General features: G+C 71.4%; 54 protein-coding genes (2 of these 54 cut by a window edge). 34 read left to right on the top strand and 20 right to left on the bottom strand.

The window, feature by feature from the left end; genetic code table 11:
• A protein-coding gene (locus SLV14N_RS36850) for an acyl-CoA dehydrogenase family protein (RefSeq protein ID WP_208687161.1) crosses the window boundary here: on the top strand, positions 1-220 show its final stretch. 1,007 nt of this gene lie to the left of the window's left edge; the window shows 220 of its 1,227 coding nt (coding positions 1,008-1,227); its start codon lies beyond the left edge, outside the window; it ends in the stop codon at positions 218-220.
• Here the strand turns inward: SLV14N_RS36850 and SLV14N_RS36845 are convergent.
• A complete protein-coding gene (locus SLV14N_RS36845) occupies positions 210-1,310 on the bottom strand; it encodes a sugar ABC transporter permease (RefSeq protein WP_263272691.1) in 1,101 nt (366 codons plus the stop codon). The genes SLV14N_RS36850 and SLV14N_RS36845 overlap by 11 nt on opposite strands.
• Complete coding sequence (locus SLV14N_RS36840) at positions 1,303-2,526, bottom strand: MFS transporter (protein ID WP_317633728.1); 1,224 nt, start codon at positions 2,524-2,526, stop codon at positions 1,303-1,305. Before SLV14N_RS36840 ends, SLV14N_RS36845 begins: the two co-directional genes overlap by 8 nt.
• A gap of 535 nt (positions 2,527-3,061) precedes the next feature.
• Here SLV14N_RS36840 and SLV14N_RS36835 point away from each other — a divergent pair.
• From SLV14N_RS36835 to SLV14N_RS36825, 3 genes are all read left to right on the top strand, one after another.
• On the top strand, positions 3,062-4,903 hold the full coding sequence (locus SLV14N_RS36835; RefSeq protein WP_263272690.1) for a peroxidase family protein: 1,842 nt from the start codon (positions 3,062-3,064) through the stop codon (positions 4,901-4,903).
• Between the two features lie 123 nt (positions 4,904-5,026).
• Complete coding sequence (locus SLV14N_RS36830; protein ID WP_208687155.1) at positions 5,027-5,347, top strand: GYD domain-containing protein; 321 nt, start codon at positions 5,027-5,029, stop codon at positions 5,345-5,347.
• A 119-nt stretch (positions 5,348-5,466) separates the two neighbouring features.
• A complete protein-coding gene (locus SLV14N_RS36825) occupies positions 5,467-6,726 on the top strand; it encodes a PP2C family protein-serine/threonine phosphatase (RefSeq protein WP_208687153.1) in 1,260 nt (419 codons plus the stop codon).
• A 25-nt stretch (positions 6,727-6,751) separates the two neighbouring features.
• Here the strand turns inward: SLV14N_RS36825 and SLV14N_RS36820 are convergent, their stop codons facing one another.
• Together SLV14N_RS36820 and SLV14N_RS36815 are read right to left on the bottom strand one after the other, a co-directional pair.
• Positions 6,752-7,507, bottom strand: coding sequence for a hypothetical protein (locus SLV14N_RS36820; RefSeq protein ID WP_208687151.1), 756 nt, complete (start codon positions 7,505-7,507; stop codon positions 6,752-6,754).
• Positions 7,508-7,786: 279 nt separating this feature from the next.
• Complete coding sequence (locus SLV14N_RS36815; protein WP_208687149.1) at positions 7,787-8,218, bottom strand: SRPBCC family protein; 432 nt, start codon at positions 8,216-8,218, stop codon at positions 7,787-7,789.
• Positions 8,219-8,842: 624 nt separating this feature from the next.
• Here SLV14N_RS36815 and SLV14N_RS36810 point away from each other — a divergent pair.
• Complete coding sequence (locus tag SLV14N_RS36810) at positions 8,843-9,700, top strand: universal stress protein (RefSeq protein WP_263272689.1); 858 nt, start codon at positions 8,843-8,845, stop codon at positions 9,698-9,700.
• Between the two features lie 50 nt (positions 9,701-9,750).
• Here the strand turns inward: SLV14N_RS36810 and SLV14N_RS36805 are convergent, their stop codons facing one another.
• The 6 genes from SLV14N_RS36805 to SLV14N_RS36780 all read right to left on the bottom strand — a co-directional run bounded on the left by SLV14N_RS36805 (position 9,751) and on the right by SLV14N_RS36780 (position 15,141).
• The gene (locus SLV14N_RS36805; protein WP_208687147.1) at positions 9,751-10,374 is read right to left on the bottom strand and encodes a CBS domain-containing protein; all 624 of its coding nucleotides are present in this window, start codon (positions 10,372-10,374) and stop codon (positions 9,751-9,753) included.
• 76 nt (positions 10,375-10,450) lie between these two features.
• On the bottom strand, positions 10,451-11,344 hold the full coding sequence (locus SLV14N_RS36800) for a universal stress protein (protein WP_208687146.1): 894 nt from the start codon (positions 11,342-11,344) through the stop codon (positions 10,451-10,453).
• Between the two features lie 93 nt (positions 11,345-11,437).
• Entirely contained in the window at positions 11,438-12,145 is a 708-nt protein-coding gene (locus SLV14N_RS36795) for a response regulator transcription factor (protein WP_263272688.1), read from the bottom strand.
• Between the two features lie 116 nt (positions 12,146-12,261).
• The gene (locus SLV14N_RS36790) at positions 12,262-12,942 is read right to left on the bottom strand and encodes a CBS domain-containing protein (RefSeq protein WP_208687144.1); all 681 of its coding nucleotides are present in this window, start codon (positions 12,940-12,942) and stop codon (positions 12,262-12,264) included.
• Positions 12,943-13,028: 86 nt separating this feature from the next.
• Positions 13,029-13,712, bottom strand: coding sequence for a CBS domain-containing protein (locus SLV14N_RS36785; protein ID WP_208687143.1), 684 nt, complete (start codon positions 13,710-13,712; stop codon positions 13,029-13,031).
• A gap of 142 nt (positions 13,713-13,854) precedes the next feature.
• On the bottom strand, positions 13,855-15,141 hold the full coding sequence (locus SLV14N_RS36780; protein WP_208687141.1) for an ATP-binding protein: 1,287 nt from the start codon (positions 15,139-15,141) through the stop codon (positions 13,855-13,857).
• A 568-nt stretch (positions 15,142-15,709) separates the two neighbouring features.
• Here SLV14N_RS36780 and SLV14N_RS36775 point away from each other — a divergent pair.
• From SLV14N_RS36775 to SLV14N_RS36765, 3 genes are all read left to right on the top strand, one after another.
• A complete protein-coding gene (locus SLV14N_RS36775; RefSeq protein ID WP_009715709.1) occupies positions 15,710-15,913 on the top strand; it encodes a cold-shock protein in 204 nt (67 codons plus the stop codon).
• A 343-nt stretch (positions 15,914-16,256) separates the two neighbouring features.
• Complete coding sequence (locus SLV14N_RS36770; RefSeq protein ID WP_263272687.1) at positions 16,257-17,753, top strand: DEAD/DEAH box helicase; 1,497 nt, start codon at positions 16,257-16,259, stop codon at positions 17,751-17,753.
• An 86-nt stretch (positions 17,754-17,839) separates the two neighbouring features.
• On the top strand, positions 17,840-18,154 hold the full coding sequence (locus SLV14N_RS36765; RefSeq protein WP_208687137.1) for an SCO5918 family protein: 315 nt from the start codon (positions 17,840-17,842) through the stop codon (positions 18,152-18,154).
• A gap of 165 nt (positions 18,155-18,319) precedes the next feature.
• Here SLV14N_RS36765 and SLV14N_RS36760 read toward each other — a convergent pair whose 3' ends face one another.
• The gene (locus SLV14N_RS36760) at positions 18,320-18,697 is read right to left on the bottom strand and encodes a hypothetical protein (protein WP_208687135.1); all 378 of its coding nucleotides are present in this window, start codon (positions 18,695-18,697) and stop codon (positions 18,320-18,322) included.
• 199 nt (positions 18,698-18,896) lie between these two features.
• Here SLV14N_RS36760 and SLV14N_RS36755 point away from each other — a divergent pair, with 199 nt between their 5' ends.
• From SLV14N_RS36755 to SLV14N_RS36745, 3 genes are all read left to right on the top strand, one after another.
• Positions 18,897-19,307, top strand: a complete 411-nt coding sequence (locus tag SLV14N_RS36755; protein ID WP_208687133.1) for a hypothetical protein — start codon at positions 18,897-18,899, stop codon at positions 19,305-19,307.
• On the top strand, positions 19,304-20,689 hold the full coding sequence (locus SLV14N_RS36750; RefSeq protein WP_263272686.1) for a hypothetical protein: 1,386 nt from the start codon (positions 19,304-19,306) through the stop codon (positions 20,687-20,689). The genes SLV14N_RS36755 and SLV14N_RS36750 overlap by 4 nt, the downstream gene beginning before the upstream one ends.
• A 167-nt stretch (positions 20,690-20,856) precedes the next feature.
• The gene (locus SLV14N_RS36745; protein ID WP_093638062.1) at positions 20,857-21,261 is read left to right on the top strand and encodes a VOC family protein; all 405 of its coding nucleotides are present in this window, start codon (positions 20,857-20,859) and stop codon (positions 21,259-21,261) included.
• A gap of 103 nt (positions 21,262-21,364) precedes the next feature.
• Here the strand turns inward: SLV14N_RS36745 and SLV14N_RS36740 are convergent, their stop codons facing one another.
• Positions 21,365-22,099: an SDR family oxidoreductase gene (locus SLV14N_RS36740; protein WP_208687129.1), complete on the bottom strand. Its 735-nt coding sequence runs from the start codon at positions 22,097-22,099 to the stop codon at positions 21,365-21,367.
• 126 nt (positions 22,100-22,225) lie between these two features.
• Here SLV14N_RS36740 and SLV14N_RS36735 point away from each other — a divergent pair, with 126 nt between their 5' ends.
• The 6 genes from SLV14N_RS36735 (at position 22,226) to grpE (ending at position 30,056) form a co-directional block, all read left to right on the top strand.
• Positions 22,226-23,095, top strand: a complete 870-nt coding sequence (locus SLV14N_RS36735; protein ID WP_263272685.1) for a helix-turn-helix transcriptional regulator — start codon at positions 22,226-22,228, stop codon at positions 23,093-23,095.
• Positions 23,096-23,194: 99 nt separating this feature from the next.
• A complete protein-coding gene (locus SLV14N_RS36730; protein WP_208687124.1) occupies positions 23,195-24,292 on the top strand; it encodes an NAD(P)/FAD-dependent oxidoreductase in 1,098 nt (365 codons plus the stop codon).
• Between the two features lie 311 nt (positions 24,293-24,603).
• Positions 24,604-25,812 carry a cytochrome P450 gene (locus tag SLV14N_RS36725; protein WP_208687122.1) on the top strand — a complete coding sequence of 403 codons (1,209 nt, stop codon included), beginning with the start codon at positions 24,604-24,606 and terminating at the stop codon, positions 25,810-25,812.
• A 258-nt stretch (positions 25,813-26,070) separates the two neighbouring features.
• Entirely contained in the window at positions 26,071-27,153 is a 1,083-nt protein-coding gene (locus SLV14N_RS36720; protein WP_259670822.1) for a type III polyketide synthase, read from the top strand.
• Positions 27,154-27,540: 387 nt separating this feature from the next.
• A complete protein-coding gene (gene dnaK / locus SLV14N_RS36715) occupies positions 27,541-29,424 on the top strand; it encodes a molecular chaperone DnaK (RefSeq protein ID WP_208687120.1) in 1,884 nt (627 codons plus the stop codon).
• Entirely contained in the window at positions 29,421-30,056 is a 636-nt protein-coding gene (gene grpE / locus SLV14N_RS36710) for a nucleotide exchange factor GrpE (RefSeq protein WP_263272684.1), read from the top strand. The genes dnaK and grpE overlap by 4 nt, the downstream gene beginning before the upstream one ends.
• A gap of 203 nt (positions 30,057-30,259) precedes the next feature.
• On the opposite strand, the gene SLV14N_RS36705 is transcribed toward grpE, so the two are convergent.
• Positions 30,260-30,448 carry a hypothetical protein gene (locus tag SLV14N_RS36705; protein ID WP_263272683.1) on the bottom strand — a complete coding sequence of 63 codons (189 nt, stop codon included), beginning with the start codon at positions 30,446-30,448 and terminating at the stop codon, positions 30,260-30,262.
• Positions 30,449-30,541: 93 nt separating this feature from the next.
• On the opposite strand from SLV14N_RS36705, the gene SLV14N_RS36700 reads away from it, so the two are divergent.
• The 12 genes from SLV14N_RS36700 (at position 30,542) to SLV14N_RS36645 (ending at position 39,499) form a co-directional block, all read left to right on the top strand.
• Positions 30,542-30,850 carry a gas vesicle protein gene (locus SLV14N_RS36700; RefSeq protein WP_263272682.1) on the top strand — a complete coding sequence of 103 codons (309 nt, stop codon included), beginning with the start codon at positions 30,542-30,544 and terminating at the stop codon, positions 30,848-30,850.
• A gap of 78 nt (positions 30,851-30,928) precedes the next feature.
• Positions 30,929-31,369, top strand: a complete 441-nt coding sequence (locus SLV14N_RS36695) for a gas vesicle structural protein GvpA (protein WP_263272681.1) — start codon at positions 30,929-30,931, stop codon at positions 31,367-31,369.
• Between the two features lie 3 nt (positions 31,370-31,372).
• Positions 31,373-32,086: a GvpL/GvpF family gas vesicle protein gene (locus SLV14N_RS36690; protein ID WP_208687112.1), complete on the top strand. Its 714-nt coding sequence runs from the start codon at positions 31,373-31,375 to the stop codon at positions 32,084-32,086.
• Positions 32,087-32,106: 20 nt separating this feature from the next.
• Entirely contained in the window at positions 32,107-32,364 is a 258-nt protein-coding gene (locus SLV14N_RS36685) for a gas vesicle protein GvpG (RefSeq protein WP_263272680.1), read from the top strand.
• 26 nt (positions 32,365-32,390) lie between these two features.
• Positions 32,391-33,128: a hypothetical protein gene (locus tag SLV14N_RS36680; protein WP_263272679.1), complete on the top strand. Its 738-nt coding sequence runs from the start codon at positions 32,391-32,393 to the stop codon at positions 33,126-33,128.
• Positions 33,121-34,359 carry an SRPBCC family protein gene (locus SLV14N_RS36675; RefSeq protein WP_263272678.1) on the top strand — a complete coding sequence of 413 codons (1,239 nt, stop codon included), beginning with the start codon at positions 33,121-33,123 and terminating at the stop codon, positions 34,357-34,359. Before SLV14N_RS36680 ends, SLV14N_RS36675 begins: the two co-directional genes overlap by 8 nt.
• A gap of 30 nt (positions 34,360-34,389) precedes the next feature.
• Positions 34,390-34,815, top strand: a complete 426-nt coding sequence (locus SLV14N_RS36670; RefSeq protein ID WP_208687104.1) for a gas vesicle protein — start codon at positions 34,390-34,392, stop codon at positions 34,813-34,815.
• Positions 34,812-35,702, top strand: coding sequence for a GvpL/GvpF family gas vesicle protein (locus SLV14N_RS36665; RefSeq protein ID WP_263272677.1), 891 nt, complete (start codon positions 34,812-34,814; stop codon positions 35,700-35,702). The genes SLV14N_RS36670 and SLV14N_RS36665 overlap by 4 nt, the downstream gene beginning before the upstream one ends.
• A gap of 62 nt (positions 35,703-35,764) precedes the next feature.
• Positions 35,765-35,959 (top strand): gas vesicle protein, encoded by a 195-nt coding sequence (locus SLV14N_RS36660; protein ID WP_259670821.1) that lies wholly within the window; start codon positions 35,765-35,767, stop codon positions 35,957-35,959.
• 122 nt (positions 35,960-36,081) lie between these two features.
• Positions 36,082-36,489 (top strand): gas vesicle protein K, encoded by a 408-nt coding sequence (locus SLV14N_RS36655; RefSeq protein WP_263272676.1) that lies wholly within the window; start codon positions 36,082-36,084, stop codon positions 36,487-36,489.
• Positions 36,490-36,662: 173 nt separating this feature from the next.
• Positions 36,663-38,366, top strand: coding sequence for a cholesterol oxidase substrate-binding domain-containing protein (locus SLV14N_RS36650; protein WP_263272675.1), 1,704 nt, complete (start codon positions 36,663-36,665; stop codon positions 38,364-38,366).
• Between the two features lie 545 nt (positions 38,367-38,911).
• The gene (locus SLV14N_RS36645) at positions 38,912-39,499 is read left to right on the top strand and encodes a response regulator transcription factor (RefSeq protein WP_259670641.1); all 588 of its coding nucleotides are present in this window, start codon (positions 38,912-38,914) and stop codon (positions 39,497-39,499) included.
• Between the two features lie 43 nt (positions 39,500-39,542).
• Here SLV14N_RS36645 and SLV14N_RS36640 read toward each other — a convergent pair whose 3' ends face one another.
• The 6 genes from SLV14N_RS36640 to SLV14N_RS36615 form a co-directional block, all read right to left on the bottom strand.
• Positions 39,543-41,447 (bottom strand): ABC transporter ATP-binding protein, encoded by a 1,905-nt coding sequence (locus tag SLV14N_RS36640; RefSeq protein WP_263272674.1) that lies wholly within the window; start codon positions 41,445-41,447, stop codon positions 39,543-39,545.
• Positions 41,444-43,213 carry an ABC transporter ATP-binding protein gene (locus SLV14N_RS36635; protein ID WP_263272673.1) on the bottom strand — a complete coding sequence of 590 codons (1,770 nt, stop codon included), beginning with the start codon at positions 43,211-43,213 and terminating at the stop codon, positions 41,444-41,446. Before SLV14N_RS36635 ends, SLV14N_RS36640 begins: the two co-directional genes overlap by 4 nt.
• A gap of 126 nt (positions 43,214-43,339) precedes the next feature.
• A complete protein-coding gene (locus SLV14N_RS36630) occupies positions 43,340-43,468 on the bottom strand; it encodes a SapB/AmfS family lanthipeptide (RefSeq protein ID WP_208687088.1) in 129 nt (42 codons plus the stop codon).
• A 59-nt stretch (positions 43,469-43,527) separates the two neighbouring features.
• A complete protein-coding gene (lanKC, locus tag SLV14N_RS36625) occupies positions 43,528-46,128 on the bottom strand; it encodes a class III lanthionine synthetase LanKC (RefSeq protein WP_263272672.1) in 2,601 nt (866 codons plus the stop codon).
• Positions 46,129-46,279: 151 nt separating this feature from the next.
• Complete coding sequence (locus SLV14N_RS36620) at positions 46,280-47,389, bottom strand: CapA family protein (RefSeq protein ID WP_208687084.1); 1,110 nt, start codon at positions 47,387-47,389, stop codon at positions 46,280-46,282.
• A gap of 159 nt (positions 47,390-47,548) precedes the next feature.
• Positions 47,549-48,592, bottom strand: coding sequence for a DMT family transporter (locus SLV14N_RS36615; RefSeq protein ID WP_208687082.1), 1,044 nt, complete (start codon positions 48,590-48,592; stop codon positions 47,549-47,551).
• An 81-nt stretch (positions 48,593-48,673) separates the two neighbouring features.
• Here SLV14N_RS36615 and SLV14N_RS36610 point away from each other — a divergent pair, with 81 nt between their 5' ends.
• Together SLV14N_RS36610 and SLV14N_RS36605 are read left to right on the top strand one after the other, a co-directional pair.
• On the top strand, positions 48,674-49,525 hold the full coding sequence (locus tag SLV14N_RS36610) for a LysR family transcriptional regulator (protein ID WP_208687080.1): 852 nt from the start codon (positions 48,674-48,676) through the stop codon (positions 49,523-49,525).
• A gap of 95 nt (positions 49,526-49,620) precedes the next feature.
• A complete protein-coding gene (locus SLV14N_RS36605) occupies positions 49,621-50,466 on the top strand; it encodes a (2Fe-2S)-binding protein (RefSeq protein WP_263272671.1) in 846 nt (281 codons plus the stop codon).
• A gap of 246 nt (positions 50,467-50,712) precedes the next feature.
• On the opposite strand, the gene SLV14N_RS36600 is transcribed toward SLV14N_RS36605, so the two are convergent.
• Positions 50,713-51,546, bottom strand: coding sequence for a GNAT family N-acetyltransferase (locus SLV14N_RS36600; RefSeq protein WP_208687076.1), 834 nt, complete (start codon positions 51,544-51,546; stop codon positions 50,713-50,715).
• Between the two features lie 278 nt (positions 51,547-51,824).
• Between SLV14N_RS36600 and SLV14N_RS36595 the strand changes: the two genes are divergently transcribed.
• From SLV14N_RS36595 to SLV14N_RS36585, 3 genes are all read left to right on the top strand, one after another.
• Entirely contained in the window at positions 51,825-54,008 is a 2,184-nt protein-coding gene (locus tag SLV14N_RS36595; protein WP_263272670.1) for a SpoIIE family protein phosphatase, read from the top strand.
• Between the two features lie 111 nt (positions 54,009-54,119).
• Positions 54,120-55,298 (top strand): MalY/PatB family protein, encoded by a 1,179-nt coding sequence (locus SLV14N_RS36590; RefSeq protein ID WP_263272669.1) that lies wholly within the window; start codon positions 54,120-54,122, stop codon positions 55,296-55,298.
• A gap of 280 nt (positions 55,299-55,578) precedes the next feature.
• Positions 55,579-55,754, top strand: the start of a protein-coding gene (locus SLV14N_RS36585; RefSeq protein WP_263272668.1) for an IclR family transcriptional regulator. It continues 643 nt past the right edge of the window; only the first 176 of its 819 coding nucleotides appear in the window; it begins with the start codon at positions 55,579-55,581; its stop codon lies off the right edge, out of view.

Raw genomic sequence — 55,754 nt, 5'->3', positions numbered from 1 at the left:
GCTGGAGACCGGCCTGGCCAAGGTGGCAGCCGCCCGCATGCTGCAGCAGGTGGCCGACGCCGCGATCCAGGTGCACGGCGCGGCCGGCCTCGGTCCGGACACCGCGCTGCCGGGGCTGTTCCGCACCGGCCGCACGGCCAGGCTGCTGGATGGCCCCGACGAGCTGCACATCACGGCCGTCGCCCGCCGGGTGCTGCGCGGCTATCCGGTCACGTCGTGAACGGATCCGTCCGGCCGGTGAGGATCGCCAGTCCCAGCGCGAGGAAGAAGTCACCCCAGATCAGCTCGTGGCACAGGGCGAGGGCGCGGGCGGCGTCATAGCACCCGTCCGTCAGCGCGCCCCGGGCCGGCAGATGGCCGGTGCACAGGCGATGCAGGATCTGCCGGGCCCGCACGGTCAGCCGCTCGGCTTCGGTCCCGCGGTCCGCCGCCCGCGCCAGGTCGGCCAGCTTCAGCAGGGCCACCGCCTCGATGGCGGCCGCGGAGGTGTCGACCGGGCCGGAAGGCTGCCCCTCCTGGGCAGGCGGGACGAGCGGGGAGGCCGGGGCGAGCCGGGGCGCGGTGAGCCGGCCGGCCGCCTCCCACAGTCCCCTGGCCGCACGGGAGTCGAGCCCGTCCGCGAGGAAGTGGAGTCCGTCCGCGAGGCCGAGCAGCAGCCAGGGCGTGGTGCGGCTCCACCCCGGTGCGGGTTCGGCGCAGGGTGTCCAGCCGTCCTCGGGCCCCGCCTGCCAGGCCGGGCGCGGTGGGTGCTCGGTGCGGCTCAGGCTCAGATGCCGGGTCAGATGGCCGTACGCCGCGCACTGCCCCTCCCCGGCCAGGCCCGCCAGCAGCGGCACCAGCCCCGGCACCGCGTCCACCCGTGCCAGCATCCGGGGGCCGCCGAACGCCGCGCCCCAGGGCACCAGTTCGCGTTCCGGGTCGTACGCCGCCAGACAGGAACGGGCCGCTTTCTCCCGCAGCCCGGCCGCCTCGCCGTCGCGTCCCGGCCCCGCGGCGAGCGCGGTGCCGTACCAGAAGATCAGCCCGCGGGTGGCGGTGTCCTGGTCGGTCCAGTGGGCCAGTCTCCGGGTGCACTCGGCCGCGGCCGTCCGGTCCTGCGGAGCGCCCGACGACAGGGCGCGCAGCCAGAGCAGTCCGGCCCAGAAGCCGCCCGTCCAGGACCCTTTGGAGGTGGACTTCCAGGCACCGCTCTCCGGATCGGCGTACAGCGGGAAGCGCGGCCCCACTTCGGCCGCGGTCTGTCCGGTCCGCTCCAGCACTGCCGACCACGCACGGTCGGCCCATGCCTCGTGGTGGTTCGTCTCAGGCATCGGGCCCTCCGGAGCGACGCAGCATCAGGGGAACGGCGACCGCCGACGCGGCCGCGAACTCCGCCGCCACCAGGAGCCAGCCCGGCCCGTATCCGGTCGCGGAGACCAGCGCACCGAACAGCGGCGGTCCCACCGCGAACCCCGCGAAGAATCCCGCCGACACCAGGGCCGAGTCCTTCCCGGCCCGGCCGGGCGCCGCCTTCCGCAGCACCAGGACCATGGAGACGGCGTTCGCCGACACGGCGAACGAGCCGACGGCGACGGCGGCCGGCCACACCAGCGGCTGCGCCCGGAGCGCGACGGCGAGCAGCAGCGCGGCGCCCACCGCACCGGCCGCCAGCAGCGCCGGCAGCGCCTCGGCCCAGCCCGGCCGCCCCGCCGCCCGTGACCAGCCGACGCGGCCGCCGATGCCGGCCACTCCCAGGACGGCCACCAGTGCCGCCGCCGTGGTCGGCGTCATCCCGAGGCGTTGCGAGCCGAACAGCGCCAGGTAGGTGTTCACCGAGGCGATGCCGCAGCCGAGCAGCAGCGAGAAGACGGCCAGCCACCATGTCTCCCGGGGGGACGATGAGGCCGCGGGCGGCCCCGCGGTGGCCGACGGCCGGTCGGCGGGCAGGGCGCGGGCCGCCCAGAGCGCGGCCAGCGCCGCCGTGGCGGCCGCCGCCCAGACCGCGCCACGCCAGCCCACCCCCGCCGCCAGCAGCGACAGCGGCAGTCCCGCCACGAAGGCCCCGCACTGCACCCCCGACTGCTTCAGCCCGGTGACGGCGGCCCGCCGTTCGGCCGGAAAGGCAGCGAGGATCACCTTGTTGGTTGCGGGGTTGGCCAGCGCCTGCGGTACGCCGCCGAGTGCGACGGCCAGCAGCAGCACGGCCGTCCCCGGGACGGCGCCGATGAGCGCCAGCGAAGCGGCGGTGAGCAGCAGCAGCGCGATCAGACAGCGCCGGGGGCCCACCCGGTCCACCAGTCGGCCCGCCAGCGGCGACAGCACGGCCGCCGCCCCGAAGCCCGCCGTGGTGGTCAGGCCCAGCACCGTGCGCGATATCCCCAATTCCCCGACCAGCCGCGGCCCGAGGGCCCCGATCACGAACAGCTGGAGCATGGAGAACGCCATCGCCGTCGTGAGCAGCACGGTCAGAGACCGGCCGCCCGGTGCCCGTACGGTGCCACCGTCCGGCCCGGCGGCCTCCGGTTCCTTGCCACGTTTCACCAGCACGCGCCCCTCCCGACAGCTCCGGCCCTCACGGGCCCCGGTCCAGTCAGTCGTACGGGCCCGACGCCTGGTTCCCGGCCGCCGACGGTTGACCGTAGCCGGAGTTACGCCCACCACCTGCCCTCAACGGCCCGCAGGCGGCGGGCATGCCTCGCCGGGAGCTCCGGAGAACTCGGCGCGCCGATCAGTGGCACCTTCGATATCTTTGTGTAGGGAGGGATTTGCCCGCTCCCCTGCACGCGGGAAGGGCCTGCCGCCGCAGGCGCAGGCATCCGCCCGTGCCCCGGCGGAAATCCGGCCGGCCGACGGCACAGCGGTGCCACCGGCGCCGGAGTGCGCGCGGGCTCGGTGCGCAACCGAGCGCGCGGGCTCGGTGCGAAGCCGATGACCACCACCCAGCCATGACGCCTGTGCGGCGACTGCCCTGGTACACCGGCACACGGGTACAGGGCCCCCGGGCCGAGGGCCGACGCCGCGTCCCCACCGGCCGCACCGGAAGCCGGAAGCCGGAAGCCGGAAGCCGGAAGGAAGGTCCACGATGAGCACAGCGCCCCGAGGCTCCGCACACCGAACCGACCCCGGACACGGCAGTGACGCCCCGTCGCCGTTCCTCGCCCTCTACAACAGGCTGATGCTGGCGGTGGACCACAGAATCGGCTGGCAGAACCTCCCGAAGCCGCTCGGCCTGCTGACCCTGCTGGGCCTGCGCAACATCCTGCGCCGGCAGAACCTCTTCGACACCAGCGGCTACCCGTCCCAGGATCTGCCGGACACCGGAGCTCCCGATGCGCGGCACCGCACCGAACGGACGGCGGACGGTACGTACAACGACCTGGACAACCCCCGCATGGGCATGGCCCGGTCGCGCTTCGGCCGCAATGTCCCGCCCGCTGCGACCTTTCCCGAGCCGGAGCCGGACATACTGTCCCCCAGCCCCCGTGAGATCAGCCGCGCACTGCTCACGAGACACGCCTTCATCCCTGCCGAATCGGTCAACGCCCTGGTCGCCGCATGGCTGCAATTCATGATCCGCGACTGGGTCAGTCATGGTCAGGGCAGCATGGACCGCCCCTGGCACATCGAACTGGCCGACGACGACCCGTGGCCGGCCTCGCCGATGCCGGTGGCCCGCACCCTCCCCGACCCGACCCGGCCGGCGAACGGCGACGGTCTGCCGCCCACCTTCCTCAACGAGAACTCCCACTGGTGGGACGCGTCCCAGCTCTACGGCAACGACCCGGCCGCGCAGCAGGCACTGCGCTCGGGCACGGACGGCAAACTGCGGGTGCCCCACAACGGTTCGCTGTTCCCGGACGAGCCGGAGCGGGACCCGGCGCACACCCCTGGCTTCTGGCTGGGCCTCGCCATGATGCATCTGCTGTTCCTCCAGGAGCACAACGCCATCTGCGACCGGCTGCGCCATGAGTACCCCGGCTGGTCGGACGAGCAGCTCTTCCAACGGGCGCGCCTGATCAACGCGGCCCTGATCGCGAAGATCCACACGGTCGAGTGGACCCCCGCGGTGATCAGCCATCCGACGACGATCGCCGCGCTCCGCGCCAACTGGTTCGGCATCCTGGGCGAGCGGGTGCACAAGCTGCTCGGGCGGATCAGCGGCAGCGAGGTGCTCAGCGGCATCGTGGGCGGCCGGACCGACCACTTCGGCGTCCCCTACGCACTCACCGAGGAATTCGTCGCCGTCTACCGCATGCACCCTCTGATCCCGGACGACTGGAGCTTCCGCTCGGCCGCCGACAACTCGCTGCTGCAGGAGGCCACTTTCCGCGAACTGTCGGGCCCGTATGCCTACGACATCCTGCGGAAGCATGCGCTGCCGGACCTGTTCTACTCGTTCGGCACCTCGCATCCGGGACTGGTCACGCTGCACAACTACCCGAAATTCCTCCAGGAGTTCCAGCGTCCGGACGACCAGCTCATGGACCTGGCGGCCGTCGACATTCTGCGGATCCGGGAACTCGGCGTACCGCGGTACAACGAGTTCCGGCGCCTGCTGCACCTCAAACCCGCCAAGGACTTCGCCTCCCTCACGGACGATCCGTCCTGGGCCGAGGAACTCCGCCGGATGTACGACGACGACATCGAGCGCGTCGATCTCATAGTGGGCATGTATGCCGAGCCGCGGCCGAAGGGTTTCGCCTTCAGCGACACCGCCTTCCGCATCTTCATCCTCATGGCCTCCCGCCGCCTCAACAGCGACCGGTTCCTCACCAGGGACTACACGCCCCAGGTGTACACGCAGACCGGTCTGGACTGGATCGAGAACAACAGCATGACCACCGTGCTGCTGCGCCACTTCCCGGAGCTGCGGTCGTCCCTGCGGTCCGTGGACAACGCCTTCGCCCCGTGGAAGGCGTCGTGACCGCGGCGGGGTCATCCGTCCGGCGGTCCACCGGTGGCCGCCCCGCATCCGACGGGTGAGGGTGGCCGTGTGACCGCCGTACCGCGGTCCGCTGCCGCATGGGCCGAAACATGGGAGAGCCGGATGCCGAAGTACCTGGTCCAGGCCAGCTATACCGCCGAGGGAATGAAGGGGCTGCTCGCCGAGGGCGGCACCGGGCGCAAGGCGGCCGTCGAGCAGGTGGTCAACTCATGCGGCGGCAGGCTCGAAACGATGTACTTCGCTTACGGGGACGACGACTTGTACTGCGTCGTCGACTTCCCCGACCAGTTGTCGATGGCCGCCATCGCCATGACCGTCCGCGCCAGCGGAGCCCTGCGTTCCAAGACGATTCCGCTGCTGACCGTCGAGGACATCGACGAGGCCGCCAAGAAGTCGGTCGGCTTCCGCCCACCGGGCGCCTGACCCGCCGCCGCCCGGGAACGGACCCGCGGCGCGGCAGGCCCCGCCGGTGGCGGACCCGGGCCACGCAGCGGAGGCGCGGGCGGGCACGAGGACGGTCTGCATCACCGGGCTGCGGGAGGATGGGCAGGGAGCGTGTGAGGAGACCGGAGCTCGATCATGCGGCGCTGTTCGCCGCGACACCGAGCGCATGCCTGGTCCTCGATCCGGAGCTGGTCATCGTGGACGTCAACCAGGCGTATCTGGAGGCGACCGGGCGGACCCGAGACGATCTGCTCGGGCAGTACGTCTTCGACGCCTTCCCCGACAACCCCGCGGACCCGGACGCCGAAGGGGTGCAGAACCTGCACCCCTCGCTGCTGCGCGTGCTGTCCACCGGGGAGCCGGACACGATGGCGGTGCAGAGGTACGACATCCCCGTGATGGACCAGCCGGGGCTGTTCGAGGAACGCTGGTGGTCCACGATCAACACCCCCGTCCCCGGGCCGGACGGCAGGGTGGCGTGGATCATCCACCGGGTCGAAGACGTGACGGCATTTGTCCACTCCCGCCGGACCCGTCCGGTGCCCAGCGGGCAGCTGAGCGAACGTGAGGAGGCGATGGAGGCCGAGCTGTACGTCCGGGCACGGGCGCTGCAGCACCTCAACGAGGAACTGCGCCGGGCCCACGCCCGCGAACGCCAGGTCGCCGTCACCCTCCAGGAAGCCATGCTCCACTCCCCCGACCTCGCCGGACACCGTGACATCGCGGTGCGCTACCTCCCCGCCATCGGCTCACTGAATGTCTGCGGCGACTGGTACGACATCGTCGACCTGCCGGAGGACGGATTCGCCCTCTCCGTCGGCGACGTCGTCGGCCACGGGCTGGAGGCCGCCGCCGTCATGGGGATGCTCCGCAGCGCCCTCAGCGCCGCCGCCCGCTCCGTCGAAGGGCCCGCCCAGGCGCTGAAGGTACTCGGCCTGTACGCCCGCTCCGTCGACAAGGCGCTGGCCACCACCGCCGTCCAAGCGCTGATCGACACCGCCGGCCACCAGGTCACCTACAGCAGCGCCGGCCATCCCCCGCCCGTCCTGCTGCACGCCGACGGCACCCACGAACTCCTGGACCGGGCCACCGACCCGCCCCTGGGTGCCCACCCCGAACAGGTGCCACGCCCCCAGGCCCACCTCCCGTACGTGCCGGGCGACACCCTCGTCCTCTACACCGACGGCCTCATCGAACGCCGCGACGAGGACATCGACACCGGCCTCACCCGCCTCACCGACGCCCTCGCCCCCTACAGCAGGCTCAGCCCCGAACGCCTCGCCGACGCCCTCCTGGCCCGCCTCGGCGTCAGCGCCGGCGCCCGCGACGACATCGCCCTGGTCATCGTCCGCCTGTAGTTCCGGCGGGGGCGGGGAGGCACGGTCAGTCACTGCCGCAGGGCAACGAGTCAGTGAAGTGGCGCTCCCCGGCCATGAAAGAGCCCACCGTGCCGTCGTCATTCATGAGGAAGGTGATGACCCTCCCGTGGAACTTCGCCTGCCTGGGAGCAAAGACGAGCTCCTCGGGTCCGCCGTCTTCTTGATGCGACGTCACTTCGTCACCGTACGTGGCCAGCACGTCCTCCCGCGTGCTCCCCACATGCACCCCGGAAGCAGTGGCGAGCGAAGCCGGCGTCGACGACAGGACAGAGATCGCCACCAGCCGGTCGTCGCCGTGGGAGAAGCGCAGCGAGAGGTTCTGCGGCCCTCCCTCGGCGGCCAGGTCACGGCACTCCGGCCCGCCCGGTCCGTCGGGAATGCGGGCGCCGATCGCACGCTCGGCCGCTTGACGGCTCATGCCCATGCGCAGCGGGCCCATGCCGTTGACCGTGATGGGCTGGGCACTCAAATCGACCGGGTCGCGCTTGGTGACCCCGGCACGGCCCACCGCCGCGGAGCGACAAGCATCACCAACATGGGTGGCAGAGCGACTGGTTGACGGTACATCAGCAGCGGATCCGGCGATCACCGCCGTCCGGTCGATCGCACGGGCCTCAGCCGTGCGGGTGGGACAGGTGGCGGCGGACGCCGCGGTGGCAGCGGGGAAGACGCCCGCCGTAAGCCCCAGAGCGAGCATGGGCGCGCAGGTAAGCGTGAGGAATTTGCGACGTGCACTCCGCGTCATGGTCAGTGGCTCCATGCGTACAGGCGTCGGCACTTGAGTACTTTCAGAACAACACAGCTTCCGGGACCACGCATCTCCGTCCCGCTCCTGGGTGCGTGTGGGGCGTTGCCCCGCCGGGCGTGGGCAGTTCCGGGGTGGCAACAAGGTTGAGGTGGAACTGGACGCCACACAGACCGATGGCACCCATCGCCACTTCGCCGGGCTCGTGCTGCCGGGCAAGCCACCCCGAGGCCCGCCCCATGCGGCGGAAGGCCGTCATCAGGGCGGGTCACGGGGCGAGCGCGGCAGCGTGGCTCAGCGTTCCTGTTCCACCAGGCGCTTCAGTTGCTGCAGGTCACTTCGGAGGCCGCGTTCGATGGCGGATGCCTGGGCGAATCCCTGCGGTCCGCCGAACGCCTCCTTGATGGTTCCCGGGTCGTACTCGAACCGGGCCTGGACCCGGGTGTGCTCCTCGTCGATGGGCAGCAGTGAGAAGGTGCCCGCCAGGTCGGGGCCGCTGGTGGTCTGCCACCTCATGACGTTTTCCATGCTGCGGTCGGTGATCTCCACTACGCACTCCTGTGGCTGACCGCCCGCGTCGATGTCCAGATGGGTCCGGTGTTCGCCCTCCGACCGGGCCTCGCGCACACCGTCCAGGAACCGCGGATAGGTCTCCGCGCGGTGGAGGCAAGCCCATGCGGTATCGAGGGGAACGCCCACGTCAATGTGTTCTTCGAGAGTGCTCATCAGGCACCTCACAGCTCGGTTCACGGCTACACGGTCATGTCTCCAGGGTGCTCCGCGCGGGGACCGGAAGCGAGCCCGCCGACCCCGCCCGGGCGGCGGCCACCGAGCGGATTTCCTCCGATGCGGTGCTGCTGCGGAGGCGCCGGGCCGGCGAGCAGGATGAGCCCGAAGTCCCAGGTCAGCCACGGCCCCCGCAGCGGACCGCGCCAGACACCGGGACGTGCCGGGACGGGCGGCGGACCGGCCGGCGGGCGACGACCGCGTGTGTCAGGACGCCGCCGTGACGCTGCATCAGGAGGCCGGTAAAACACGGCGTCCGCGCCGGGCCGGTGCGACACAGTGTCCGCGGGCCGGTGCGCGGGACGTTCCGCCCGGGGCCAACCGGCGGAAGCCGCCTTGTCCGGTGAGGCGCGGGGGATCTTGCCGTGTGCCCGGGGCCGCGCTGCCGCGGTCGGTGGCCATCAGACGACCGGCGCCCCCGGTTCCCTCGCGCCGCCCGGGCCTGACCGGCCGGGCGATGGGGGCCGAGTGGCTCATGCCGGGGCGGCGCCGCTCCGGCCAGGCTGGAGGGGAAGGGGCGAGGCACCGGCGCCCGTGAGGGCTCCGTGTGCGCGGAGGTGCGTCATGGCCGGCCCGGTGGTCGTAGGACTGGACGACACGGGGAACAGTGTGCCTGCCGTGCTCTGGGGCGCCGAGGAGGCCGCGGCCCGGGGCCTCCCGCTGCATCTGCTGTATTCCTGGGGCACCCCGTCGGCGCATGGGGCCCCGGCCGCTCCGGAGGCGGACGGACCGGAGCACCATGCAGCCGAGATGCTCCGTACCGCCGCGGATCTGGCACACACCGGGCACCCGGGGATTCCGGTGACCACCGAGCAGGTCGAGGAGCGGCCCGCGGACGCCTTGGCGGAGCGGAGCGCACAGGCCTCGATGCTGGTTCTGGGGTCGCGCGGGCACGGTGCGATCGCCGGTTTCCTGCTCGGCTCGGTCAGTCTGCAGGTGCTGGGCCGGGCGGAGTGCCCGGTCGTCACCGTGCGCGAGGACGCGGCCTTTCCGCGGCGGGAGATCGTGGTGGGCGTGCAGTATGCGGGGCCGGAGGACGAGGCCTTGCTGGAATTCGCCTTCACGGCCGCCGACGCCCATCACGCGCGCGTGCGTGCCGTACGGGCGTGGGACTCCGCGGCGACCGTGGGCCCGGTGCGTGCCGCTCCGGCCCGCCCGCCGGACGGGACAGGGGCCGGCGTCGCGGAGCAGCAGACGCTCGCCGAGACGTTGGGGCCCTGGCGGGCGAAGTTCCCCGCGGTCGACGTGGTCCCGCACGTCAGGAGCGGCCGAGCCGCACCCGTTCTGCTGGCGGCCTGCTCCCATGCGGGGCTGCTGGTCGTCGGGCGTCGCCTGCGGCGGTCACCGATGCTGCTCGGCCCCGTCGTTCACGCCGCCCTGCACCATGCCAACTGCCCCGTCTCGGTCGTACCGCAGCCCTGAGTCCGGGCGCTGCGCCCCTCTCCCGGACGTGGGGCGACGGCCCGCTCGCGCTACTCCGGCGTCTCCTGCCGATGCGTGGCGGTGTCGTCCCGCAGGGAGCTGAGCCGGTCGATCACCTCGACCACTCCGTCGACGCTTTCGCACAGCCGCACGGCAATCGGGACCAGGCTTCTGCGTTCCAAGGTGCCGGTGAGGGTCACGTGGCCGTCGGAGACCTCGACCGTGACCGCGGACGGTGACACCCCGAGCGTGCGCGTCAGTACCTCCTCCAGCACCTCCTCCTGGATGGCCCGGTCCCGGCGCAGGAAGAGCTGCACGAGGTCACTGCGGCTGATCACTCCGATGAGCCGTCCGGAGTCGTCGACCACGGGCAGCCGCTTGACCTTCTTCTTCTCCATCGTCCTGGCCGCTTCGACGACACTCCACTCGGGCCGGGCCACGACGGCGGGGCTCGTCATGAGCGCTTCGGCGGTGGTCGCCCCGAGCTTCGCGATCTGCCGGCGCAGCAGATCGGCTTCGGACACCACCCCCACGGGCTGGTCGTCCTCGTCGAGCACGGGTACGGCGGTGATGTCGTACTCGTCGAGCAGCCGCGCGATCTCCTTGAACGGAGTGCCCCGTTGGACGACGACGGCCTCGGGCGTCATCAGGTCTGCCACGGTCCGGTGCCTCATCTCTGGCCAGTCCCTCCGGGTGTGCCGGGCCGGATCTCCTCGGCCCCATGGGCGGACAGTGCGCTGCCGCAGGCTCTCAGTCGTGGGGAACCACAGCGACCGGGCAGGTCACATGGTGGATGGCGGCATGCGCGACCGGACCGACGCGGGGCGCGAGCAGGGGACGGTGCCGTCGGCGGCCGACCACCAGGAGCTCGGCCCCGAAGACCGTCTGTACGAGGGCCCGGGTCGGGCTCTCCGGCAGCACGGTCTCCTGTACCAGCACACCGGGGAAACGCTCACACCACGGGCGCAGGGCGTCCCGCAGCTCGATGTCCGCCTCTTTGGTGAGTTCCGTCGCGGCATCGGGGTCGATGCCCCACGGGGTGTACGCCTGCACGGGCAGCGGGCGTCCGTGGACGGCCTGCAGCGGAAGGCCACGGCTCGCCGCCGCGTCGAAGGCGAACCCGATCATCCGGTCGCAGGGGCCGCTGAGTCCGACGCCGACGACGACCCGCGGGTCGGGGGCGGGCGGCGTGCCCTCGGAGGTGTGGCGCGGTGTTTTCGCCCGCTCGGCCGCCCGGACCAGGACGACCGGCCCCTCGGCGCGGCCCACGACATTCAGGCTCACATCGCCGAGCACATAGCTTTCCCAGGTCCCGAGAGCCCGCGACCCGAGTACGACCATCAGCGATTCACCGGCCGCGCGCAGCAGCGCCGGTTCCGCCTCCGACCCCACCAGGTCCTCGATGATCTGCAGATGCGGGTGGCGTTCCCGTACCTCGTCCTGGGCCCGGCGCACGAGCTGCCGGGCGGCGGCGTTCTGGTCACGGTCGGGGGGCGTGTCCGGCGCCTCGGCGGCCAGCAGTATCCACGCGTGGAGCAGCCGCAGCACCGACTGGCGCCGGTCCGCCTCGTCAGCGGCCCACTGCGCGGCCGCCAGGCTCTCCGGCGAACCGTCGAGCCCCACGGTGATGATGTCCGGCTCCATGACCGCCCTCCTTTCGGGGTCGGAGAAACGGGCCGGACGGCCCGTCACCCGGGCTCCGGTCCCCTGCGGGGGTGAAGCACCGTTGCTCCCGCCTCACTTCCCGTGCGGACCCGCGCCCGTACCGGGAGCCGAGGCGGCCTGGGTGGCGAGGACGGCCGCCTGGATGCGCCGCTCCACACCGAGTTTGGCCAGCAGGCGGGAGATGTGGTTCTTGATGGTCTTCTCGGAGAGATAGAGCCGCTTTCCGATCTGACGGTTCGTCAATCCGGCGCCGATCAGGCCGAGGATCTCCCTCTCCCGCGGGGACAGAGCGGAGAGCGCCGCCGCCTCGGGCGGCACGCCGGAGTCGCCGCCCCGCAGACTGCTCATCAGCCGTGCCGTCGTCGCGGGATCGAGCATCGAGCTGCCGGAGGCGACCGTGCGCACCGCGGCGACGAGATCGGCCCCCTTGATCTCCTTGAGGACATAACCCGCCGCACCGGCCATGATCGCGTCGAGCAGCGCCTCGTCGTCGTCGAACGAGGTGAGCATCAGACAGGCCAGATCCGGCAGGTGCGAGCGCAGCTCCCGGCACACGGTGACCCCGTCGCCGTCCGGCAGCCGTACGTCCAGCACCGCGACATCCGGCCGGAGCGCCGGACCGCGGGCGAGCGCATGGGCGGCGGTCCCGGCGTCGCCGACCACCTCGATATCGGGCTCGGCGTCGAGCAGCTCCGCCACACCACGCCGGACCACCTCATGGTCGTCGAGCAGGAACACCCGGATCGGCCGGTGCGGTGAGAAAGCCTCCGCGTCGCTCATGACGCCCCTCCGGCTGGTACGACGTCCGTCTCACTGTCCCCATCGTGACCCCTCTCGCAGGGGCCTGCCAGGCCGAACGGTCCCGGGGCGGCCGTGCGGTGGCCGAAAGGCCCTGGTCAGCCGGGGCCCGCCCGACGCTCCTGCCCTGCGGGCACCGGGCCGGTGACGTCGAACCGCACGTCCACGACGCCCTCGACCGCCTGCACCAGGCGCGCGGTGACGGGAAGCAACGACGGGTCGCGGACCGTGCCGCTGAGGGTGACCACTCCGTCGGTGACGCCGACCGCCAGATCCCCGGGCGCTGCGGCGAACAGCGGGCCGATGATCTCCGTCCGTATTTCCGCCGCCAGGTCCTCGTCGGCGCGCATGAAGACCTTGAGCAGGTCGGCACGGCTGACGATGCCCTGCAGCAGCCCCGCGCCGTCGACCACGGGCAGCCGCTTCACCGACTTGAACGCCATGGTCCGCGCCGCCTGGGCCAGGGTGTCACCGGCGTGCACCGTCAGGGCGGGCGCGCTCATCAGCTCCCCCGCCGTCAGCGCACCGGCCTTGCGCACATCGTCCAGCCGCGTCAGCTGCTCCAGACGGCTCGGCTGCGCTCCCCGGAACTCTTCCTTGGGCAGCAGATCCGCCTCGGAGACCACACCGATCACCCGGCCCTCCCCCGCCAGCACCGGCAGCGCGCTGACCTGCCACCGCTCCATGGTCTCGACGATCTCCTTGAAGGGCGCCTCCTGGCCGATCGCCACCACGGTCCGGGTCATCACGTCGCCGACGGTGTACGGGCTGTGTTCCATGACGCCTCCTCGGTACCGGCCCTGGACCGCGCCCCGTCCCGCCCCGCCGCCGGTGGGCCCGTGAACGGCCTCGGCGAGAGGTCCCGTCAGCCGTGCGGGCCCGCCATCGGCGTACGGGCCCGTGCGGCAGCCGGGGTGGTGACGTCGAACGCCACGTCCACGACCCCCTCGACCGCGCGCACCAGGCGTGCGGCCACCGGGATGAGCGAGGTGTCCCGGACCTGCCCCCGGAGCGTGACAACCCCGTCGGCGACCGTGACCCGCAGATCCCTGACCGGCGTCGCGAACAGCTCACCGATGACGTAGCGGACTTCCTCCGCGAGGTCGTCGTCCGAGCGCAGGAACACCTTCAGCAGGTCGGCGCGGCTGACGATGCCCTGGATCACCCCGTGCGCGTCCACCACCGGCAGCCGTTTGACGGACCCGCGCGCCATGGTCCGGGCCGCTTGGGAGAGCGTGGCATCGGCCGGCACGGTCAGGGCGGGCGCGGTCATCAGCTCCCCCGCGGTCAGCGCTCCCGCCCGGCGCACATCGTCGAACCGCCGCAGCTGCTCCAGGCGGTCGGGGTCCGACTCCCGGAACTCTTCCTTGGGCAGCAGATCCGCCTCGGAGACCACACCGACCACCCGGCCCTCCCCCGCCAGCACCGGCAGCGCGCTGACCTGCCACCGCTCCATGGTCTCGACGATCTCCTTGAACCGCGCCTCCCGGTCGACCGCGGCCACGGTCTGCGTCATCACATCGCTGACAAGGTGCGGAGTGTTCTGCATGATGCCTCCTCGGTACCCGGACGCACGTCACCCGGCCTGTGACACCTCCAGCCTGGAATGCGCCGAGCGCGCGGGACAGGGGCCGTCCGGTCCCTTCCCCCGCCGGTCGGCCGAACGCCCCGCACGGGCCTCACCCCCACACTCACACCCGCGCGGCAGCCCGGAGGTCGCGGTCGAAGGCGCGGATGTCCTCTTCGGTGAGAGTGGTGCGGGTGCGGGCGATGGCCTGCAGATAGTCGTCGGTCAGCTGGGTGGGGTCCCCGGCCTGCCGCGGGCCCGCCGCCAGATGCCGCTCGAAGGCACTCTGGGCGGCGGTGCGCGCCGCGTACTCGATGTCCGCCGGTGTGAAGCGACCGCTGGCCCCGACCAGCGCGTCAAGATCGATACCGGCCACCCGGTCCGGGCCGATGTAACGGGTCCAGATGGCCCGTCGGGCCTCGGCGTCCGGCGGGCCCACCGGGATCAGATAGTCGAACCGTCCCGGCCGCAGAAAGGCCGGGTCCAGGGAACGCACCGCATTGGTCGCACAGATCAGCAGCCGGCGCTCACCGCGCCGGAACTGCGGGATGAGCTTGAGGAGCTCATTGGTCACCCGGTGGGCCAGCGACGTCGGATCCTGCCGCTCCGAGGCGATCTCCTCCGCCTCGTCGAAGAACAGCACCACCTCGTCCAGATGCTCGACGCGCGCGAACAGCCGCCGCAGCGCGGCCGCCACCCCGTGCGCGTCCTCGGCAAGCTGGTAGGGGAACACCTCGATGAACGACCAGCGCAGCCGGGATGCCACCGCCCGCGCGAACGTGGTCTTCCCGGTGCCTGGTGGCCCGAAGAGCACCACGGCGCGCGGCGGCACCAGCTGGTAGCGCTCGGCGACCGCGGGATTCTCCAGCGGCAGCACCAGCCGCCGTTCGATCAGGGCCTTCTCCCCGGTCATCCCCGCGATGCCGTCCCACAGCCCGGTTTCCGGCACCACGCCGCCCAGCTGATCGAGCAGAGTGGCCTCCGCGGAATCCGCGCTCAGCAGCTTCTCGAAATAGCTCAGATCCGGCCGGCCGGTGTAGCCGGAATTCTTGAAGGCCTGCTCACCGACCTCCCCCTCCGGCAGCAGCGCCCCGATACGGCGCACACCCGCCTCCGCCAGGCGCTCCTCCAGCGCTGCCAGCAACGCCGACCCGATGCCGTGGCGGCGCCACTGACGGGCGATGGCCAGCCGCAGCACCCAGGCCCGCTCCTGCGCCACCGACGACACCGCCGCCCCGACGACCCGGTCCCCCACCACAGCCACCACGGCCGGCATCCGGCCCCGCAGGGCACTCACGACTTCCGCGAGGCTCACCGCCGGTTCCCGCGCGGTGTCCCGGGACTCCTCCCAGATGCGCACCACTTGGTCCAGATCGCCTTCGTCGAGATTCCGGACCCGCCACGGAGACATCGCCACCACCTCCCCGGACATTTTCCCGCGGCCGGGGCCCGTCGGCCCGGTGAGTGGTACGGTTCCGGCCGCCGCCGAGAGAATCCGGTGGAGCGACTCGGTTCCATATATCTATCGCGACCGGCATAGATTTTCTCCGTCGTTCCAGGCATCGGCATGCGTCGGACGGACGGGAGGACGGCGGGCCGCGCCTGACCGGCGCGGCGCACAGGCCGCTCACGCAGCCGCGCAAGCCGAGAGTGCGTGGCGAGCCGCCCACTCTCGTGGCCGGATGGGTCGGCGCGCGAGGGGCGAATATCTCGTGCCGCGACCACAGAAATACCCGCCACGGCAGCAGGGGTTTTCGCGGCCAGGAATGGCGGAGGCAACAGCCACGCAAGGCTGCTGATGCCGTGCTACTGTCGATCTCAGTTGCAGTTGTGGTTCCCAAAGACTTCTCGCACCCCCGTCGACATTCCATGCCGGCGGGAGCGCTTTTGTATATCCGGTTTTCCGGACGGGGCAATCATCACGGCGACGCGGGGTCCGCACAGTGCGGCCCCGGCACTGCCCCCGAAGGAGATATGACATGGCTACCGGTACCGTTAAGTGGTTCAACTCGGAAAAGGGTTTCGGCTTCATCGAGCAGGACGGCGGCGGCGCTGACGTCTTCGCCCACTACTCGAACATTGCCACCCAGGGCTTCCGTGAGCTCCAGGAGGGCCAGAAGGTGACCTTCGACGTCACGCAGGGCCAGAAGGGCCCGCAGGCCGAGAACATCGTCCCCGCCTGACGCTGACGCATACACCGCAGCTGGGGCCCGCACCTTGGGTGCGGGCCCCAGCTCGTTGCCCTTTGCGGAATCCGCCGCGTGTGCCGTCACGGCCGCGCCGGCGTCAAGAGGCAACCTGCTCGGTACCGGACCACGGCCTGCTGCGACAGCACGCCGCTCCACCCGGCTCCCCGATCCGGCATCACGTGCGCCGCTCTTCGCGGCGAAATCTTTTCCACGCGTCGGCGGTCGATTCCGCCCCGCCTCGTTCCATCTGTTTTCGCCGGTCCGTTCTGCGATTCTTTTGTGTGTGGCTCACAGCTGCCGGGAATTCTTCGACGTACCGCATCGAGGAAGGTTCTCCATGAACCGCACATCTCGCCCGAACGACCGCTTCTCCCGTACCCGCTCCGCCGGTTCAGGCCGTGGCGGCAACCGCTCACAGTCGGCCAACCGCTCCGGTGGCAAGCGGCGTCGTCCCGCGCCGCAGGGAGAGTTCGCCCTGCCCGTCACGCATACGCCCGCGCTGCCGCCGGCCGAGTCGTTCGCCGAACTGGACATGCCGTCCGCGCTGCTGGCGTCGCTGACCGCGGAAGGGATGACCGCCCCGTTCCCGATCCAGGCCGCGACGCTGCCGAATTCGCTGGCCGGGCGCGACGTTCTGGGCCGTGGCCGCACCGGCTCGGGCAAGACCCTCGCCTTCGGCCTGGCCCTGCTGGCCCGCACCGCCGGCCAGCGCGCAGAGCCGGGCAAGCCCCTGGCCCTGGTACTGGTCCCCACCCGGGAGCTGGCGCAGCAGGTCACCGATGCGCTCACCCCCTACGCCCGGGCGCTGTCGCTGCGGCTGGCCACCGTCGTCGGCGGTATGTCGATCGGCCGCCAGGCCGGCGCACTCCGCGGCGGGGCCGAGGTCGTCGTCGCGACTCCCGGACGGCTCAAGGACCTCATCGGGCGCGGTGACTGCCGTCTGAACCAGGTCGGCATCACCGTGCTGGACGAGGCCGACCAGATGGCCGACATGGGCTTCATGCCCCAGGTCACCGCGCTGCTCGACCAGGTTCGCCCCGAGGGGCAGCGGATGCTCTTCTCGGCCACCTTGGACCGCAATGTCGACCTGCTGGTCCGGCGCTATCTGACGGACCCGGTGGTCCACTCCGTCGACCCGTCGGCGGGCGCCGTCACCACGATGGAACACCACCTGCTGCACGTCCGTGACGCCGACAAGCACGCCACCACCACGGAGATCGCCGCCCGCGAAGGCCGGTCGATCATGTTCCTGGACACCAAGCGCGCGGTGGACAAGCTCACCAAGCACCTGCTGAACAGCGGGGTACGCGCCGCGGCCCTGCACGGCGGCAAGTCCCAGCCCCAGCGGACCCGGACCCTGGCCCAGTTCAAGACCGGCCAGGTCACCGTGCTGGTGGCCACCAACGTCGCCGCCCGTGGCATCCACGTCGACAATCTCGACCTCGTCGTCAATGTCGACCCGCCCACCGACCACAAGGACTACCTGCACCGCGGCGGCCGCACCGCCCGCGCCGGGGAGTCCGGCAGCGTCGTCACCCTCGTGCTGCCCAGCCAGCGCCGCGAGATGGACCGGCTGATGGCCGACGCGGGGATCACCCCCCAGTCCACCCAGATCCGCTCCGGCGAGGCCGAACTGACCCGTATCACCGGTGCCCAGGCTCCCTCCGGTGTTCCCGTTACCATTGCCGCACCGGTCGTCGAACGCCCCAAGCGCAGTAGCTCCTCCACCCGCGGCCGGCGCAGTCGCTCCTCGCAGGCCCGTCGGTCCTCCGGCGCACCCCGGACCGCGTCCGGGACGTCGCAGCGCCGGCCCGCTGCCGGCAAGACCCCGTAACGCGGCAGTCATGCCGCTCGCCCGCCGCTCCTCCTCCGCTCCGCCGTCCGGCCGTTTCCGGTTCTCTTCGACCCTGTAGAGGCACTATGCGCGTCGTCATCGCCCGCTTCCCCTTCGACCTGATCAAGACCGAGGTGCAGGACTCGATGAAGGGCGTCAAGCCCGAACCCATCACGGGTGAGTCCGTACTCATCGGCGGCCGTCACTACCCCGTCAAGCAGGTCGGGGAGATCATCACCCGGCAGGACCGCCGCGACTTCTCCGCCGGCGAAGTGACCCGGGCGCTGACCCGCCTCGGCTTCACCTGCAACTCCTCGACCCCCGTCGCCCGCACGCCTCTTGAGGAGGCGTCGGCACTGCTCCAGGCTCCGGCGACGCCTGACGGCGACCCGACGGGCTGAGACCGACCCCGTACAACGAAGTGGGCTCCGACCGCACCGGTCGGAGCCCACCTTTGTGTGACGGTGGTCCTCCAGGCTCATGACGGGCCGTGGTCGCGCGGCGCCCACGGCAGCGACGGCGACAGCGACAGCAGGACGGTCCTGCGCCGGGGCGGGGACGCGGCCTCAGCGGTCGGAGTAGCGGAAGTCGCCCACCGTCCACGCTCCTACGTCGTTGATCGCGACGCGATACATCCCGCCGGTCTCGGGCAGGCCGATACTTCCCTGCAGAATCCTCGCCACATGGAAATACAGGTGGGTGGGTGGCTCTTTCCGTTGTGGCGGGCGGGTGTCCGGGCCGGCTGAGGAGAAGAGCGCGGAAAACGGTCCCAGCCGCTCCGACTGCTCCAGGACCTCGGCCACACGCTGCCGCCACACGCTCTCGGGCGCCAGCCGCCCGGTGATGACAGCACCTTGGACAACCACTGTGAGCGACATCTGATTGCTCTGCTCCGACTCCACCATGGCGGCGATGTCGACAAGCAGCTCGTCGGGCTTCGACATGGGAGCAGACTTTACTGCCGCGACCGGCCCTCGGCACCACACCCGGCAGCGCGCGCCCCCGCGGCCGCTGTTGTTGAGCCACCGTCACCGGACGTAGGAGACTACGCGTGCAGTGGTCCGAAACCAGGCCCGCACGGGACGCAGGGCGGGGCCGGGGGCGGCCGATGAGCCAGATGACGGGGAACGGGACGGTGGAGCAATGGATCCGGTGCTTGCCAGTGCGGGGACGACGCTGGTCGGACTGATGGTGACCGAGGCCTGGGGGCAGACCCGGGACGGTGTGGTCGCGCTGTGGCGGCGGGTACGGCCCGCGGACGCCGACGGTGTCGGCCGGGACCTCGACGAGGCCCGCGCGGAACTCGTCCAGGCCAGGGAGGGGGGCGCTGACGAGGAGACGGAGCAGGAACTGGTCGGTGAGTGGCAGCGGCGGCTGCTGCGTGTCCTGCGGGACGATCCGGCGGCCGCCGAGGAATTGCGGCGGGTGCTGGAGGCGGCCCAGGGGGCGCAGCCGACGGAACCGCCCGCCGGCAGCGTCCAGTTGCAGGCGCGCGCGGCGGACAGCTCCCGGATCTACCAGGCCGGGCGCGATATGCGGGTACAGGGGTCATGAGCGACGGGGCGTCCTGGGAAGCCGAGGCGCACGACCGGGCACGGATCTACCAGGCCGCCCGTGATCTGCACATCACCCATCAGCAAGGCGACGACCGCGCGCCGAGGACGGTGCCGCGGCTCTCCCTGCGGCATCTGCTGTCGTGTTTCGACGAGGCGCCCCTTCCGCTGTCCGTCCTGTCCGCCGAGGCGTTCGCCGCGGTCCGGATACCGGAGCTGCCGGCGGAACGGGTGGCGGCCGAGGTGCGCGAGCTGACCGACCGCGCCGGGGCGGCCGGTGAGCCGCCGGTGCCCTGTGTGCGGGCGGACGCCGCCGTCGCCGAGTCCGCCCGGGAGCTGACGGACGAGGTCCGCGACCGACTGTGCGGCTACGCCGCCGCGTTGCTCGACCACGCCCTGCTGCGGTCGCCCGACGGTGCGGCACCGGACCTGTTCGCCCCGCATGCGATGGCCCTGCTGTGGCGCGCCGGCCGGGAAGCGTCACGGGCGGCCACGGTCGCGCGCCGGGTCCGGGACGCGTATGCCGCGGCCGGCCGGTACGAGGAAGGACTGCCGTTCGCGGTGCGGATCGTGGAGTCGTCGGGCGCCGGGGCGGAGCTCGCGGATGCCCTGGCGCTCGGCCGACTCCAGGTCGGCTGCGGGGACTTCGGCGACGCGGAAGCCGTGCTGCGTCCGGTGCTCGACCGGGCGGAGAGAGAGGCGGGCGGGCGCGGACTGTCGCTTGCCGGGCACACCGGCCCGAGCATCGCCGAGATCCTCCGGGAGAACGCCGACGGCCCGTTCACCGGTCGGCTCTCCCCGGCCGACTGTCATGTGCTGACGCAGATCGCCGAGGTGCAGCACGCCCTGGCCGATGCGCTGTACGGGCTGCGGCGCTACGCCGAGTGCGAGCGGCTGTTGCATGCGGCGGCCGGCCTGCGCTGGCGAGTCCAGGGGGCGGCGCATCCGGCGCGCCTGCTCGCCCAGTTGCACCGCGCCCGCGCGCTGGGGCAACAGCGCCTGTGGCACGAGGCGTTCGCCCTGGTCCATGACGCCCTCACCTACCGGGACAGAGCGGAACTCGAAGGGGACCGCCCGCGGGACGCCGCCCTGCTGCGACTCGTGCATGCGGAGGTGACGGCGGCAGCGGTCCGCTCGTTGCGGGACGAGGGTGCGAGCCGGTCGCGTGGCGTGGGGATGTTCCCGGCGCCGGTGGTGCGTTTTCTGGACCGCACGATGAGTCCCCACCCCAGGCCCGAGAAGGTCACCTGGGCCGACGCCGTCCAGTTGGCCGGGGAGGCGGTACGCGCCTGTGACCGTGCCTTCGGTGCCGCGCACCCCCATGCGCGTACCGCCCGTACGCTGCTGGAACAGGCCCGCCTTGAACAAGGATCCGCCCCATAGCGTCATCGGCTGAGACCACTCCCCCGGCTGTCTGCGCGTCCCCCTTCCACAAGGCGGGCAGGCCGGGTCGGGTGGGGCGGCTTTCCCGGGTCCGCGGAGTGCCGAAGCCGTCTCGGGGTAGCGGTCCGGAGAGGCGGGCGGGGGCCCGTCGACAGGAAGGGAACCGGATGGCCATCGCCAAAACCAGCGTCCTGGTACTGGATTGCGCGGAGCCCGCGGCACTGGCGGACTTCTACGCACAATTCCTCGGCGGAGAAGTGCGGATCGGGACCAGCCCGGACTACATCGAAGTCGTCGAGAGCGACACCGTGCACCTCGCGATACGACGGGACCGGGGCGCGGCGCCGCCCAGTTGGCCCCGCCCGGACGACTCACAGCAGGCGCATCTGCACTTCCTCGTCCCGCAGGACAACATGGACGAGGCGGAGCGCGAAGCGGTCAGCCTGGGAGCGCGGCCGCTGCAGACCCGGGAGAACCGCGGGCCCTACGACGCCCGTCGCTATGCGGACCCCGCGGGCCACCCCTTCGTTCTCGCCGCGAGCGAGGGCCATGCCCTGGGGCAGGCGAACTGAGGGCTGCCCGGGGCGGGCGGCGAGGCGGGGAGCGCCACCGGGCCCGGTGGCGCTCCCTCTGTTGCGGAAGCGCCCTGCAGAGACGCCCTGCGAGCGGGTGTGGTTATCGGGTGCGGGCCGCCGGGCGCACGACCAGCTCGTTCACCTCGACCTCCGGTGGCCGGCTCACGGCGAAGGCGATGGTGTCCGCGACCGCGGCGGCCGGCAGGGCCACGGCGCGGTAGGCGGTCATGGCGTCCCGGGCCGTCGGATCGGTGATGCTGTCCGCGAGTTCGGATTCCGTGACGCCCGGCGAGACCACGCTGACCCGGATGCCGCCCGCGGACTCCTGGCGCAGTCCCTCGGAGATCGCGCGTACGGCGAATTTGGTGGCGCAGTAGACCGAGGCGGTGGGCACCACCTCATACGCCCCGGTCGACGCGACATTGACGAAGTGTCCGGCGCCCTGGGCCCGCATCACGGGCAGCGCGGCGGCGATCCCGTGGAGCACCCCGCGCACATTCACATCGAGCATCCGGTCCCATTCGTCCACCCGCAGCGCCTCCAGTGGCGACAGCGGCATCACCCCCGCATTGTTGACCAGGACGTCGACCCGTCCGAATGCCGCGCGCCCGGCCGCGACGAAGGACTGCATGTCCTCGGCGCAGGTGACGTCCAGTCGCCGGAAGGCCACGGTGCCGCCGTCGTTGCTGATCTCCTGGGACAGCGTTTCCAGTCGGTCGGTGCGGCGGGCACCGAGGAAGACGCGGTGCCCGTCGGCGGCCAGCCGGCGGGCGGTCGCCTCGCCGATGCCGCTGCTCGCGCCGGTGATCAGGATGGCCTTCTCGTGCTCCGTCATGGGTACTCCTTTACCAGTTGCTTTCACCGGCGAGCCTCCACGGCGGAGCGCACCGCGACCAGGACAGCTCGTGCCTGGGTGCCCCACACCCAGGCACCTCCCGCAGACACGCCCTACGTTGGACGGATGACGAACAACGAACTCGGGGCGTTCCTGCGGGCGCACCGGTCACAGGTCCTCCCCGAGGACGTCGGTATGCCCTCCCACGGGCGTCGCAGGGTCCCCGGGCTGCGCCGCGAGGAGGTCGCCGTCCTGGCGGGCATGAACGCCGACTATTACGCGCGGCTGGAGCAGGGCCGCGAACGCCACCCCTCGCCGCAGGTGCTCGATGCCCTCAGCCGTGCGCTGCGGCTGGACGAGGACGGGCGGACGCATCTGTGCCGGCTGGCCGGTGTCGTCCCGGACGACCGCCCGGCGTCCTACGGGCCGGAGACCGTCGGCCCGGCCCTGCGCCAGCTGATCGACGGCTATCCGCACACACCGGCCTTCGTCCTCAATCCGGCGCTGGACATCCTGGCTGCCAACTCCCTGGCCGAGGCGCTGTTCTCCCCCTTCGAGCGCGCGGACAACCTTGCCCGCATGGTGTTCCTCGACCCGGCGGCGCGGCAGTTCCACACGCGCTGGAGCCGGGCAGCCCAGGCCACGGTGGCGAATCTGCGGCAGGCGGTCGGCCGTGACCCCGATGCCCCGCGGCCGGCCGCACTGGTACGGAGCCTGACCGCGGCGAGCGCGGCGTTCACCGAGTTCTGGCACTCCCACACCGTGCGCGGAAAGACCCACGAGGCAAAGGAGTTCAGCCACCCGGAGGTCGGCGCCCTGTCCCTCACCTACCAGGCCTTCGACGTCCGGAGCGCGCCCGGCCTGCAACTCGTGATCTACCACGCCGAGCCGGGCAGCCCCAGCGCCGAGGCCCTCTCCCTGCTCGGCACCCTCCACGCCACCGATCGGCAAGGGTCGGACGGCACGGTGCGGGCTCCGGGCACACGCGGGCACTGAGCGAGGGGCCGGCAACTGCCCCTCTTTGCTGTCTCGGCAATGTTATTTGTCAATGTGGCGCGGCCGGTCGAGCATCTCCGGTGAACGGAGGTACGAGAGATGGCAACCCAGAAGAAGGACCGGATTCCGGCCGCGCTCTCCGCGGAGGCGCACCATGACGTGGTGGTGGTCGGGGGTGGCGCGGCGGGCCTCAGCGGGGCCCTGGCGCTGGCCCGGTCACGGCGTTCGGTACTGGTGGTCGATGCCGGCGAGCCGCGCAACGCCCCGGCCGACCGGGTGCACAACTACCTGGGCCGGGAGGGCACACCCCCGTCGGAGCTGCTGGCGGCGGGGCGGGCGGAGGTCGCGGCGTACGGCGGGTCGGTCGTCAGCGGCCGGGTCGTCTCGGCCCGGCGCCGGACCGGCGACGGTGGGTGGCACGGGGGCTTCGACGTGGCGCTGGCCGACGGCACCCGGGTGACGGCACGACGGCTGCTGGTGTCCACCGGGCTGGTCGATGAACTCCCCGAGGTCGCGGGGCTGGCGCAGCGGTGGGGGCGTGAGCTGCTGCACTGCCCCTACTGCCATGGCTGGGAGGTCCGCGACCAGGCGATCGGTGTGCTGGCCACCGGGCCGAACGGGGTGGACAAGGCGCTGCTGTTCCGCCAGTGGAGCGCGGAAGTGACCCTGTTCCTGCACACCGCGCCGGAGCCGTCCGAGGAGCAGTGGGAGCAGCTCGCCGCCCGCGGTATCGCAGTGGCCGACGGCAAGGTCACCGGGGTGGAGCTGACCGACGACCGGCTCACCGGGCTGCGGCTGGACTCCGGCCGGATCGTCCCGTGCCGGGCCGTGGTCGTCGCACCGCGGTTCGCGGCCCGTGGGGCCGTGTTGGCCCGGCTCGGCCTCGAAGCGGACGAGCAGAAGAGCGGCGAGCAGGTACTCGGCAGTGCCATGGCCGCCGGCCCGGCCGGGGCCACCCGGGTTCCCGGAGTGTGGGTGGCCGGCAATGTCACGGATCCGTATGCCGGGGTGATCCAGGCGGCTGCCGCCGGGCTCACCGCCGCCACGGCCATCAACGGCGATCTGGTCAAGGAGGACACCGCCCGCGCCGTCGCCGCCCACCGTGCCCGGATCCCGGCACCGTACGAGCCGTTCGCCGCCCGGACGGAAGCCGAGGTGTGCGCACGCGTACTGGGCGAGCGCCGCCACGGTCTGTGACCTCCCCGTGGTGCCCGGGCTGCGCTGAGCACGGTGGCCGCCGCACAGAACAGGCGGGACATCACCCTTCTGGCGCAACGCTTCGGGCACCCGGCCCCGGTCGCCATTCGCTGGGGAATGGCGGACCACAGCACCCGCCATTCCCCAGCGTGATCGGACGGTAAAGCCGCCCTTGCATCCCCGTGTTTACGATATCCGGGATGAATTGGCGTGTTTCTGGCTGACAGCCTGGTACGTACGCGTACGTGCGCCAATTTTCTGCCTTCACAGGCGGTGAATGCACTCGTCACCTCTGACTTCGGGAGCTCATTATGGAACCCGGCGCTACCGTGTGGAACTGCCCGTTCGACTACGCCGAGGCACTGGAATTCGATCCGACGCTCAAGCGTCTGCTGACCGAGGAACCGGTCGCCCGTATCAAGCTGCCCTACGGGGAGGGCGAGGCCTGGCTCGTGACCCGGTACGAGGATGTGCGCACGGTGACGACCGACCGGCGCTTCAGCCGCAGTGCCATCATCGGCCGGGACTTCCCGCGGATGACGCCCGAGCCGATCGTGCAGGACGAGGCGATCAACGTGATGGACCCGCCGGCCAGCAGCCGCTTGCGGAGCCTGGTCTCCAAAGCGTTCGCCCCGCGTCAGGTCGAGCGCATGCGCGCCCGTGCGCAGCACGTCGTGGACGACCTGCTGGACCGGATGACCGCGCAGGGCTCCCCGGCCGACCTGATGGAGAGCCTGGCGTCCCCGCTGCCGCTCACCACCATCTGCGAGGTCCTCGACATCCCCGAGGCCGACCGCGCACAACTGCGCGGGCACGCACGGACGATGATGAACGTCACCGTCGAGAACCGGGACAGCGCCGTCCGCGCCAAGGCCGATATGCGCGCGTACTTCAAGACGCTGACGGCGAAGCGTCGCCAGCACCCGGGAGACGACCTGATCAGCGCGCTGGCGACCGCTCGCGACGGCGACGAGCTCCTCAACGACCAGGAGCTCACGGTCCTGGCCATGGTGCTGCTCATCACCGGCCAGGACACCACCACCTACGAGATCGGCAACCTCGCCTACACCCTGCTCACCCGGCCCAGGGAACTCGCCATGGTGCGGGCCCGTCCGGAGATGCTCCCGCAGGCGATGGAGGAACTGCTGCGGTTCATCCCCTTCCGTAAGGGCGTCGGTATCCCCCGTGTCGCCACCGAGGACGTGGAGCTGAGCGGGGTGATGATCCGGGCCGGGGACATCGTGCATGTCTCCTACCTGACGGCAAACCGGGACGGCCGGAAGTTCGAGCGGCCCGACGAGCTGGATCTGGAACGCGAGGACCGGCCCTCCCACATGACCTTCGGCTGGGGCGGCCATCACTGCCTGGGCGCCCCGCTCGCCTTCACGGAGCTGGAAGTCGCCCTCGGCGCCCTTCTGGAGCGTTTCCCCGAGCTCAGGCTGGCGAAGCCGGCCGAGGAAGTGCGCTGGAACACGACCTCGATCTGGCGCTATCCGCTGGAGCTGCCGGTCGCCTGGTAAGGGGGCGACGCCGCGGAATGCAGAAGTCACCTCGCTGGCGTACGGTTACTAGTCGGAAAGAAGATCCACCTGCACGGGGAGAGTTCATTCTTCGACGGATGGCCCGCTCACAGTTCTCTCCGAGGGTCGCGCACTTCAGTCCGCCGATTCCCGCCTTGGCCAACGTGCCCGTTCTTCGGGCAGGTTGCCGCGGCGGGAACCACCGGCCGACAACGACCCGAAAGGGAAATCAGGGAATTCCCTGAGCGGACCACAAGTCTGCAAGGAGCCCATCCCATGGCGGTTCTGTGCAAACCTGCAATCGCGGTCCCTGAATACGTCATCACCCAAGACGACACCCTCGAACTCGCACGGCGGCTGCACAAGGATCATTCGCAGCTGCGGCTGGTGCTCCGCCTCATCGAGCACACCGGTGTACGCAAACGGCATTTGATCCAGCCGATCGACAAGGTGCTCAAGCACCCGGGGCTCGACGCCCGCAGCGCGGTCTACGAGGAGGAGTCCAAGGCCCGTGTCCCCGCCGTGGTGCGCCAGGCACTCGACCAGGCCGAACTGGAGCCACAGCAGATCGACTTGATCGTCTACGTCTCCTGTACCGGCTTCATGATGCCGTCCCTGACGGCCTGGCTCATCAATACTCTCGGCTTCCGGTCGGAGACACGGCAGATGCCGATAGCCCAACTCGGCTGCGCCGCGGGAGGCGCCGCGATAAACCGGGCGCATGACTTCTGCACCGCGTACCCCGAGGCCAATGTCCTCATCGTCGCGTGTGAATTCTGCTCGCTGTGCTACCAGCCCACGGATCTGGGGGTGGGATCTCTGCTGTCGAACGGCCTGTTCGGTGACGCGGTCGCCGCCGCCGTGGTCCGGGGCAACGGCGGCACCGGCGTCCGCCTGGAGCGCAACAGCTCGTACCTGATCCCGAACACCGAGGACTGGATCTCCTACGCGGTACGGGCCACGGGATTCCACTTCCAGCTGGACAAGCGGGTGCCCGGCACCATGGAGCCGCTCGCTCCCGCCTTGCGCGCCATCGCGGAGCAGCACCAATGGGACGCGGGCGAACTGGACTTCTACATCGTCCACGCGGGCGGTCCGCGCATTCTGGACGACCTGTGTCACTTCCTGGAGGTGCCGCCCGAGGCGTTCCGCTTCAGCCGCGCGACGCTGACCGAGTACGGCAACATCGCCAGCGGTGTGGTGCTCGACGCCCTGGCGAGGATGTTCGACGAAGCGTCGGCCGTCGAGGGCCAGCGCGGCCTGCTGGCGGGTTTCGGTCCCGGCATCACCGCCGAGATGGCCCTCGGCACCTGGGCCTCGACCCCTGACATCGCGGCGTGAGCGCGCCCGCGCGGTGCGCCCGGACGGTGATCCGCCGGGCGCACCGCGCATGTGCCCGCGCAGCGTGGCACCGCGACGCCTCACTCCCCTGGGGTAGCGCTCGGGCCCGCGTCAGCGTGGCGGCGCGGGGAGCGACTGGGACCGTGCCGCCCCGGGAAGGCGCCGCGGTGCGGGCGCATCCCGGGAACGGGATCACCCCGGGGCAGCCGTCGGCGGGGGCACGGCAGCGGTTGGCGCAAACCGAACTTTTGCCTTGAATAGGAATATCTTGACATGCGTGTCAGTGCGTTCTATGCAGATGAGTAGGCGGCTTGCTCCCCATATCAGCAGGTGAGGAGGCCTACGCGGGGCCGTTCCGCGAGCGGGCCGCAAGGTGAGGAGAAGACCATGGCACGTGCAGTGGGTATTGACCTTGGTACGACGAACTCGGTGGTCAGTGTGCTGGAGGGCGGCGAGCCCACGGTCATCACCAACGCCGAGGGCGCCCGGACCACCCCGTCGGTGGTCGGCTTCGCCAAGGGCGGTGAGGTGCTGGTCGGCGAGATCGCCAAGCGGCAGGCCGTGACCAACGTCGACCGCACCGCGCGGTCGGTCAAGCGCCACATGGGCGAGGCGCAGTGGCGCTTCCCGGAGAGCGGCGACATCGACGGCAAGCAGTACACCGCTCAGGAGATCTCCGCGCGGGTGCTGCAGAAGCTCAAGCGCGATGCCGAGGAATACCTGGGCGAGGACGTCACGGATGCCGTGGTCACCGTTCCGGCCTACTTCAATGACTCCCAGCGCACCGCCACCAAGGAGGCCGGTGAGATCGCCGGCCTGAAGGTGCTGCGGATCGTCAATGAGCCGACCGCTGCTGCCCTGGCCTACGGCCTCGACAAGGAGAACGACCAGACCATCCTGGTCTTCGACCTCGGCGGCGGCACCTTCGACGTCTCACTGCTGGACATCGGCGACGGTGTCGTCGAGGTGAAGGCCACCAACGGCGACACCCACCTGGGCGGCGACGACTGGGACCAGCGGATCGTCGACCACCTGACCAAGCAGTTCAAGAACGCGTACGGCATCGATCTGTCCCAGGACAAGATGGCCACCCAGCGGCTGCGGGAGGCCGCCGAGAAGGCGAAGATCGAACTGTCGGCGGCGACCGAGACCACGATCAATCTGCCGTATCTGAGCGCGTCGGCCGACGGGCCGCTGCACCTCGACGAGAAGCTCACCCGCTCACAGTTCGAGCAGCTGACCGCCGACCTGCTCGAACGCTGCAAGACCCCGTTCCACAATGCGGTGAACGACGCCGGGATCAAGGTCGCCGACATCAACCATGTGATCCTGGTCGGCGGCTCGACCCGGATGCCCGCGGTGACCGAGCTGGTCAAGGAGCTGACCGGCAAGGACCCGCACAAGGGCGTCAACCCGGACGAGGTCGTCGCCATCGGCGCCGCCCTTCAGGCCGGTGTGCTCAAGGGTGAGGTCAAGGACGTCCTCCTGCTGGACGTCACCCCGCTGTCCCTCGGTATCGAGACCAAGGGCGGCATCATGACCAAGCTCCTGGAACGCAACACCACGATCCCGACCAAGCGCTCCGAGATCTTCACGACGGCCGAGGACAACCAGCCGTCCGTGCAGATCCAGGTCTACCAGGGCGAGCGCGAGATCGCGGCGTACAACAAGAAGCTCGGGATGTTCCAGCTGACCGGTCTGCCGCCGGCCCCCCGCGGCGTCCCGCAGATCGAGGTCTCCTTCGACATCGACGCCAACGGCATCATGCATGTCACGGCCAAGGACCTGGGCACCGGCAAGGAGCAGAAGATGACCGTCACCGGCGGCTCCTCGCTGCCGAAGGACGACATCGACCGGATGGTCCGCGACGCCGAGCACCACGCCGAGGAGGACCGCCGCAGGCGCGAGGCCGCCGAGACCCGCAACCAGGCCGAGCAGCTCGTCTACCAGACCGAGAAGTTCCTCAAGGACAACGAGGACAAGATCCCCGGCGAGGTCAGGACCGAGGTCCAGACCGCCGTCGGCGAGCTGAAGGAGAAGCTCAAGGGCGAGGACACGGCCGAGATCCGCACCGCCAGCGAGAAGCTCGCAGCTGTCTCCCAGAAGATGGGCCAGGCCATGTACGCCGACACCCAGGGCGCGCAGACCACCCCGGGCCCTGAGGGCGCCGCTGCCGGTGAGGGCGGACCGGATGCCGCCGCCGACGAGCAGGACGATGTCGTCGACGCGGAGATCGTCGACGACGACAAGCAGGAGGGCAGCGCACGATGAACCGCCCGCCCCACGTCCACGGCCTGCCCCACCCGCCGCTGGCCCTCGTCGGACACGGGTCGGCGAAGCGCCCCGAACCGGGCCCGCCCGATGTCACCGACCGCCCGGACGAACGGACGGAGCAGGGCACCGGCAGGCCGTCCGGCCATGACGAGCCGGCCGGGCGGCCGACGCCACCGGAGGCGGTGCTGTACGCCGAACTCCGGGAGCGGACCGCCGACCTGCAGCGGCTGAAGGCCGAGTACGACAACTACCGCAAGCGGGTCCACCGCGACCGGCTGGCGGTCGGCGAGATCGCGGTGGCCAATGTGCTGAGCCGCTTGCTGCCCGTGCTCGACTCCCTCGCCGAGGCCACCGAGCAGGGCGAGGTCACCGGTGGTTTTCAGCGCGTCGCCGAGGCACTGCGCGCCGAGCTCGGGGCGCTGGGTCTGCAGACCTTCGGCGCGGCGGGCGACCCGTTCGATCCACTGATCCACGAGGCGGTCACCTTCACCCCCACCGACCGCCTGGAGCAGGCCATGTGCACCGAGGTGCTGCGCCTGGGCTACCGGGTCGGCGACCGTCTGCTGCGCCCCGCACAGGTGGCCGTCGCGGGCGAACCGCCCGCCGCGGCGCCTCACGTCCGGCCCTGAATTACCTTTCCGCACCTCGGAATTGGTCTGCTTGTCCCGTTCCGATCCCTGTTCCGATCCCTGTTCCGATCCCTGTTGCGATCCCTGTTCCGATCCCTGTTGCGATCCCTGTTCCGATCCCTGTTGCGATCCCTGTTGCGATCCCTTGCGATCCCTGTTTCGCTTGCCGTCCCGCGCTGTTCATGACGCGACGGTGAGCTCATTCATCCGCCGATCCGCCCGGCGATCCATACGTTGACCTGTGCCTTGGCCTGTGCCTGGGCCTGTGCCTTGGCCTGTTCCTGGGCCTGTGCGTCGGCCTGTGCGTCGGCCTGTGCGTCGATCCCCGGCTTGCGGGGCGAAGACGGTCTTCCGTGAGCGGGAATTGCCGCCCCCTGTGCGCGACTACGCATATGTTCGAGCCCCAGGGGCACGCGATCCTCTACCGCCAGCAAACGGCCTCCGTACTTCGACAGAAAGCCCTACGACGCACGACAGGCGGGATCATGGCGACCGAGGAAAACACGGAACGCGAGAAAGCACACGGCGGCGGAACGCAGCGGATCTCCGCCTCCACGGCAATGCGCCATGCCTCCGGGCAACTTGCGCAACTGCTCCAATGCGAGCCCGACTCGGTGTCGGCTCTCAAGCCCACCGATGACGGTTGGTTGGCGAACGTGGAAGTGGTGGAGATCGAAAGGGTGCCGGACACCGCGAGCGTGATGGCTTCCTACCGCGTCCACCTCGACGGACAGGGCCAACTGGTGGGATACGAGCGGACCCGCCGATACGGGCGTGGCCAGATCGACAGGTAAGCCGCCGACGCTCGGCACCCACCACGACAACGCACGGCCCCATGACCCGCTCCAGTCACCTGGAAGGGACGATCGACCGTGACTGCCATTCAGCAATCCAACGCAGCGACCAGCGGAAGTGGTTCGGGAAATCTTTACGATGTTCTTGAGCTGATCCTCGACCGAGGGCTTGTGATCGACGCCTTTGTGCGGGTCTCTCTCGTCGGTATCGAAATCCTCAAGATTGATGTGCGCGTCGTCGTCGCGAGCGTGGACACCTATCTGCGCTTCGCCGAGGCGTGCAACCGACTCGATCTGGAATCCGGCCGTAAGGCACCGAGCCAGCTCACCGATCTGGTCGGTGAGGCGACCGAGAGTGGCGCCAAAGGAAAGTCGAAGGGTGCGCTGACCGGTGCCGTTGAGGCATTCAGCGAATCCTTGCAGAAGGGCCAGGAGGACTCCGCGGAAGAGGAAGAGCGGCCGGCGCGCAAATCTTCCGCGTCCAGCAACCGGCGCACCGCGCGCCGCCGGGAGGACTGAGCCATGGGAACGTACCTCTACGCCATCACGGCGGCCGGCCACCCCCTGCGGCTCTCCGGCATCAGCGGGGTCGGCGAACCCGCGGCGCAGCTGCGCACCGTCCGCACCAAGGACCTGTGCGCGGTGGTCAGCGACGCACCGCCGCAGCTCCGGGCCAAGCGCCGCGATGTGGCCGCCCACCAGGACGTTCAGGATCGTCTGCTGGCCGACGGCGCCGCCCTGCCGATGCGCTTCGGACTGGTCGGCACCGATGACGCACAGGTGGCCACCGTCCTGGAGCAGGACCGCGACAGCTACCTCCAGCGGCTCGAAGAGGTCGACGGCTGCCGTGAGTACCACCTCAAGGTGGCGCGCGACGAGGATGAACTGCTGCGGGAGATCGTGCGGGAGTCCGCCGAGGTACGGCGGCTCAACGACCGCACCCGGGAGAACCCCGGCGCCTACGACGACAAGGTGGCGCTCGGCGAGCTGATCTCCCAGGAGGTGGAGGCCCGGCACGAGCGCGCCCGGTCGGACATCGTGACCCGGCTCGCCGGGGCCGCGGTGCGCACCGCGGACATCGAGCCGACGAAGCGCCACTTCCTCAGTGTGTCCTTCCTCGTCGAGCGGGAGAAGGCCGCGGCCTTCTCGGAGGCGGTCCACGAGGAGGCCGGGCAGCGCGGTGACACCTACGACTTCAGCCTGCACGGCCCGCTGCCGCCGTACAGCTTCGTCTGACCTATGAGCGGAGACCGGCCATGGGCCTCCTCACACAGCTCCTGACCCTGCCGGTGGCCCCGGTGCGGGGCACGGTCTGGGTCCTGGACCAAGTGCTGCTCACCGCCGAGCGCGAGTGCTACGACCCGGCGCCGGTCCGCGAGGAACTGGCCGCGCTGGAACAGCAGTTGCTCGACGGCAGCATCGGGCCCGAGGAGTTCGACGCCCGCGAGGACCAACTCCTGGACCGGCTGGAGTGGCTGGAGGCCCACCAACAACGACTACGTACCGACTCCTGATCAGGGGAGATTGAGGTGTACGACAGATGATGAGCAACGCCAAGATAGGTGTGGCCCTCGTCGGGGGCTACCTTCTGGGGCGCACGAAGAAAGCCAAGATGGCCATCGGCCTGGGCATGTTTCTGGCCGGCAAGAAGCTGAATCTGGATCCGAAGCAGCTGGGCACGCTGGTGGCCAACTCGCCGGTTCTGGGCCCCCTGAACGACCAGGTGCGCAAGGAACTGGTGGACGCCACGAAGGCGGCGGCCGGCACCGCGCTCACCCAGCGGATGTCCGGTCTCGCCGACTCCCTGCACGAGCGGACCGCGGCCCTCACGGAGGGCCAGGACGCGGCCGGCGATACCGGGCGCGCCGCGGACGACGAGGCTCCGCGGGCGGGGGCGGACGACGAGGACCAGGCGCCCGAGGGCGAGGCCCGGGGCGACGCCGGGAACGCCGAAGACGCCGAGGGTGCTGTGGACGCCGAGGAGGAGCCCGCGCCGCGCCGCGGGAAATCTGCCGCCTCATCCGCGAAGTCCACCAACTCGGCCAAGTCAGCCACCACATCAGCCGCGAAGTCCTCCGCGAAATCAGCGAAGAAAACGGGCACCGCCGCTGCGCGACGCCCGGCCGCGAGCGCATCACGGGCCTCGGGAAAGGCCGCTGCCGCCTCGTCCCGCGGGCGCCCGGCCGCCTCATCGGGGCGGAAGGCCGCCTCGGGGGCCCGTAAGAAGGCGTCCGGCGCGGCGCGCACAGCCGCCGACCGTGGAGGCAGCAATGGCTGAGTCCACTTTCAGCAAGGTGAAGCACGAGGTGACCCACAGCCCGGCGGCCGACGAGCTCAAGGAGGAGCTGCAGCGCTACCTCCAGGCACGGGCCCAGCACGCCGTCACCAGCCTCGGCCACAAGCTGGGCGAGAGCGTCGGCAAGCTCGCCGAACCCGGCGCAGGCGCCGGGGGTCTGGTGAGCAGCCTGGCGAAGGGCGGTGCGGCGCTCGGTGAGGGCAAGTCGCCGCAGCAGGCGGCGCTGACCGTCGGTGCCTCCCACCTCAAGGACACCGTCAAGGACAAGGTCAAGGGACTGTTCGGCAAGGGCCGCAAGGGCGGCGGCGGAAAGTCCAAGAGCGTGACCATCGTCGAGGACATCGATGTGGGTGTTCCGGTGCGCGAGGCGTACGACCAGTGGACGCAGTTCCAGGAGTTCAGCACCTTCGCCAAGGGGGTCGTCAGTGTCGACAAGGCCGATGACACCACCAGCAACTGGAAGGTGAAGGTCGCCAAGTCCACCCGCAGTTGGCGGGCCAATGTCACCGAGCAGGTGCCCGACGAACGCATCACCTGGACCACCGAGGGCGCGAAGGGCACGGTCAAGGGGGTGGTGACGTTCCATCGCCTCACCGACAACCTGACGCGTGTCCTGCTGGTGCTGGAGTACTTCCCCAAGGGGCTGTTCGAGAAGACCGGCAACATCTGGCGTGCCCAGGGCCGCCGGGCCCGGCTGGACCTCAAGCTCTACCGCAAATTCATCATGCTGCGCGGCGAGGCCACCGACGGCTGGCGGGGCGAGATCCAGGACGGCGAGGTCGTGGTCGAGCACGCCGACGCCGTCGAGGCGGAGAAGGACGGGGAGGACACCGAGCCCGGCTCCGACGACGACGGGCGCCCCGACGCGGACGGCACCGACGAGGCCGAGGCGGACGAGGCCCAGGAGGACGAGGAACTCGACGACGAGGGCATCGACCCCGAGGACGGGGCGGACGAGGACGGAATCGCGGCGGAGGACGACGACGAACTCGGCGAGCCGGTCGACGAGGAAGACGAAGACGACGAGGACGACGAGGACGAGGCCGAGGCCGAGGCCGACGACTACGGCGAGCCGGCCGCGGAGGAGGACGACGACCTCGTGGAGCCCGACGAGGAGGACGAGGACGAGGTCCCTCGGGACGAGCGGGAGGCGGACGACGAGGACGAGCCGGCGCCGCCCGCCCGGGGCCGCCGTACCGCCGGCGCCCGCTGACCTCTCCCCACCGCACAGACGAGGCTGAACATGTCCGATTCACTGGCCGGCCGTATGGGGCCGTCCTCCGGTCCGTCCCCGTACGGCCGGCAAGGGTCCTCCGCCAACCTGGCCGACATCCTGGAACGCGTCCTCGACAAGGGCGTCGTGATCGCGGGCGACATCCAGATCAACCTGCTCGACATCGAGCTGCTGACCATCAAGCTCCGGCTGCTCGTCGCCTCCGTCGACAAGGCCAAGGAGATGGGCATCGACTGGTGGGAGCACGACCCCTCGCTCTCGTCCCGGGCCCGTCCACCGCAGCAGGTGCCCGCCGGGCACCCGCCGGAGACCGGCCGCAGTGCGCTGGCCGAGGAGAACCAGCAGCTGCGCGCCGAGCTCGCCGAGCTGCGGGCGGCGATCGGCTCGCGCCAGGGCTCCGACGGGCGCCGGGCGGACCACGAGGAGGAACAGTGAACAGCCACCTTCAGGGAGAAGCGGAGACAGCCGCAGCCCCGCGGCAGCCGCTCCGCCTGCCCACCGGGCAGCGGGAGTCCGGTCCCCTCTGGAGCTCGTACGTCTACGCCATCGGCCGGGCGGGCACCGACCTCGGCACGGCGGCTCCCCGGCTCACCGGACTGCGGGACGGGCGCCTGCGGACGGTCACCGCCGGCCCCCTCACGGCGCTCGTCTCCTCCGTCCCGGCCGACGCCTTCAGCACGGAGGGTATGAAGGCGCAGCTGGAGGATCTGACGGAGCTGGAGGAGATCGCACGTACCCACCACACGGTCGTCGAGGCCGCCCACACCGGCACGACCGTGCTCCCCATGCGGCTGGCCACCGTGTACCTGGACGACGACCGGGTGCGGTCGATGCTGCAGGAGCGCAGCGCGGAACTCGACGCGCTGCTCTCCCGGCTCGAAGGCCATGCCGAGCTGGGGGTGAAAGTGTACGCGGACCCGCGCGCCGCGGCCGCGGAGCCGCCGCCCGCCTCCGACGGCCCGGACCCCGCCGCGTCCCCGGTCAGCCCCGGCCGGGCCTACTTGCAGCAGCGCCGGGCCCAACGCCGGACGCAGCGCGATGCCTATCGTGCGGCGGGAGCCCTCGCCGACGACGTACGGGTCCGGGTGGCCGCCCTTGCCCGGGACCGGGTCGCCCATCGCCCGCAGCAGGGTGAACTGGCGTCCGGCGCCGGGGAGAACATCGCCAACGAGGCCTACCTGGTGCCCACGGACCGTATCCGGGAATTCCACCGGGCGCTGGCAGGTCTGGCCGACGGTGTCCCCGGTGTACGCGTCGAGGTCACCGGGCCATGGGCTCCGTACTCCTTCGCGACCCCGCCCGCGGAAGACCGGAGTGCGTGATGGAGGGTGACGCCCATGAGGCGGCGGGCGCCGAGGTCTCCTATGTAGGGGACCCGAGGGACCTGGAGGACCGCTCCGCGGAAGAGCCTCTCGCGGGGCGGCAGATCGCTCTCATCGATCTGCTGGACCGTCTCCTGAACGGTGGCGCGGTGCTCACCGGAGATGTGGTGCTGTCCATCGCCGACGTGGACCTGGTGCATATCAATCTGCGGGCGGTCATTCGCTCGATCACACCCGACGGTCCGGCGCCATGGTGAGACACCCGGCGTGCGGACCCGGCCTGAACACCGTTGCCCGGCCCGGTAGTTGTCCCTTGCCTCCACTCCCCCGACGAGAATCGCCCATATATCCCATACTTGCCCACGACGAGGGACAGCCCATGACGAACGAAGCGGCCGCACCCGTGGAGCCTGCTTTCGCGGAGGTGGCGCAGGCCGCGGCCCGGGCCTTCGACCTGGTGCCGACCCGGGCCGATGAACCGCCGCAGGGGCAGGGCAGCGCGCTCGCCCAGCAACTGAGGACCGATCCGGAGACGGTGGAACGCGATCTCATCAAGCTGGTGCTGACGATCGTGGAGCTCTTGCGGCAGCTCATGGAGCGGACCGCCTTGCACCGCGTCGACCAAGGAGATCTGAGCGAGGAGCAGGAGGAGCGGGTCGGGCTGACGCTGATGATCCTCCAGGACCGGATGGCAGAACTCTGTGAGCGCTACGGGCTGACGATGGAGGATCTCAACCTCGATCTCGGCCCGCTGGGATCCCTGCTGCCCCGCCACGACGCCGGCTGATCCGGAGCCTCGACCGGCCACTTCCGCCGCCCACCGCACGGGCATTGCAACTGATGACCCGTCACCTTAACCTTCCGGCACACCCCCACCGCACCGGGGCGCTCGTACGGTCTCACCCCTACGATCCGTGCGCGGTGCAACGGGGCGGCGCGCCGCGTGCCGGAAGGACAGCCATGTCCGACGACAGCGCTCGCAGATCCTCCCTCACCCGCCGTTCGTTACTGACCGGGGCCGCCGCCGCGGGACTTGCGGCGGCAGCCGGGCTGCAGCCCGCTCATCGCATCCCCGCGGGCAGCGCCGCGGCCACTCTCACCCCTCCGCCCGGCTTTCCCGCGGGCATTCCACTCGCCCAGCAGGCCTTCCGGAACTGGTCGCTGGAGATCGTCATCGAAGGCGTCTGGACGGCGTCGGCCCGTACACCCGACGATGTGGTCACCCTCGCCAACTGGGCCCATCAGCACGGCTACCGGCTACGGGCCCGGGGCAAGGGCCACACCTGGTCGCCGCTGGTGGTGCCCGCCGGGGCCGACACCAACCGTACGGTCATCGTCGACACCGCCTCCCACCTCACCGCGGTCAGTGTGCGCGGCGGCAACCCGGGGAGCGTCACCGCGCAGGCGGGGGCGACCCTCGACCGTATCCTCGCCCGCCTGGAGGAGTCGGGGCTCGGCCTCGCCACCACCACGGCGCCCGGGGACCTCACCATCGGCGGGGTGCTCGCGATCGGCGGCCATGGCACCGGCGTACCCACCGCCACCGAGAATCCGCCCGCGGGCTCCGGCTTCGGCACCCTGAGCTCCCTCGTCACCTCGCTCACCGCGGTGGTCTGGAGCGCGGCGGAGGGCCGCTATGTGCTCAAGACCTTTGCGCGCTCGGACCCGGACATCCGGGCCTTCCTCGTCCACCTGGGCCGCGCGTTCGTCACCGAGGTGACGCTGACCGCCGCGGCCAACACCCGGCTGCGCTGCCAGAACTGGTACGACGTGAACGTGGGCACCGTCTTCGGGCCCCCAGGTACGGGCGGTCGCACGATCGGCTCCTATCTGGACCGCACCGGGCGCATCGAGGCGATCTGGTTCCCGTTCACCGATGTGCCGTGGCTGAAGGTGTGGAGCGTGGCGCCCGCCAAGCCGGTGTTCGCCCGACAGATCGACACCCCGTACGCCTACACCTTCGCCAACCGGGTCACCGAGGAGATGTCGCGGCTGCTCGGGGAGATCGCCGCGGGCGGGGGCGACAAGACGCCCGCCTTCACCAAGCTGGCCATGTCCATCGTCGGCTCGGGGCTGATCGTCACCGGCACCTGGGATGTCTGGGGCTGGTCGAAGAACAGCCTGCTGTACGTCGAACCCACGACCCTGCGGATCGTCGAGGCGGGATGGGCGGTCCTGACCTCCCGGGCGAATGTGCAGCGCGTGGTGAATGACTTCTACTCCCGCTACCAGAGTGTGCTGACGGCTCATCAGGGGCGCGGCTCCTACCCGGTCAACGGGCCGATCGAGCTGCGTATCACCGGTACGGACCCGGTCGACGGTCCCCTGCTGTCCCCGGCCCGGGCCCGTCCGGACCGTCCCGAGTGGGACACCGTGGTGTGGCTGGACTTCGCCACCTATCCCGGCACGGCCGGCGCGGCCCCGTTCTTCCGTGAGCTGGAGCAGTGGATCTGGCAGACCTACAACGGGTCGTATGCGACCGTGCGTCCCGAGTGGTCCAAGGGCTGGGCGTACACGGACAGCGGGCCGTGGCGGGATCCCGCCACGCTCGGCGGCACCGTGCCGGCCGCGTTCGACGGCTGGCGGACCGCCCGGGACACCCTCAACTCCTATGACCCGGCACGGGTGTTCTCCAACACCTTCCTCGACACCCTCTTGCCCTGAGCAATCTCCCCCTGGGGGGCGCGCGGCAATTCCGCGCGCCCCCCAGCGGATATCACCCGGCACGTGCGTCACACCCGTACCAAGCACAGGAAACAACCCGCTAAGAGGCCATCACAAAGATGGCGGGAATGTTCCGCCTGCCCCCAGCTGCGCTTTCCGGAATCCGACCCCTTGATGTGTGAACTTCCTACGACGCCGCCGCCCGCCGGACGACCGCCGATCGGCCGTGTCCGCTCTGCCCGCACACTGGCCGACGGGTGTGCCGGCACGCACCGGCCGGCACACGAATTGTGGAGTCCGGTCATCCCCGCAAGGAATGAACGCGGCAGCATCCGGGCACGATGACGCGGTTTCCGGTCATATCCAGTGAAACTCCATCTGGCGGGAATGACAGCCGTGACAATTCAGCAGTGCACCGTTCGGGGCTGAAACTGAGTGCTGCGACAGGGGCTCATGGGGTAACTGTCGCCGCATCGCGGGTTGTTTCCCGGGCGGCTGTTCGGCCAACGGGGGCAGACAGCAGAAGCAGAAACGAAGGGACGAACGTGATCCGGGTCTTGGTGGTGCACGAAACGCGGCTGTTGCGCTCGGCGCTCACCGCGCTGTTGCGCGACGAGGAGGGTATCGACGCTGTCGCCGCCTGCTGGAGAAGTGCCCCCGGGCGAGCCCGTTCCTTCCGGCCGCAGGTGTGCGTCGTGGACGTCGACTGCGCGGCCTCGGTGTCGTCGGCGGACCCTCCGGGCGGCCCGGGCTGCGCCCTGCTGGTCCTGGCCAGCGCCTGCCGGCCCGGTACCCTGCGCCGGGCCATCGCCGCTCGGGCGCGGGGCTTTGTGGACAAGGACGCGCCGCCGGCCCGGCTGTTGCACGCCATAAACCTGGTGGCCGCCGGGAAGCGCTATGTCGACCATTCGCTCACCCCGGATTTCCTCGAGGCCGCCGACATGCCGCTGACGCCACGGGAGTTAAGCGTGCTGTCGCTCGCCGCGGGCGGCGCTTCCGTCTCCGAGATCGCCCGTGAACTGCATCTGAGCAGTGGGACGGTGCGCAATTACATGGCGGCGATCAATCGCAAAACCGGTGCCCGGAACCGGGTGGACGCGATACGGATATCGCAGGGGGCGGGCTGGGTCTAGGGAGAGTCACCCCCTGGGACTGGGTGTCCGCAAAGTCCCGTGGTCAGCCGAGATAGCGGGACTTTGCGGAGATTCGCTCAGCGCGCTCCGGGGTTTCCGCGGCCGGCGGGGCCTCCGGCTGCCAGCTTCCCGCCAGATCGCGATAGAGGGCCGAGCGTCCGAGCAGTTCGTCATGGGTGCCGCAGGTGGCCCGGACGCCGTCGAGCACCAGGATGCGGTCGGCCCGGCGGGCCGAGGTGATCCGGTGGGCCACGACGATCAGCGTTCCCGGACGCTCCGCGAAGGCACGCTCGGCCCGCATCTCCGCCGCCGGATCGAGGTGGCAGGTCGCCTCGTCGAGCAGGACGAGCGGCGCGGGTGACAGATGCGCCCGGCCCAGTGCGATCAGCTGGCGCTCCCCCTGGGACAGGACGCCCAGGTCGAGCGGAGCGTCGAATCCGCCCAGCCGGCGCACCAGCGGGGCCAGGCCCACGGCGTCCGACGATGCCTCCAGGGCGGACGCGGAGGCGCCGTCAGGGCAGAGATAGCGCAGGTTCTCGCGCAGGGTTCCGGAGAAGACGTAGGCCTGTTGCGGGATGAGCACCCGCAGCAGGGACGGATCGGGTCCGGACCGTGCGCGGACCGGCCGGCCGGCCACGCGTATCTCGCCGTGGCCGGGTTCGAGCAGACCGGCGACGAGAGCGGTCAGGGTCGACTTCCCGATGCCGCTCGGCCCCACCACGACGAGGTGCTCGCCCGGTTCGACGGTCAGGTCGAGGTCGTGCAGCACGGGCTGCGCGGCGGGCCCGTAGGCGAAGGTGACCGCACGCAGGCGCACTCCGGGGCCGCCGGGTGGGACGGGGACGTGGGGCGGGACGGGGGCGGGGGGCGCGGGGTCCGGAGGGGTGGTGCTCTCCGGATCCGGCGCGGTGGTGCCCTCCGGATCCGGCGCGGTGGTGCCCTCCGGATCCGGCGCGGTGGTGGTCTCCGGATCGGGGCCGGGTCCGGGGCCGGGGCCGGTGGTGAGCCGGTCCAGGACCACGAGCAGCCGGGTGCCGGCCGATCCCAGGGCGTTCATCAGGGTGTGCAGTGCGGGCAGCAGGGACTGGGTCAGATAGGCCAGCGCGCCCAGCACGACACCGGGGGTGAGTCCTTGCCGCAGCAGCCAGGGCGCGGTGATGAGCAGCAACAGGATCGGCAGCTGGCCTGCCAGGCCGAGCGCGAGACAGCGGACCGCGGCCCAGCGCGCCAACTGCCGTGCCGCACGGGCCTCGTCCTCGATCAGGCCGTACGCCCGCGCCGCGGTCTGCTGCTGTGCGCCGCAGGCGACCACGTCCCGCAGCCCCTCGGCGACGGCGCCGAACTGTGTGGACAGGTCCTCGTCCGCCTGCAGAAAGGCGCGCTGGCGGGCCGCCATCGGCCGGAGGGTGGCCAGGAAGAGCAGCAGCCCGGCCGCGAGCGGAGGCACCACGATCAGCAGCAACTGGGGTGCCAGGGAAAGGAGTCCGAGCACCGCTCCGGCCGCGGTGAACACGAAGGAGCGGGCGACCAGGACCAGTCCGGCGAAGCTGTCCCGGGCGATCTCGGTCTGGTTGGTCAGCCGGGAGACCACGGCGCTGTCCGCCGCGCGGGCCGGGTGCGCCACCGCTTGCGTCAGCGACCGCGACACCACCTGGCGTATCAGGCTGTCGCGCAGCGGCTCGACGAGGTCGGCCAGTCCGCGGAAGACCCCCCGGCCAGCCAGGCCGCCGACGATGACGGCCAGTGCGGTGACGCCCAGCCAGGCCAGCCCGACGCCGGTGTGCCCGGCCAGAAAGCCCTGGTCCAGGGCCTTTGCCAGACCGTAACCGCCGAGGAAGGTATGTGCGGACTCCAGCAGTGACCAGCCGGCCAGCAGCAGCAGTACGCGGGTCCGGCGGCGGAGGAAGCGCCTCGCCCGGGGCAGCAGTCGTGCCGTCGCTGTCGTCATGAGGCGGTCCGGGTGTCCTCGTCGTCGGTGTGGGCGAACACCGCCCGGTAGTCGGGGTCCGCCCAGAGCCGGTCGTGCGGGGCGACGGCGCGGAGCCGGCCGTTCTCCATCCACGCGACCAGATCGGCGCGGGCGGCGGAGGAGACCCGATGGGCGATCAGCAGTCTGCTGCCGGTCCGTACGTCATGGACCAGCGCCCGGCGGACATGGAGTTCGGTGACGCTGTCCAGGCTGGAGGTGGCGTCGTCGAGGACGAGCAGCCGCCCCGCATGGGCGAACGCCCTTGCCAGGCCGAGGCGTTGGACCTCCCCGCCGGACAGCGGGGCGCGGGCGAGCGGAGTGGCGTATCCGTCCGGAAGGAGGCGGACGAACGAGTCCGCGCCGGCCGCGCGGGAAGCGGCCTCGATCGTGTGGGCCGGGGGCTCGTAGGGGCCGAAGCCGATGGCCGCCCCGATGGTGGCGCCGAACAGGGCGGGGCGTTCGAAGGCGTAGCCGATCTCGCGGCGCAGGTGTGCGGGATCGGCCTCGTGGAGCGGGACGCCGTCCAGCAGCACCTGCCCGCTGTCGGGATCGGTGAGCCGGCCCGCGACCGCGGCGAGCAGCGATTTGCCCGCCCCCGAGTGCCCGACGACCGCCATGGTCGTGCCGCCGGGCACCACCAGGTCGACACCGCGCAGCGCGGGGGCACCACCGCGGACGAGGGTGACCGCACGCAGTTCGAGCCGGCCGCGGCCGTCCGCGGGCAGGGGCGTGGTGCCGTGTGCAGGGGTGGGCAGGGTGAGGAGTTCGCCGGTGCGGTGGGCCGCGGCGCGGCTGCGCACCAGGGCGTTGAGCTGTCCCACCACCCCGCCCAGCCCGGCGGTGAGGGCGGCGTACCGGGAGGCCGCCAGCAGCTCGCCGACGGACAGGCTCCCGTACGCCAGCCGGATTCCTCCGACGGCGAGGACGGCGGTGGTCAGCAGCGGCACCAGGATGCTGCTGCTGACCACGGCACGTCCGTAGATCTGCCACATCTGCCGTCCCTGCGCGCCCAGTTCGGGAAGCGGCGCGAGGACCCGGTCCCGCTCCCGCCCCGCCGTTCCCGCCGCGGCGACGGTCCGGGCGCCGCCCAGTGCCTCGACGAGCCGGGTGGCGATGTCTGCCTGGACGCGTTGGTAGCGCCGGACGCTGTCGGAGGAGCCGCGGGCGAAGGCGCGCAGCAGCCGGGTCAGCAGCGGCAGCCCGGCAAGGAACACGGCGGCCAGCCAGATGTCGGTGAGCGCCAGGGCTATCAGGGCGCCGACCGGGGTGATGAGAGCGGCGAGGCCGGTGGCCGCGGCGGTGGGTGCGGTCCCGGCGTCCGCGGCGTTGCCGGTGAGGCGGGTCACCAGGTCACCGGGGGTGAAGCGGTCGGCGACCCGGTGCGGGGCGAGGGACAGCAGATGGTCGATACCGCGCCGGCGGAGCCAGGCGGTGCTGCGGGCGGTGGTGACGCCGCCGGTCAGTGCCACCAGCGCGTCGAGGAGCACTTCGGCGATCAGCAGTACGGCGCAGAGGACGAGGGCGCCGTGAAGGCCAGGACGTGCGCCGAGCACGAGGTCGAGGGTGTGGCCGAGGACGGCGGGCAGCGCGACGGCGGCACCCGCGGCGGCCACGCTGAAGAGGCAGACGGCGATGGCGTGTACGGGGCTGTGCCGGAAGGCCCCGGTCAGTACGGAGCGGACACCGGTGTCCGGTCCGGGCCGGGCGGCCGGCGGGGGCGAGGAGGGCCCGGAGGTGCGGGGCATACGGGGTGGAACCTCGCCTCCAAGGGACGGATACGGGCGGCAGCGGCAGGCCCCGGGCGGTGTGGCCACCCGGGGCTCGCCGTGACTCATGCGCTACGGGAACCGAGGTCCCTTAGCAACGGGAAGTCAGTTACAGGTGCTGACGCTCAGGCTGCTGTCGCCGCAGAGCAGCAGGCTCGCGCGGCTGCCGGTGTGGAGCTCCTCCGTGGCCTCGGCCTTGGGGGTTTCCATCGTCTGCAGGTCAAGAAGGGACATGGTGGTTCCTCTCTGATGGGGACGGGGTGTTTCTCGATCGGCCCCGGACGGGGCCGGCTTCAGGGCCGCCTGGGCGGCGGGAGGAAGGGCAGGTGCACGGGTGTGTCGTGCAGCGCGCTGCCCAGTGCGAGCAGGCATCCGGCGGTGCCGGTGCTCAGGTCCATGGAGAGCCGCATCATCTGCTCCCCGGCGAAGGCCAGATGCCCCTGGTAGGGCACGGCGCCCCAGGCCAGGGAGTCGATCTGGCGGCGGAGGTCGGCGGCATGGGTGCCGGGGCCGCCGGCCGTGGTGCGGGCGAGGTGGAGCACCATGCCCGCCGCGCCGCGGAACAGGCCGGGCTGGGCATAGAACTTGGCCTGGGCCGCCTGCACGATCTCGTGCCGCGCCCGGTCGAATTCCTCGTCCGGACGGTGGGCGAGAAAGTCGTCGAGCACCATGCCGATGCCGACGCTGCCGGCACCGAGGTAGGGCATGGTGCGCCAGCCCTCGTTGACCTGGAGGGCGCCCCCGGCGCCGCGGACACAGCGGGCCAGGTCCCGGCGCAGGGCGTCGGCGGCCAGATCGAGCAGCGCGGAGTCGTCGGTGCGCTCGTACAGCCGGAGGAAGAGCAGTGCCGCTCCGCTGTCGCCGTGCAGCAGTCCGGCGCGGGGTGTCGCGCCGCCCTCGGCCGGTGGGGCGGCGGCCCGGAGTTTGTCGGCCACGAGCTGGGCACAGTGCAGTGCCCGCTCCCCGAGGGAGCTTTCGCCGGTGGAGCCGGACAGGGAGTCGAGTGCCAGGCCGAGGCCGGCCAGTCCGCTGTGCAGATCCGGTGCGATGTCCTGCCAGCGCTGGGAGCCGAGGGTGTCGACGAGGTCCAGGGCACGGTCCCGGTGTCCGAGCCGGTCCAGGACCCAGGCGACGCCGGAGAGACCGTCGTAGAAGCCGAGCGGACTGCCGGACGCGGGGGTCTTCGTCCGCCGCAGCAGCCACTCCTCCGCCTCCGGGCAGCGCTCCGCGCCGGTCTCCGCCAGGGCGTACAGCACCCCGGCCGCCCCGTAGGCGAAGCAGGTGCCTCCGCCCGTGGTGGAGAACTGGGCGATGTCGCCGGGGAAGTAGCGGTCCTCACGGTCGGGTGTGGCCGAGGCGAGCACGGCCCGGACCATGGAGTCGCGGCTGTGCGGCCAGTCGCCGAGGGCTACGGGTAAGTAGTCCGCTCCCCCGGGCCGGCCCGTGCTGCCGGAGGCGCTCGCCGGCTGATGGCCCCGGAGGATTTCCGCCACCGCCTCGTCGAGGTAGTCGCGGGGCACCGGGAACTGTGCGGCGGCGATCTCCGCCAGATGTGCCGCCTTGCCGCGGTCCACCGCGAAGAGGCTGGTGAGCGGGAGGAAGAGTGCCAGGCGCAGACAGGCCAGGGCGTAGAGGTCGACATCGAAGCCCCGGCGGTCCGCGGGGGCGACAAAGCCCGGGTTGGCGATCACCTGGCGGCTGGACGCGTCATCGACGGAAGCGGCCTCGAAGTCCAGGAGCACCACGGAGGATTCGTCCTCGGACATCATGATGTTGAAGAGGTGCAGATCGTTGAAGACGACACCACGGGAGTGGATCGCCTTCACCGCGTCGGCGACCAGACCGTGGACGCGCATGGCCCACTGGGTGTACTCCGCGAGCCGCTCGGGGCTCGGATCGGCCTCGATCAGCGGGTGGCGGTGCGCGAAGAAGCTGTTCAGCGGGCGGCCCTCGATGAATTCCAGCACCAGGAAGGTGTGGTCGCCGAGGGTGAACCAGTCGAGCACCTCGGGGGCGCAGCCGAGCCCGGACAGTCGTTGCAGCGCGTCCCGCTCGCGCGCCAGCCGGGCCACGGCGTCCGCTTCGTCGGCGGCCAGCCCGGCGTACGGCCGTGCCTCCTTCAGCACCACCTGCTGGTCCGTCCGCAGATCCCGGCCGACATAGACCCCGCCGCCGTTGGAGAAGTGCAGCGCCCGCTCGATCTTGTAGGGCAGGTCGGTGACGGTGGTGGCGGAGCGGGCGGCCAGATGCGGCTGGAGGAACTCCGGGAGGGTGACCCACTCGGGGACGCGGAACGCGGGCTCCCTGCGGTCGGGGACCAGCTGGCCCTGGTCGTCCTCGATCGCGGGGCGGAGTTCGCCCTTGTCGTCGTAGCAGTGCCGCTCGGTGAAGCTGCCGTAGCGCACATACACCGGACCGGCGCCCCAGCGCAGATCGCTGAGGATGTACGGTCCCGGTTCGCCGGCCAGCAGGTCGCCCAGCTCCTCGGCGATGCGGTGGCACTGCTCCTCATCGGCCGGGTAGACGGTGAGGAACTTTCCGCTGGCGCCGCGGTCGGCGTACTTGGCGTTGCGGATGTGCAGCAGATAGCGGCTCGGCATGCACTTGAAGGCGACCGAGCGCGGGACGCAGTAGTCCCAGACCTTGGCCAGCACTCTTTCGGCGTTGTCCAGGCAGGCCGAGACATGAATCTTCCAGCCCTGGCTGGGGAGTTCGCGGTCCAGGGGGCGGAACGCCAGCCAGTCGCCGGAGCGGTGGCGCTGCCAGCCCTCCGGCAGGTCCCGGTTCAGCGTCGCGTACTGCGCGCCACGGCCCTTGCTGCTTGCGGGCATGCGGTGGGGAGCGTCGTAGAACTGGCGGTCGGCGTCGCAGAAGACGGCGTAACCCTTGTTCATCGCTCTCCCTCGGCTGGTGACAGGGATGACGCTGTCACGGCGCAAGGAGGCAGAAACAGTCATGTCTGTCACGAAGAACCCATGAGAAATGCACGTTTGCTGCGAATTTGCTGGGACGCCGAAAGGGCGACCGGGACCGCCGCCTTGCCCCCTAGGACGGACGGAGGGTGAGCGTGCCCTCCGGCTCGGCGGCGCAGGGCTCGAAGCCGGAGCCGATCCGGTCGAGGAGCCCTTGCAGCCACCGGGAGTCCTCGGGCGAGGCGTGCCGCAGCCGCATGCGCCGGGCCTGAAGGGGGATGATCCGCACGTCGTGGAGCCTGCCGGTGTCCGGGTCCACCGTGACGAGGAAGAGCAGCCGCAGGTCGTCCCGGTACGCCTCGTAGCCGGTGATGCCCTCGTAGTCATCGATGAAGTCGCCGCACCCGTGGATCACGAGCTTCCCCCGGTACGCCTCCAGGGCCCGGGGGTGGTGCGAGGAGTGCCCGTGGACGACATCCACACCGCCCTCCAGGAGGGCGCGGGCGAAGCCGGCCTCGCTCCGGGTCACGTGGTAGCCCCAGTTGGGGCCCCAGTGGACGGAGGCGACCGCCAGATCTCCCGGCCGTTTCACCTGCCGTACCCGCCCGATGATCTCGCCCGCGGCGGCCGGCGTGGGCCGGGCCACGAAGTCGACCCCGGAGCGGCTCCCGGCTGCCGCCCAGTCCCGCGGGATACCGCTGGACGGCATCCCGAAGGAGAACACCAGGATCCGGCGGCCGTCCGCGACCGGGACCATCGCCGGGCGGCGCGCCGCGTAGGGGTCGGCTCCCGCCCCCGCCGTCCGCAGCCCCGCGCCCGCCAGCGTGCCGAGGGTCTCCGCCAGTCCCTGGCGGCCGAAGTCCAGGACGTGGTTGTTGGCCAGTACGCAGACGTCGGGGCGGGCGGCGGCCAGGCAGGGCAGGTTCGCCGGGTTCATCCGGTAGTGGATTTCCTTCTCGGGTGCAAATCCGCCGTACTGCGTGATGCTGGTTTCCAGGTTGAGCACCCGGGCGGCGGGCGCCGCGTCGTCGAGCACCTCCAGCGCGTCCCCCCATGGCCAGGCGAAGCCGGCCGGACACGGAACGGGGCCGTTCCTCGCCGCCGCCAGCTCGACATAGGCGCGGGCGTCCCGGACGTATCCCTCCCGCAGCGCCGGATCCCCGGGGTGCGGCAGGATCTGGTCGACACCGCGGCCGAGCATCACGTCACCGCAGAGGAACAGTGTGAGCAAGTCACCGCCCATTCCCCCAGGTTAGAGCCGGTCGGCCGAGGTTTCGCGACGGGCGGGCCGACACCGCGCTCCGCGGCGTCCCGGAGCCGGGGAGATCCCGCTCCCCCGGCCCCCGGGACCCGTCACCCACGCCTCTGAGCTGCACCGATACCCGACGTACGGTGACGCGGCTCAGCAGGCTTCACACCGCGCCCGGGCCCCGGCCGACGGGCCGTGCGGAGTGGCGGAGTCCGCCGCGGGGGCGGGAAGCGCCGCGGGAGCGGGAAGCGTCGCGGGAGCGGGAAGCGCCGTGCTGCCGCGCCCGGCCGGAGGGGGCGCCGGGCGGGGACCGGCGGCCAGGATGCTGACGGAGTTGGCCACCACGATCGCGGAGACGGCCAGCCACTCGATGGCTTCCAGGGTCTGGTCCAGGACAACCAGACCGACCAGTGCCGCCAGGACCGGGTTGACACTCATGAAGATCCCGAAGAACCGCGCGGGGACCCGGCGCAGGGCGAGCAGGTCGGCGAGGAACGGTACGGCCGAGGAGAGGATGCCCGCGGTGGCCGCATATCCCAGAGCACTGGCGCTCGGCGGGTGGTGAGCGAGCACGGTGATCCCGAGGGGCAGGTAGAGCAGCGCGGAGACACCGGCGGCCGCGGCCGAGCCCTCGGCGCCGGGCAGACGGGCTCCGACGAGGCGGTTGAGCAGGATGTAGGACGCCCAGCACACGGCGGCGACCAGACCGAGGGCGATGCCCGCGTAGTCGGTGGTCGGCTGGGGGCGGGTCAGAACGACGACCGCGGCCCCGGCGACGAGGGCACACAGCAGGTCCACCAGGCGACGGGAGGCGGCCAGGGCCACGGCCAGCGGGCCAAGGAACTCCAAGGTCACCGCCAGGCCCAGGCCGATGCGGTCAATGGCGGTGTAGAGCGACAGGTTCATCGTGGCGAACACCATCGCCAGGCACAGCACCGGCCACCACTGCCGCCAGGTGAACGAGCGCAGCCTGGGCCGGCCCACCGCCAGGAGGACGAGCCCGGCCACCCACTGCCGCACGGCCACCACCCCGGCCGGTCCGATCACCGGAAAGGCGAGCGCTCCCGTCGCGGCGCCGGTCTGGTTGGCGAGTCCACTGCCGCACATCATCGCCACGCCCGTCAGCCGGCCCGAGCGCGCCGTCGGTCCCCCACGAGCGGCCTCCGGGAGCGGCAGGCCTTGCGTGCTTCGTCTCATGCACGGCAGCATCCGCCCATGGGCGTCCATACATAAAATGCATGCTCGTACTCATCAATGCGCTGTGGTTATGGATGTGGGATGGAACTGCGACATCTGCGCTGTCTGGTGGCGATCGTCGATGCCGGTGGCTTCACCGATGCCGCCATCGACCTCGGGATCTCCCAGGCTGCGGTGTCCCGGACGCTCGGTTCGCTCGAAGACTCCCTCGGCGTACGGCTGTTGCACCGCACCAGCAGGAGCGTCATCCCCACCACCGCGGGTGTTCAGGTGCTGGCGCGCGCCCGGAAGGTGCTGGCCGAGGCCGACAACCTCATCCGCGAGGCCACCACCGGCCACACCCGGCTGCGCATCGGCCACGCCTGGTCGGCCATGGGCCGGCACACCGCCGAGTACCAGCGCCGCTGGGCGGCCCGCTATCCCGACATCGAGTTGCATCTGGTCCGCACCAACTCCGCCACCGGTGGCCTGGCGGAGGGCCTGTGCGACCTCGCCGTGGTCCGCACGACCTTCGACGACGCACGCTTCGCCAGCGCCGTCGTCGGCCGGGAACGCCGCTACTGCGCCATGGCCGCCGACGACCCCTGGGCCAAACGACGCGCCATCCCCCTGGCCGACATCCACGCCCGCACCCTCCTCATCGACCGGCGCACCGGCACCACCACCGCCGACCTGTGGCCCCCCGATACGCGTCCGGTCGTCGAGTACACCCAGGACATCGACGACTGGCTCACGGTGATCGCCACCGGCCGCAGCGTCGGCATCACACCGGAGAGCACCGTCAACCAGTACCGGCGCGACGGCATCGTCTTCCGGCGGATCCGGGACGCCGCACCCGTCGCGGTCCACCTCATCTGGCGACGCCATGACCCGCATCCGGCCACGCATGCCGCCGTCGCGCTGCTCACCGACCTCTACCGGCAGCGCACGTGAACACGCACGTGAACGGCAACGCACGTGAACGACCGCACACTCCCCCCCTCCGGGGAACTTGACACCGCCCCCATCCAGGAATCGGACCGCACACCATGACGGAACCCTCCGCCGCGTCGACGACACACCTGGCGGCACTCGGACCCTTCTGCGCCTTCGAGACCCACACCGCGGGGTCCGAACTCAGCCCGCCCTGGCGGCCGTTGAGCGAGGCGGCACGGGAAGGGAGTGGCGTCCTGCGGGAGCGAGTCGCCTCGGTGCGGGCCTCCCTCGCCGCCAACAGCGGCCGACCACCCGAAGCCGTCGCGCCTCGGGTGGCCGCATCGGTGGCCCATCTGGGCCTGGTGGCGCGGGTCATCTCACCGGTCCTTGGCCTGGCCGCTCTGCACGGCCTGCCGTCGCGGCCGCTCACACTGGGCGACCTGTGGTGGGGTTCCGCCCTCGGCGGCGCGTTCCGGCTGTCGCTGCCCCGGGAGGCGGTGACCCCGGTCGCCGGCGGTGACACCCGCACGGCCGGCGCCATCGCCGCGGACATGCTGGACGGACCGGTCCGCGCTCTGGTGGACGCCTTCGCCCCCTTCTCGGTGTCCCGGCGCATCCTGTGGGGCAACGTGGCCTCGGCCGTGAACGGCGCGGCGACGGGCATCACGGCGGCGGCCCCGGACCTGGAACAGCCCGCCCGCGCAGCGGCCCTGGCCTTCCTGCGGCAGCCGCAACTGCGGGACACCCACACCCTGGACACCCACAACGGCCGCTTCACACGCAGGAGTTGCTGTCTGATCTACCAGGCCGCACCGAATGCCGCGGGCGCCGTGTGCGGCGATTGCGTGCTGGTGCGCGGACGGGGCAGATCGAGACCGGCCGGCAGGGCGGACCGGGAGTGGCCGAGGACGCTGCCCAGGAGCGGATCGGTTCCGCCGGCGGCCGGGTCCGGTTCGTGAGGACGGCGGGTCCGGGTCGGGTAGATGAGGTAGATACCGCGTGTGACCGCACCACTCAACTGCGGTTCAGGCGGCGTCGGTTCGCGTCGCCGTGACCGGCACCGTCACGTACCGCATCGTGACTGCCGCCCATCCCGTCAATGGCGGCCCCGACGCCCTCCAGCACCTCTGCCGGCTTGTCCGAAGGGAGTTGGGTGCGGGCGCGCCAGGTCAGCGTACGTAGTCCCGGCCCCGCCACCGCGGTGCTCAGCGAGGTGGCGCCTGTGTGTCCCCGGGGGCCGCGGCGGCAGCCGGGTGATCCGACGGTGCACCCGGCACCGGACCGCGCCGCGCCGGTTGTCCGGTGAGGTAGTGCACATACTCGTGCGCCAGGCGGAAGCCGGCGGTCCAGGCGAGGAGACGGCTGGGGCGGTTGTCGCGGGAGCAGGTCCAGCTGGGGGTGTGGCCGCGGCCGGCGACGTCCTGGCACAGGGCGGTCACACAGGCCAGGGCGAGGCGCCGGCGACGGTGTGCGGGGGCGGTGTAGCAGGCGATGTCCTCGTACGCGGTGCCGTGGAAGTACGTACAGGCGACGGCGAGGAGCTCGTCCTCCCCGAAGGCCGCCCAGCCGAGTCCGCAGGCGGCGAGGCCGGCCGGGCCGCCCCAGCTGGCATGGAGCCACGCCGCGTCCGGGGCGAGGGCGGCCAGCGCCGCGGCGTCCTCCGGCACCAGTCGGCGCACCGTCACCCCGCGGGGCGGGCACGGCGCCGCCACGGACACCTGGTGCACGTACAGCATCCGCTCCCACGGCACGATCCGGCCGAAGGCACTGCGCAGGGCCGGCAGGAAGCAGGTAGGGGCCTGCACATAGTGCGCGTCGAAGACGGCGAGGGCATCCGGCGCCAGGTCGCGGGGGTCACCGCGGAGCAGCACATGACCGGCGCAGGCGACGGCCAGGGCGCGGGGCGCTTGGGCGCTGTCGGCCCACCAGCAGCCGGTTCCGGAGGCCGGGACATGTTCGGCCAGCGCTGCCGTCCCCGGCGACCCGGCCGCGAACCAGCGGGCGAGCGGGGGGAGCTGGTCGGGGGCGAGTTCGATCACTGCGGTTCCTTGCGGTGGTCGTGGAACGGCCCGGTCCGTACGGAACCGGGGCCGCTCGCTCGACGCCTGAGGCATATCGACCGCCTGGACGATACGGGAGGAATCCCCAAAGCCGGACGTGATCCCGCGCCCCCGCTCGCCGTGTCGCTGTGTCGCTGTGTCGCCGAGCGGATCCCCTCGGCGACCGTTCCGGCCGTGGCCTGGAATCCGCTGAGCGGTGTGCCAGAGTGGGAGGAGGACGGACCGCGCATCGGTGCGTGCAGGAAGAGTTGCCTGTCATGTCCACTCAGTCGGATCGCCTCGGCGCGGTCACCACACATCCCAGGTCCCCGCCTCGCCGGAGCGAGGAGTACGAGGACCTCTTCGATCAGGCTCCGGTGATCTTTGCCGCGCTGAGCGGCCCGTCCCATCTGCTGGAGGCGGCGAATCCGGCGTTCTTCGAGGCCTTCGGACGCGACCGCGGACGTACCGATGTGCCGATCGGTGAGCTGATTCCCGAGCTGGCTCCGCAGGGCGTCCTCGACCGGCTCGACGAGGTCTATCGCACCGGTACCGCGTACCGGGCCCACGCGGGGCGGCTGGTGCTCGGTGCGCCAGGGGCCGAGCGGGAGGGGTTCTTCGACTTCACCTACGAGCCCCGCCGGGACGCGCTCGGCGAGATCGACGGAGTGGTCGTGATCGCGGTGGAGACCACCGCGTTCCACCACGCCCAGCTCCTCGCGGCCGAGCAGCGCCTCCTGCTGGAGCAGATCGCGGGCGACGCCCCTCTGGGCGACATCCTGACCGGCATGGCGCGGGCGATCGAGGAGCTGTCACCGGAACTGATCGTCTCGGTGCTGCTCATCGATCCCGAGGGCCGGCATCTGCTGCACGGCACCGGCCCGAGCCTGCCCGCCTTCTACAACGACGCCATCGACGGGGTCGAAATCGGTCCGGACGTCGGCTCCTGCGGTACGGCCGCCTATCTGCGCGAGCCGGTGATCGTCACCGATATCGCCACCGACGACCGGTGGAAGAACTACCGCGACCTGGCCGAGCGGGCCGAGGTCGCGGCGTGCTGGTCCACCCCGATCATGGGGACGGACGCCCGGCTGCTGGGCACTTTCGCGATTTACCACCGCATCCCCAAGGCCCCCGCGGCCAAGGACGTGGCCCTCAGCGGCGCCTTCGCCCGTATTGCCGCGCTGGCCATCGAACGCCATCAGGCCATGGAGGCGGGGCGCGCCGCCCAGGAGCGGGAGAAGGCGGTCCGGGACGACCTGGCCTTCGTGCTGGAGGCCAGCACGGCCATCACCCGTGAGCTGCACTATGCCGACTGTCTGCAGTGCCTGGCCCGGCTGACCGTGCCCACCCTGGCGCCGCTGTGCACGGTCCATGTGCTGGAGGACGGCCGGACCCGGCGGATCGCCGTGGCCGCCGCCACCCGGGCCGACGAGGAGCTCCTTGCCGCCCCCGGCATGCACGACGAGGTCGAGCGGGCGGTGGTCCGGGTGCTGGCCTCCGGTGCGACGGAGACGGACCACGCCGATGTGGCACGCGGCGGCCGCCCCGCACTTCCCGGCGTCACCGGTTACGTGTCCGTACCGCTGGGCGCCCGCGGCCGCACCTTCGGGGTACTGACCCTCCTGGCCACCGGCCCGCCCCTGGACGGCCATGCCATCACCCTCGCCGAGGAGCTGGCCCGCCGGGCCGCGTCCAGCGCCGACAACGCCCACCAGTTCACCGACCGCGTCCAGCTGGCCCGTGACCTGCAGGCCGGTCTGCTGCCTCCCGAGCTGCCCAGGATTCCTGGCGCCGAGCTGGCGGCGTCCTACCACCCCGCCGGCGAAGGGCTCGATGTCGGCGGCGACTTCTACGACGTCTTCCCGCTCCCCGACAACCGCTGGGGGCTCATGATCGGCGATGTGTGCGGGCGCGGCGCCCTGGCCGCCACCACCACCGGTATGGTCCGCCACACCGCCCGCGCCGCCGCGCGACTGCTGCACGACCCGGCGGACGTGGTCGCCGCCATCAACGACGCACTCACCGGAAGCTCCCTCGGCGAGGACGTCTTCGTCTCGCTCGTCTACGGCGAACTGCGGCACACCGCATCCCACCTCACGCTGGACCTGATCCGCGCCGGCCATGTCCCCCCGCTCGTCCGCCGCGCCGACGGCACGGTCGAACAACTCGCCCAGTCGGGCCTGCTGCTGGGCGTCGCCCCCACATTCGACGGCTCCCCCTGCCACCTCGTCCTCTCCCCCGGCGACAGCCTGATCCTGGTCACCGACGGCATCACCGAGGCCCGCTCCGCCGCCGGCGCGTTCTTCGACGAGCAGCGCCTGGCCGAAGCCCTCCTCCCGGGGCGCACCACGCCCTCCGGCGCCGCCGGTCTCATCGAGTCCGTCAATGCCGCGGTGACCGCCTTCGCGGGCCCGTCCACCCCCGACGACCAGGCCGCGCTGGTCCTCACCGCCACCTGACCGCTGCGGCACACCCGGCACCGGCCGAAAGGCCCCGGCCCGGCGCGCGCAGGTTCGCCCGATGAGCCCGCCCCTCTGCCCTCCGCCGGAGAACCTGCCTATTTTGGCCTCATGGACAGCGCGCCACGTGACACACCCGACGACACCAACCCGCTGCACCGGCTCTCCCTCGACGCACTGCGCCGGCGTACGAGCATGAAGTGGCGCACCTACCCGGAGGATGTGCTGCCGCTGTGGGTGGCGGAGATGGACGTACCACTGGCCGCACCGGTCGCCCGCGCGATCACGGACGCGGTCGCGCTCGGCGACACCGGCTACCCGGCGGGCACCGCGTACGCCGCGGCACTGGCCGACTTCGCCCGGACCCGGTGGGGCTGGAACGGGCTCGCCGTGGAGCGCACGGCGATCGTGCCCGATGTGATGCTGGGCATCGTCGAGATGCTCAAGCTGATCACCGGGCCGGGAGACCCGGTGGTCGTCAACTGCCCGGTCTATCCGCCGTTCTACCAGTTCGTGACGCATATGGACCGGCGCGTGGTGGAGGCCCCGCTGGGCGGGGACCTGCGGATCGACTTCGCCGCGCTGGAGGAGGCGTTCCGGCATGCCGTGGCGGGCGGCGGCCGGGCCGCGTACCTGCTGTGCAGCCCGCACAACCCCACCGGCGCCGTGCACAGCGCCGAGGAGCTGACCGCCGTCGCGGCACTGGCGGACAGGTACGGCGTACGGGTCGTCGCCGATGAGATCCATGCGCCCGTGGTGGCCCATGACGCCGCCTTCGTGCCCTATCTGAGTGTGCCCGGGGCGGAGAACGGGCTTGCGCTGATGTCGGCGTCCAAGGCGTGGAACCTGGCCGGTCTCAAGGCCGCGCTCGCCGTCGCCGGACCCGCCGCGGCCGACGATCTGGTCCGCCTCCCGGAAGAGGTCAGCCACGGCCCCAGCCACGTCGGGATCATCGCCCACACCGCCGCCCTGCGGGACGGCCGCGACTGGCTCGACGCGCTGCGCACGGGTATCGACGACAACCGCCGGCTGCTGGCCGGCCTGCTGACCGAGCAGCTCCCCCAGGTCCGCTACCGCCCCGCCGCCGGGACCTATCTCGCCTGGCTCGACTGCCGCCCGCTGGGCCTCGGCGACGATCCCGCCGCGGCCTTTCTCGCCCGCGGCAGAGTGGCCCTCAGCCCCGGGACGAGCTTCGGCACCGGCGGCGCCGGGCACGTCCGGCTCAACCTGGCGACCTCGCCCGGCCTGCTCACCGAGGCGGTACGGCGGATGGCCGCAGCGGTGGCCTGACCACGGCACCGACCGCAACGGGCGCTCGCCCCGCGCCCGGTGACCGGCGAGCGCCATGGTCCGGCGGACATGCGGACATGCGGACATTGGGATCGCCGTCTTTGTCCCCCACACCTTGCGGAGTCCCATTCATTAGGACATGATCTCGTTCATTGCGGGGACGGGACGCGCCAACGGCTTCACGGCAGGCGCAAGTCCCAGTGACAGCGCCGGAATTGGGTCGGTAGTGTCACTCGACCGATCGGATCCGCAGCGCGTACCGGAAGGGCCGAGGGCGACGATGAGCGAGTCAGGGGCGCCGGGGACCGGCCGGGCGTCCGGGGGCGGGAGTTCGGGCGAGCGGGCCGCGGGCGCGCTGGACCGGGGGCTGGCGATCCTGACGCATGTGGCGGGAAACCGCGGTGTCTCGACCCCGGAGATCGCCCAGGCGCTGGGGCTGACCCGGAGCACGGCGTA

The organism is Streptomyces sp. Je 1-4 4N24, from assembly GCF_026239515.1.
GTDB lineage: Bacteria > Actinomycetota > Actinomycetes > Streptomycetales > Streptomycetaceae > Streptomyces > Streptomyces nigrescens.
This window is presented reverse-complemented; position numbering and strand designations above follow the sequence as displayed.

Coding starts and splice junctions, on each gene's coding strand:
- SLV14N_RS36760 (WP_208687135.1), bottom strand. CDS start 18,697: ATGTCGAAGCCCGACGAGCTGCTTGTCGACATCGCCGCCATGGTGGAG.
- SLV14N_RS36725 (WP_208687122.1), top strand. CDS start 24,604: ATGGAACCCGGCGCTACCGTGTGGAACTGCCCGTTCGACTACGCCGAG.
- SLV14N_RS36845 (WP_263272691.1), bottom strand. CDS start 1,310: ATGCCTGAGACGAACCACCACGAGGCATGGGCCGACCGTGCGTGGTCG.
- grpE (WP_263272684.1), top strand. CDS start 29,421: ATGAACCGCCCGCCCCACGTCCACGGCCTGCCCCACCCGCCGCTGGCC.
- SLV14N_RS36775 (WP_009715709.1), top strand. CDS start 15,710: ATGGCTACCGGTACCGTTAAGTGGTTCAACTCGGAAAAGGGTTTCGGC.
- SLV14N_RS36730 (WP_208687124.1), top strand. CDS start 23,195: ATGGCAACCCAGAAGAAGGACCGGATTCCGGCCGCGCTCTCCGCGGAG.
- SLV14N_RS36685 (WP_263272680.1), top strand. CDS start 32,107: ATGGGCCTCCTCACACAGCTCCTGACCCTGCCGGTGGCCCCGGTGCGG.
- SLV14N_RS36770 (WP_263272687.1), top strand. CDS start 16,257: ATGAACCGCACATCTCGCCCGAACGACCGCTTCTCCCGTACCCGCTCC.
- SLV14N_RS36800 (WP_208687146.1), bottom strand. CDS start 11,344: ATGGAGCCGGACATCATCACCGTGGGGCTCGACGGTTCGCCGGAGAGC.
- SLV14N_RS36650 (WP_263272675.1), top strand. CDS start 36,663: ATGTCCGACGACAGCGCTCGCAGATCCTCCCTCACCCGCCGTTCGTTA.
- SLV14N_RS36635 (WP_263272673.1), bottom strand. CDS start 43,213: ATGCCCCGCACCTCCGGGCCCTCCTCGCCCCCGCCGGCCGCCCGGCCC.
- SLV14N_RS36745 (WP_093638062.1), top strand. CDS start 20,857: ATGGCCATCGCCAAAACCAGCGTCCTGGTACTGGATTGCGCGGAGCCC.
- dnaK (WP_208687120.1), top strand. CDS start 27,541: ATGGCACGTGCAGTGGGTATTGACCTTGGTACGACGAACTCGGTGGTC.
- SLV14N_RS36750 (WP_263272686.1), top strand. CDS start 19,304: ATGAGCGACGGGGCGTCCTGGGAAGCCGAGGCGCACGACCGGGCACGG.
- SLV14N_RS36655 (WP_263272676.1), top strand. CDS start 36,082: ATGACGAACGAAGCGGCCGCACCCGTGGAGCCTGCTTTCGCGGAGGTG.
- SLV14N_RS36690 (WP_208687112.1), top strand. CDS start 31,373: ATGGGAACGTACCTCTACGCCATCACGGCGGCCGGCCACCCCCTGCGG.
- SLV14N_RS36790 (WP_208687144.1), bottom strand. CDS start 12,942: ATGGAACACAGCCCGTACACCGTCGGCGACGTGATGACCCGGACCGTG.
- SLV14N_RS36810 (WP_263272689.1), top strand. CDS start 8,843: ATGGCCGGCCCGGTGGTCGTAGGACTGGACGACACGGGGAACAGTGTG.
- SLV14N_RS36815 (WP_208687149.1), bottom strand. CDS start 8,218: ATGAGCACTCTCGAAGAACACATTGACGTGGGCGTTCCCCTCGATACC.
- SLV14N_RS36615 (WP_208687082.1), bottom strand. CDS start 48,592: ATGAGACGAAGCACGCAAGGCCTGCCGCTCCCGGAGGCCGCTCGTGGG.
- SLV14N_RS36675 (WP_263272678.1), top strand. CDS start 33,121: ATGGCTGAGTCCACTTTCAGCAAGGTGAAGCACGAGGTGACCCACAGC.
- SLV14N_RS36755 (WP_208687133.1), top strand. CDS start 18,897: ATGGATCCGGTGCTTGCCAGTGCGGGGACGACGCTGGTCGGACTGATG.
- SLV14N_RS36610 (WP_208687080.1), top strand. CDS start 48,674: ATGGAACTGCGACATCTGCGCTGTCTGGTGGCGATCGTCGATGCCGGT.
- SLV14N_RS36590 (WP_263272669.1), top strand. CDS start 54,120: ATGGACAGCGCGCCACGTGACACACCCGACGACACCAACCCGCTGCAC.
- SLV14N_RS36705 (WP_263272683.1), bottom strand. CDS start 30,448: ATGCGTAGTCGCGCACAGGGGGCGGCAATTCCCGCTCACGGAAGACCG.
- SLV14N_RS36680 (WP_263272679.1), top strand. CDS start 32,391: ATGATGAGCAACGCCAAGATAGGTGTGGCCCTCGTCGGGGGCTACCTT.
- SLV14N_RS36835 (WP_263272690.1), top strand. CDS start 3,062: ATGAGCACAGCGCCCCGAGGCTCCGCACACCGAACCGACCCCGGACAC.
- SLV14N_RS36765 (WP_208687137.1), top strand. CDS start 17,840: ATGCGCGTCGTCATCGCCCGCTTCCCCTTCGACCTGATCAAGACCGAG.
- lanKC (WP_263272672.1), bottom strand. CDS start 46,128: ATGAACAAGGGTTACGCCGTCTTCTGCGACGCCGACCGCCAGTTCTAC.
- SLV14N_RS36820 (WP_208687151.1), bottom strand. CDS start 7,507: ATGGAGCCACTGACCATGACGCGGAGTGCACGTCGCAAATTCCTCACG.
- SLV14N_RS36740 (WP_208687129.1), bottom strand. CDS start 22,099: ATGACGGAGCACGAGAAGGCCATCCTGATCACCGGCGCGAGCAGCGGC.
- SLV14N_RS36785 (WP_208687143.1), bottom strand. CDS start 13,712: ATGCAGAACACTCCGCACCTTGTCAGCGATGTGATGACGCAGACCGTG.
- SLV14N_RS36700 (WP_263272682.1), top strand. CDS start 30,542: ATGGCGACCGAGGAAAACACGGAACGCGAGAAAGCACACGGCGGCGGA.
- SLV14N_RS36630 (WP_208687088.1), bottom strand. CDS start 43,468: ATGTCCCTTCTTGACCTGCAGACGATGGAAACCCCCAAGGCCGAGGCC.
- SLV14N_RS36805 (WP_208687147.1), bottom strand. CDS start 10,374: ATGAGGCACCGGACCGTGGCAGACCTGATGACGCCCGAGGCCGTCGTC.
- SLV14N_RS36640 (WP_263272674.1), bottom strand. CDS start 41,447: ATGACGACAGCGACGGCACGACTGCTGCCCCGGGCGAGGCGCTTCCTC.
- SLV14N_RS36605 (WP_263272671.1), top strand. CDS start 49,621: ATGACGGAACCCTCCGCCGCGTCGACGACACACCTGGCGGCACTCGGA.
- SLV14N_RS36735 (WP_263272685.1), top strand. CDS start 22,226: ATGACGAACAACGAACTCGGGGCGTTCCTGCGGGCGCACCGGTCACAG.
- SLV14N_RS36595 (WP_263272670.1), top strand. CDS start 51,825: ATGTCCACTCAGTCGGATCGCCTCGGCGCGGTCACCACACATCCCAGG.
- SLV14N_RS36795 (WP_263272688.1), bottom strand. CDS start 12,145: ATGAGCGACGCGGAGGCTTTCTCACCGCACCGGCCGATCCGGGTGTTC.
- SLV14N_RS36830 (WP_208687155.1), top strand. CDS start 5,027: ATGCCGAAGTACCTGGTCCAGGCCAGCTATACCGCCGAGGGAATGAAG.
- SLV14N_RS36670 (WP_208687104.1), top strand. CDS start 34,390: ATGTCCGATTCACTGGCCGGCCGTATGGGGCCGTCCTCCGGTCCGTCC.
- SLV14N_RS36825 (WP_208687153.1), top strand. CDS start 5,467: ATGGGCAGGGAGCGTGTGAGGAGACCGGAGCTCGATCATGCGGCGCTG.
- SLV14N_RS36780 (WP_208687141.1), bottom strand. CDS start 15,141: ATGTCTCCGTGGCGGGTCCGGAATCTCGACGAAGGCGATCTGGACCAA.
- SLV14N_RS36620 (WP_208687084.1), bottom strand. CDS start 47,389: ATGGGCGGTGACTTGCTCACACTGTTCCTCTGCGGTGACGTGATGCTC.